The sequence below is a fragment of the Leclercia sp. 29361 genome, assembly GCF_011290365.1.
Taxonomy (GTDB): Bacteria; Pseudomonadota; Gammaproteobacteria; order Enterobacterales; family Enterobacteriaceae; genus Enterobacter; species Enterobacter tamurae.
In genome coordinates this window covers 4,869,634-4,927,304 of sequence record NZ_CP049786.1, presented here as the reverse complement: position 1 = coordinate 4,927,304, position 57,671 = coordinate 4,869,634, and the positions used below count along the sequence as shown (strand labels likewise).

Sequence of the window (57,671 nt, the reverse complement as noted above, 5' to 3'; positions counted from 1 at the left end):
GACGGCAATATTATTACGCAGCGATACGGTGATTTATTCGCAGAGAAAATAGTTTGATATTTAAATATAACGCCAGCAAAGCTGGCGTCAGAGAAAAATTACTCTTTTGGATCGCTACCCGCGAGCATTTTGTCCAGTTCATCCCCGCCAACGTGACGGAAATCCTGGCCCTTCACGAAGTAGAAGATGTATTCGCAGATGTTCTGGCAACGGTCGCCGATACGCTCGATAGAACGGGCGCAGAACAGGGCGGTCAGAACGCTTGGGATGGTGCGCGTATCTTCCATCATGTAGGTCATCAGCTGACGCACAATGCCTTCGTACTCCTGGTCGACCTTCTTGTCTTCACGGTAGATACGCACCGCTTCATCCAGATCCATTCGCGCAAAGGCATCCAGCACGTCGTGCAGCATCTGCACGGTGTGGCGCCCCAGCGACTCCAGGCTCACCAGCAGCGGCTGGTGCTGCTGGGAGAATTTCTCCAGCGCGGTGCGGCAGATCTTGTCCGCCACGTCGCCAATACGTTCCAGCTCGGCGATGGTTTTGATGATCGCCATCACCAGACGCAGGTCGCTCGCCGTCGGCTGACGCTTGGCGATGATGCGCACGCAGGCTTCGTCGATCGCCACTTCCATCATGTTGACGTGTTTGTCGCCTTCTACCACGCGCTTCGCCAGCTCGCTGTCCTGGTTATGCATTGCGGTGATCGCGTCAGAAAGCTGCTGCTCGACCATTCCGCCCATGGTCATCACCTGGGTGCGGATGCTTTCCAGCTCTGCGTTGAACTGGCCGGAAATGTGTTTATTAAGATTGAGATTATCCATTGCGCCCTCCTGAATCAGCCGTAGCGTCCGGTGATGTAGTCTTCTGTTTGTTTCTTCGCGGGCTTGGTGAACAGATCGTCCGTGTTGCTGAACTCAATCAACTCGCCCAGGTACATAAACGCCGTGTGGTCTGAACAACGCGCGGCCTGCTGCATGTTGTGGGTGACGATCACTACGGTGTAATCCTGTTTTAACTCAGTGATCAGCTCTTCGATACGGCCAGTAGAGATCGGATCCAGCGCTGAGCACGGTTCATCCAGCAATAACACTTCCGGGCGAATGGCGATACCACGCGCAATGCACAGACGCTGCTGCTGACCACCGGAGAGAGAGTATCCGCTCTGGTGAAGTTTATCTTTGGTTTCGTTCCATAATGCGGCCTTGGTCAAGGCCCACTGCACGCGCTCGTCCATATCGGCACGGGAGAGCTTCTCAAACAGGCGTACGCCAAAGGCGATATTGTCATAAATGGACATCGGGAACGGCGTCGGTTTCTGGAACACCATGCCCACTTTGGCACGCAGCAGGGCGATATCCTGGGTATTGGTCAGGATGTTATCGCCATCGAGCAGGATTTCGCCTTCGGCGCGCTGCTCCGGATAGAGTGAATACATTTTGTTAAAGGTACGCAGCAGCGTGGATTTCCCACAGCCCGACGGACCGATAAATGCCGTAACCTGATTTTTAGCAATATCCAGGTTGATGTTTTTCAGGGCATGGAACTTGCCGTAGTAGAAGTTCAGATCACGAACCGAAAGGATCCCCGGGGCAGTATCGACCATACTCATTGACTCATTTCCTCATCCGGCGCCGCAGCGTGCCACGCCGTCAATAATTAACCGTGTTTCTTCTTCGCGAAAATAACGCGCGCCAGAATGTTCAGTAACAGTACGCACAGGGTAATAATCAGTACCCCGGCCCAGGCCAGTGACTGCCATTCGGCAAACGGGCTCATCGCAAATTTAAAGATGGTGACCGGCAGGTTGGCGATCGGCTGCATCATGTCCGTGCTCCAGAACTGGTTGGAGAGGGCGGTAAAGAGCAGCGGTGCGGTTTCACCGGCAATACGGGCGACGGCCAGCAGGACGCCGGTCAGGATCCCGGAGATAGACGCTTTCAGGGTGATGGCAGAAATCATCTTCCACTTCGGCGTGCCCAGCGCGTAGGCCGCTTCACGCAGGCTGTCCGGCACCAGTTTCAGCATGTTCTCGGTGGTACGGATGACGATCGGCACCTGCAGCAGCGCCAGCGCAATCACCCCAGCCCAGCCGGAGAAGTGCTCCATCTGCGCCACCACGATGGTATAGACGAACAGACCGACCACAATCGACGGGGCAGAGAGCAGAATATCGTTGATGAAGCGGATCACTTCCGCAATCCAGGATTTACGGCCGTACTCCGCCAGATAGATCCCCGCCATGATGCCGAGCGGTGTACCAAACACGGTCGCCCAGAGGATCAGCAAGCCGCTGCCCGCCAGGGCGTTCGCCAGACCACCGCCCGCCGTATTCGGCGGTGGGGTCATCTCGGTGAACAGCGCCAGCGACATGCCGTCGATACCGCGCGTTACCGTGGAGAACAGGATCCAGATCAGCCAGAACAGACCAAAGGCCATCGTCGCCATCGAGAGCGTCAACGCGAGGCGGTTCTTCATGCGGCGCTTCGCCTGCATTTTGCGGCGTGATTCCGCCAGCTCCACGGTGTTTTGCATTTCAAGCGTTGCCATTAGCGTGCCCCCTCATTTTTCGCCAGGCGCATGATCATCACTTTGGAGATCGCCAGAACGATGAAGGTAATAACAAACAGAATTAAGCCCAGTTCCATCAGCGCGGCAACGTGCAGGCCCGATTCCGCTTCAGCGAATTCGTTAGCCAGCGCCGAGGTGATGCTGTTGCCCGGCATGTAGAGCGAGGCGCTGTCGAGCTGGTAGGTATTACCGATGATAAAGGTCACGGCCATGGTTTCACCCAACGCACGACCCAGACCCAGCATTACACCGCCAATCACCCCATTTTTGGTAAATGGCAGGACGATGCGCCAGATAACCTCCCAGGTGGTGCAGCCGATGCCGTAGGCCGACTCTTTCATCATCACCGGGGTCTGTTCGAAGACATCGCGCATCACCGCCGCGATGTACGGAATAATCATGATAGCGAGGATGACGCCTGCGGCCAGGATCCCGATACCGAACGCCGGACCGGAGAAAAGCGCGCCGACAAACGGAATATTCGACAGGACGTTGCCCACCGGCTCCTGGAAGTATGTCGCGAACAGCGGGGCAAAGATAAACAGGCCCCACATGCCGTAAACGATACTCGGGATTGCCGCCAGCAGCTCAATGGCAATACCCAGCGGACGCTTCAGCCAGTTCGGCGCCAGCTCCGTCAGGAACAGGGCGATACCGAAGCTCACCGGCACGGCAATTAGCAGGGCGATAAAGGAGGTCACCAGCGTGCCGTAGATCGGCACCAGCGCACCGTAGATATCGTTCGGGGCATCCCACTCTTTGGTCCACAGGAAGGAGAAACCAAATTTCTGGATGCTCGGCCACGAGGAGAAAATCAGAGACACGATAATGCCGCCCAGCAGCAATAGCACAATCAGCGCAGCCAGTCTTACCAGCGCGCTGAAAATCATGTCACCTTTTTTACCCGGAGGGTTAAATGCAGGCTTGGTTGCAGCCATAAATTACTCTTCTGTTTGAGACGTTTCACGAAAGTTGGCGGGTAAGCTCACGCCACCCGCCATCTTCGTCAAAAATATCCTGTTAGTACAGCGCTTTACCGCTGCTGTCTTTCACGTTGGTTTTCCATGCAGCACGAATCTGCTCAACCACGCTGTCCGGCAGGCTGGCGTAATCCAGGTCATTAGCCTGTTTGCCGCCATTTTTGTATGCCCAGTCGAAGAACTTCAGCACTTCAGCGCCCTGCTCTGGCTTCTTCTGATCTTTGTGGACCAGGATGAAGGTGGTAGAGGTAATTGGCCAGGCTTCGTCACCTTTCTGATTGGTCAGATCCTGTGCGAAGGATTTGCTCCAGTCAGCGCCTTTGGCGGCATTAGCAAAGTTCTCTTCGGTCGGGCTAACCGGTTTGCCATCAGCAGAGACCAGCTTGGTGTACGCCAGGTTGTTCTGCTTGGCGTAAGCGTATTCTACGTAGCCGATTGAGCCAGGCAGACGCTGTACGAAGGCCGCGATACCGTCGTTACCTTTACCGCCCAGACCGGTCGGCCAGTTCACGGTAGAGCCGGAACCCACTTTGGATTTCCACTCTTCGTTTACTTTCGCCAGGTAGCTGGTGAAGACGAAGGAGGTACCGGAGCCGTCAGCACGACGAACCACAGCGATGTTCTGCGAAGGCAGTTTCACGCCCGGGTTCAGTTTGGTGATGGCTTCATCATCCCATTTTTTGATTTTGCCGAGGTAGATATCACCCAGGGTTTTGCCATCCAGCACCAGCTCGCCGGACTTCAGACCAGGGATATTCACGGCCAGCACAACACCACCGATAACGGTCGGGAACTGGAACAGGCCTTCCTGCGTCAGTTTTTCATCCGACAGCGGCGCGTCAGATGCACCGAAATCAACGGTATTTGCGGTAATTTGTTTAACGCCACCGGAGGAGCCGATACCCTGGTAGTTCACCTTGTTACCAGTCTCTTTCTGGTAGGTATCAGCCCATTTGGCATACACCGGCGCAGGGAAGGTTGCACCAGCGCCAGTCAGGCTTGCCTCTGCGAATACAGAGAACGCGCTCATCGATAAGGTCGCGGCGACAACAGTTGCGACAGTGGTACGCATAACTTTCATAATGTCTCCTGCAAGATTTTCGTAAATCGTTGTTTAGTGGCTACGATGAGCAAAATAGGACAAACAGGTGACAGAGAAATGTACGAATTATGACAGTTTTATGACAGCCACAATTTTGCTTAAAGAAAATCAGAATAATTGTTTTTTATCAGTTACTTGATAGATTTTATGACGCTATGATTTCAGAAAAATTTTCTTTCTGTGACACTGAAAAAATAGCTGAAGATGACAGTTTGTCATTTAAAAACGCGGATAAAAAAGCTCCACCCGAAGGTGGAGCTGGAGGGGTTATTCTACGGTAACGGACTTCGCCAGGTTACGCGGCTGGTCAACGTCGGTACCTTTAATCAGCGCGACGTGATACGCCAGCAGCTGCAGCGGTACGGTATAGAAGATTGGCGCAATCACCTCTTCAACATGCGGCATCTCGATGATGTGCATGTTGTCACTGCTGACGAAACCGGCATCTTTATCTGCGAAGACAAACAGAACACCGCCACGGGCGCGGACTTCTTCGATGTTGGATTTCAGTTTTTCCAGCAGTTCGTTGTTAGGTGCCACCACGATCACCGGCATATCCGCATCGATCAGCGCCAGCGGGCCGTGTTTCAGCTCGCCTGCGGCGTAAGCTTCCGCATGGATGTAGGAGATCTCTTTCAGCTTCAGCGCGCCTTCCAGCGCGATCGGGTACTGATCGCCACGGCCAAGGAACAGGGCGTGATGTTTGTCAGAGAAGGCTTCCGCCAGGGCTTCAATGCGTTTGTCCTGAGAGAGCATCTGCTCAATGCGGCTCGGCAGCGCCTGCAGGCCGTGCACGATGTCATGCTCAACAGAAGCATCCGCCCCTTTCAGACGGGCCAGTTTCGCCACCAGCATCAGCAGGACCGTCAGCTGAGTGGTGAACGCTTTGGTAGAGGCCACACCGATTTCGGTGCCGGCTTTGGTCATCAGCGCCAGATCGGATTCACGCACCAGAGAGGAGCCCGGCACGTTACAGATCGCCAGCGAACCGAGGTAACCCAGCTCTTTGGACAGACGCAGCGCCGCCAGGGTGTCGGCGGTTTCACCGGACTGCGACAGGGTGATCATCAGGCTGTTACGACGCACGGCCGATTTGCGATAGCGGAATTCAGAGGCGATTTCCACGTCGCATGGCACACCAGCCAGGGCTTCAAACCAGTAGCGGGAGACCATACCTGAGTTGTAGGAGGTGCCACAGGCCACGATCTGAATATGCTCGACGTTAGCCAGCATCTCGTTGGCGTTAGCCCCCAGCTCGCTCAGATCCACCTCCCCGTGGCTGATGCGCCCGGTCAGGGTGTTTTTGATGGCGTTTGGCTGCTCGTAGATCTCTTTCTGCATGTAGTGACGGTAAGCACCTTTGTCACCCGCGTCGTACTGCAGGCTGGATTCGATATCCTGACGCTTCACCGGCGCACCAGATTTATCAAACAGTTTCACGTCGCGGCGGGTCACTTCGGCAATATCGCCCTCTTCCATGAAGATAAAGCGACGGGTCACCGGCAGCAGCGCCAGCTGGTCGGAAGCGATAAAGTTTTCGCCCATCCCCAGACCAATCACCATCGGGCTGCCCGAACGGGCGGCCAGCAGGGTGGATGGATCGCGACTGTCCATGATCACGGTGCCGTAGGCGCCGCGCAGCTGTGGGATGGCACGCAGTACGGCTTCACGCAGCGTACCGCCCTGCTCCAGCTCCCAGTGAACCAGGTGAGCAATCACTTCGGTGTCGGTTTCTGACACGAAGGTATACCCGCGTTCAGTCAGCGCTTCGCGCAGCGGCTCGTGGTTTTCGATGATGCCGTTATGCACCACCACAATGTGTTCAGAGACATGCGGGTGCGCGTTGCCTTCAGAAGGTTCACCGTGGGTCGCCCAACGGGTATGGGCAATGCCTGTACCGCCGTGCAGCGGGGTTTCTTCCGCGGCCTGCGACAGCATGTTTACTTTACCGAGGCGACGCAGACGGGTCATGTGCCCTTCTGCATCGACCACTGCCAGACCGGCAGAGTCATAACCACGGTATTCCAGACGACGTAACCCTTCGAGAAGGATTTCAGCAATATCACGCTGCGCGACTGCGCCAACAATTCCACACATAGTTTTAGATTCCGAATAGAGGCTTTCGCCTGCGTTGTCGCTGACCTGTATGTGCCCTTTTTGGGCGCCCCGAGCCTTGTAGAGAGTGGGGTTATATTTTTAGAGACTGCCTGTGGGCGGGGGATTATGTTATCCCCTCAACCCGGACCTCTCCCCAAAGGGGCGAGGGATAAATCTGTTACTTCGTCTTCACCGGGCGTTTCCAGCCCTGCTTCTGCACCTGCGGCACCCGGCTGATCACCAGCTCGTTTTCGGCCACATCGCGTGTCACGGTCGTGCCTGCGGCAATGGTGACGCCTTTGCCGATGGTCACCGGTGCCACCAGCTGCGAATCAGATCCGACAAACACGTCGTCGCCAATGATGGTTTTAAACTTGTTCGCGCCGTCGTAGTTGCAGGTGATGGTCCCGGCGCCGATATTCACGTTGTCGCCGATCTCTGCATCGCCCAGGTAGGTCAGATGCCCTGCTTTAGAGCCCTTGCCCAGACGCGCTTTTTTCATTTCGACGAAGTTGCCGACATGGGCGCCTTCCAGCAGCTCTGCGCCCGGGCGCAGACGGGCGAACGGCCCGATAGTGCAGGCGGCTTCCAGGTGGGCATCTTCCACCACGCTGTAAGGGCTGATTTCGCAGTCGTCGCCAATCACGCTGTTTTTGATCACACAACCGGTGCCAATTTTGACGCGGTTACCCAGCGTTACGTTGCCTTCCAGAATAACGTTAGTATCGATCTCGACGTCGCGCCCGTGTTTAAGCACCCCACGCAGATCGAAACGTGCCGGATCGCGCAGCATCACGCCCGCCAGCAGCAGCTTTTCTGCCTGCTCGGACTGATAAATACGCTCCAGGCGGGAGAGTTGCAGGCGGTTATTCACGCCGTCCGTTTCGCTGATACGCGCCGGATGAACGGCAGCAATCTCACGCCCTTCCTGATACGCCATCGCAATGATATCGGTGATGTAGAATTCGCCCTGCGCATTGTTGTTGTTCAGCTGCGACAGCCAGCGCTTCATGTCTGCGCCATTGGCGATCAGAATCCCGGTGTTAATTTCCTGGATTTCACGCTGCGCATCGGTGGCGTCTTTGTGCTCCACAATGCCCGTCACTTTGCCGTTTTCACGGGTGATACGGCCATAGCCGGACGGATCGTCCAGCTTAACGGTCAGCAGACCAATCCCGCCCTGCGGCTTCGCAGCACGCAGGCGAGCCAGCGTCTCCACGGAGATCAGCGGTACGTCGCCGTAGAGCATCAGAATATCTTCGTCATCAGAGAAGAACGGCGCCGCCTGCTGCATGGCATGCCCGGTACCCAGCTGTTCTGCCTGCAGTACCCAGTTGAGCTTGTCATCACGAAGCGTCTGCTTCAGCAGATCGCCACCGTGGCCGTAGACCAGGTGAACCTGGTTCGCGCCCATTTCACTAGCGGCATCAATGACATGCTGCACCATCGCTTTCCCTGCCAGGGTATGCAGCACTTTTGGAAGATCGGAATACATGCGGGTGCCTTTGCCTGCGGCAAGAATGACCACGCTCATTGCGTTGTTCAACATACACGTCCTGACTGTAATTTGAGTGAAAAGTAAAACCCTTTGGCGTTGAAAATTCTACATATTTTGCGCCATAAAATGGAGAGGTGGTAAAACGCACAACCTCGCCGGTCTCGGGCTGTTTAAAGGTTCTTTTTACCGCAGAATAGAGGACTTTGCCTATGGAATATAGCGCCCTTTAGAGAAGTCTCCAGTCTGCACAACATGTTAGCGATTCTTTCGCTTCATGAATAAAGGCCTCAATAACCAAAACACTGTTTTAATTATTGAAATATGTGACGCATAAAAAAGAAACACCGTTTTATTCTGATGATAATGGCGCTCAATTATTATTCAGGAGAATAAGATGAAGTCTAAAATACCTCTGGCCCTGATGATGTGTAGCGCTTTTTCCGCAACGGCCGCCGAACAGCCCCATGTCTGGAAAGCCATTGCGTTTGGGCAATCCACGGATGTGAATTTTTCATCCAACGTGCTGCCCGAAAAAATTGGCGTCAATGATGTCACTATCGACGGGAAAAAGCTCACGCCGCAGGAGAGCGCCGATCTGACAAAAGCGATCACGGTGGAGAGCCGTGGCGGCAAAATTGCCAACTCCCACGACGGGCTAACTTTCTTCTATACCGAACTGCCGGCGAGCGAGAACTTCGTCCTGCAGGCCAACATCCGGGTGGATCAGTTTGGACCTGAAAATGGCGCGAAACCTGCCGCGCAGGAAGGAGCCGGGCTGCTGGTGCGCGATGTCCTCGGTAATCCACGTCAGGAGCCCCTGAAAACCGGTTATGAAGAGTTCCCTGCGGCATCGAACCTGGTGATGAACGCTATCATGACCCAGGATAAAAAAGATCATCAGCGGGTGAAAATGCAGGCCATCACGCGGGAAGGGATCAGCCATCCGTGGGGGGATGCCGGGGCGGCCATTAAAAAACAGAGTTATAAAGAAGAGGTGGACCTGAGCCAGACCCCGGCCTTTCGCCTCAAACTTCAGCGCACGGACGATGGCTTTATTACCGCCTGGGCCCCGCTGGACAGCGACAGCTGGGTGAGCAAGAGCGTGCCGCGCGGTGATCTGATTTCGGTGCAAAACCCGGATCGCTACTACGTCGGCTTCTTCGCCTCCCGGAATGCCAAAATCACGGTGACCAACGCCTCGCTGACCACCAGCCCCGCCCATACCGTATCTTCGCAACCGTGGCAGGCAGAGCCGCTGCCGGCCGTGGTGCAGCTGGCTTCCGGGAACGTCAGCGCTTCCGGGGATTATCTGCTGCAGGCGCGCGCCAATGAAGACGGAGTATTCAGCGTCCGGCAAAACGAAGTGGTGATCGGTAATGAGAAAACGGTAAAAGCGGGGGAGATGTACACCCTGCCCGCCCGTCTTGAGCAGACCAGCACCTTTACGGTGGCCTTTACCCCGTCTCAGGGCACATCGGTGAACCAGCAGCTCACCGTGGAACGCGTCGCGGACAGGGACACGGCGCTTCTGTATGCCGCCCCGGACGGCAAAGCGGAGGCGAAAGGTACAGCCGATGCGCCGCTGGATTTCGCCACCGCCATCGCGCTGCTGGCCCCCGGCGGTAAGCTGGTGCTGAAAAGCGGCGATTATCCGCGAAGCGAGATCCCGCTCTCGGCCAGTGGCAGCCGCGACAAGCTCAAAACGCTTCAGGCTGAAGGTGAAGTGGTTATCCGCGGTCTGCTGCTCGACGCCAGCTACTGGCATATCCAGGGTATCGACGTGACGGAGAAAAGCCTGCGCGTTCAGGGTAGCCATAACCTGATCGAGCGCGTCAGGGCGTACCGTAATGACGACACCGGGATCCAGATCTCCTCTCCTGAGAAGATTGGTCGTCCGTTATGGGCAAGTTATAACCGGGTGGTGGATTCTGAATCCTGGGCCAACGAAGATCCCGGCAAGATTAACGCCGATGGCTTCGCAGTGAAGATGCGGGTAGGCGATGGTAACCGGCTGGAGAAATGCTATGCCCACGACAATATCGATGACGGTTTCGACCTGTTCAACAAGATTGAAGATGGCGCCAACGGTGTGGTGGTGATCGAGAACTCGGTTGCCAGCAACAATACCAGTAACGGCTTCAAGCTCGGCGGGGAAGGGCAGCCTGTTGCGCATCAGATCCGCAATAGTAAAGCCACCGGCAATCATCTGGATGGGTTCACCGATAACTTCAACCCGGGCAAGCTGGTAGTGGAGAACAACCTGGCGGTGGATAACCAGCGATTTAACTACATCTTCCGCCCGAGTCCGTACGGAGACGTCACAACCCAGGGGACGTTTACCGGCAACCTGTCGATCCGGAATCAGCCCGGTGAATATGATGATGCGGTCGTGGGAACCATCGATAACACGAACTACTTTATCGTGAAGGGTAAAAGCGTGAACAGTGACGGGAAGGAGTTAGATAAAACACAGGTGCAGACCCAATAACCAGGGAGGCGCTTCGCTTATCACACAACGGTAAGCGTGGCGCCGCCCGGCAGGTCAGCAATTACAGATTAAACGTACCGAAAGAGACGTTCATGTTGCTGAAAAGGGCGATGATTTTGTTGATGGTTTTCATGATGGCATCCTGATGTTTTTGAAGTTCAGTTATGTGATATACATCACAAAACGGAGTCTACTCCTCAACATTTTGCCGATCAATCATTTTGTGAGCTAAATCACAAAATAATAAAACATCGTTTTGATTTCAGATTTTGTGAAACGAAACCATAAAAAAAAAGCCAGTCTGGAGACCAGACTGGCTTTCGTACTTTCAAGCCGGTGTTACATCGCTTTTTTGGTCAACTCGATAACGCGCAGTTTCGCGATCGCTTTGGCCAGCTCTGCAGACGCCTGAGCGTAATCCACGTCGCCATGAGAGCTCTTGATGTGCTCTTCTGCTTTACGCTTCGCTTCCAGAGCTCGCGCTTCGTCGAGATCCTGGCCACGAATTGCGGTATCAGCCAGTACGGTCACGCTGCCAGGTTGCACTTCAATCATGCCCCCGGACAGATAGATAAACTCTTCATGACCGAACTGTTTAACGATGCGGATCATACCAGGCTTAATGGCGGTGAGCAGTGGTGCGTGACCCGGGAAGATACCCAGTTCACCTTCACTACCCGTTACCTGGATTTTCTCGACCAGACCAGAGAACATTTGTTGCTCTGCGCTGACGACGTCCAGGTGGTAAGTCATTGCCATATCACCCTCCGATTAAGGCGTTAAAGTTTTTTGGCTTTTTCCACGGCTTCGTCGATGGAACCCACCATATAGAACGCCTGCTCCGGCAGGTGATCGTATTCGCCTTCCATGATGCCTTTAAAGCCACGGATGGTGTCTTTCAGCGCAACGTATTTGCCCGGAGAACCGGTAAATACTTCTGCTACGAAGAACGGCTGGGACAGGAAGCGCTGGATCTTACGTGCGCGTGCTACCACCAGTTTGTCTTCTTCAGACAGTTCATCCATACCCAGGATGGCGATGATGTCTTTCAGTTCCTGATAACGCTGCAGCAGGGACTGTACGCCACGCGCGGTGTCGTAGTGTTCCTGACCAACAACCAGTGGATCCAGCTGACGACTGGTGGAGTCCAGCGGGTCAACGGCCGGGTAGATACCCAGAGACGCGATCTGACGGCTCAGTACCACGGTTGCATCTAAGTGAGCAAAGGTGGTGGCTGGTGATGGGTCAGTCAAGTCATCCGCAGGTACGTATACCGCCTGAACGGAGGTGATAGAACCGGTTTTGGTAGAGGTGATACGTTCCTGCAGAACACCCATCTCTTCCGCCAGGGTCGGCTGGTAGCCTACCGCTGATGGCATACGACCCAGCAGTGCGGATACTTCCGTACCGGCCAGGGTGTAACGGTAGATGTTGTCAACGAACAGCAGTACGTCACGACCTTCGTCACGGAACTTCTCAGCCATGGTCAGGCCGGTCAGCGCAACGCGCAGACGGTTTCCTGGTGGCTCGTTCATCTGGCCGTAAACCAGTGATACTTTGTCCAGAACGTTGGAGTCGGTCATTTCGTGGTAGAAGTCGTTACCCTCACGAGTACGCTCACCCACGCCTGCAAACACGGAGTAACCGGAGTGCTCGATCGCGATGTTACGGATCAGCTCCATCATGTTTACGGTTTTACCCACACCTGCACCACCGAACAGACCGACTTTACCGCCCTTCGCGAACGGACACATCAGGTCGATAACTTTGATGCCGGTTTCCAGCAGTTCCTGAGAGCTGGACAGCTCTTCATAGGAAGGTGCTGAACGGTGAATAGCCCAACGCTCTTCTTCGCCGATATCGCCTTTCATGTCGATCGGCTGACCCAGGACGTTCATGATACGACCCAGGGTTGCTTTACCTACTGGTACTTCGATTGGGTGCTCGAGATCTTTTACATCCAGACCACGACGCAGACCGTCGGAAGAACCCATGGCGATGGTACGCACGATACCACCACCGAGCTGCTGCTGAACTTCCAGCACCAGCTGCTCATTACCATTCTGAACCTCAAGAGCATCGTACACGCGCGGTACGGCATCCTGAGGGAATTCGACGTCAACCACGGCGCCGATTACCTGGACAATTTTTCCAGTAGCCATCTTGAATCCTCTACGAATTAACCTGGTTATACCGCGGATGCACCACCGACGATCTCGGTGAGTTCCTGAGTAATGCTGGCCTGACGAGCTTTGTTGTATACCAACTGCAGCTCTTTAATCAGGCTGCCGCCATTGTCGGTCGCGGCTTTCATCGCCACCATACGTGCGGCCTGCTCGCTGGCCAGGTTTTCTACCACACCCTGATAAACCTGGGATTCAACGTAACGACGCAGCAGGGTATCCAGCAGCGGTTTCGGATCGGGTTCATACAGGTAATCCCAGGATTTATGCTTCAACTCAGCATCATCTGATGCCGGTAACGGCAGCAGTTGCGTGAGGGTCGGAACCTGAGACATGGTGTTAATAAATTTGTTGTTTACAACGTACAACCTGTCCAGACGGCCTTCATCAAAGGCCTGCAACATCACTTTTACCGGGCCGATCAGTTCGGACAGGGACGGGTTATCACCCATACCGGTCACCTGGGCGACAATATTGCCACCTACGGAATTAAAGAAAGAGACGCCTTTAGAGCCGATCATCGCGATTTCGCTCTGAACGCCTTTATCAGACCAGACTTTCATATCCGCCAGCAGCTTTTTGAACAGGTTAATGTTCAAGCCACCGCACAAACCACGGTCGGTCGACACCACCAGGTAGCCCACGCGCTTAACGTCGCGTTCTTCCAGGTAAGGATGCTTATATTCCAGATTACCGCTCGCAAGGTGACCAATCACTTTGCGCATGGTATCTGCATAAGGACGGCTGGCCGCCATGCGTTCCTGCGATTTACGCATTTTGGACGCGGCGACCATTTCCATCGCTTTAGTGATCTTTTGCGTGTTCTGGACGCTTGCGATCTTACTACGTATCTCTTTTGCGCCGGCCATGAGCTTCTCCTCAATGCCTTGCGGTCTGCCCTAAGACAGACCGCCAGACGTTACCAGGACTGGGTTGCTTTGAAGGAATCGAGCAGGCTCTTCAGCTTGCCTTCGATTTCGTCGTTATAGCCACCGGACTGGTTAATCTCTTGCATCAGCGGAGCGTGGTCACGGTCAGCGAAAGCCAGCAGTGCGGCTTCGAAGCTACCGATTTTCGCCAGTTCTACATCCCCCAGATAACCACGTTCTGCTGCGAACAGTACCAGGCCCTGCTGTGCGACTGACATAGGGGCATACTGTTTCTGTTTCAGCAGTTCGGTCACTTTCTGACCGTGGTCAAGCTGTTTACGGGTTGCATCGTCAAGATCGGATGCAAACTGGGAGAACGCTGCCAGTTCACGATACTGTGCCAGCGCGGTACGGATACCACCGGACAGTTTCTTGATGATCTTGGTCTGCGCTGCACCACCCACACGGGATACGGAGATACCCGGGTTAACTGCCGGACGAATACCGGAGTTAAACAGGTTGGTTTCCAGGAAGATCTGACCATCGGTAATGGAGATTACGTTGGTCGGAACGAACGCAGAAACGTCACCCGCCTGGGTTTCGATGATTGGCAGTGCGGTCAGAGAACCGGTCTGGCCTTTCACTTCACCTTTAGTGAAATTCTCAACGTATTCCGCGTTAACGCGGGATGCACGCTCCAGCAGACGGGAGTGCAGATAGAATACGTCGCCCGGGAATGCTTCACGTCCTGGTGGACGACGGAGCAGCAGGGAAACCTGACGGTATGCAACGGCCTGTTTGGACAGGTCATCATAAACGATCAGAGCATCTTCACCGCGGTCACGGAAGTATTCGCCCATTGCGCAACCGGCATACGGTGCCAGGTATTGCAGTGCAGCAGATTCAGAAGCGGTAGCCACAACAACGATGGTGTTAGCCAGCGCGCCGTGCTCTTCCAGTTTACGAACCACGTTGGAAATGGTGGACGCTTTCTGGCCGATAGCCACGTACACACATTTGATGCCGGAATCGCGCTGGTTGATGATCGCATCGATTGCCATCGCGGTTTTACCGGTCTGACGGTCACCGATGATCAGCTCACGCTGGCCACGGCCGATTGGGATCATCGCATCAACGGATTTATAACCGGTCTGCACCGGCTGGTCGACGGACTGACGGTCGATTACGCCCGGAGCGATAACTTCGATTGGCGAGAAGCCATCGTTATCAACTGGACCTTTACCGTCGATTGGCGCACCCAGGGTGTTCACCACGCGACCCAGCAGGCCACGGCCAACTGGAACTTCAAGAATACGGCCAGTACACTTAACCTTCATGCCTTCGGCGAGGTCAGCGTAAGGACCCATCACAACTGCACCTACGGAGTCGCGCTCCAGGTTCAGTGCGATAGCGTAACGGTTACCCGGCAGGGAGATCATTTCACCCTGCATACAATCGGCCAGGCCGTGGATGCGGATAACACCGTCGCTTACAGAAACAATAGTACCTTCGTTGTGAGCTTCACTCACAACACTGAACTGAGCAATGCGCTGCTTGATCAGTTCGCTGATTTCGGTGGAATTCAGTTGCATGCTCCAGTCCCCTTAAGACTGCAAGACGTCTGCAAGGCGCTCAAGACGGCCGCGTACGCTGCCATCAATGACCATATCACCCGCTCGGATGATTACGCCCGCCATTACAGACTTATCGATATTGCAATTCAGCTTCACTTTGCGTGACAGACGTTTTTCCATCGCGGCGGTGATTTTCGCAAGCTGTTCGTTACTCAGCTCAGACGCAGAAGTTACCTGAACTTCAACGGTGGCTTCACTGAGGGCACGTAAGTGCTCGAACTGCTCAAGAACATCCGGGAGCGCTTTCAGACGACCATTTTCTGCCATTACCCGAATCAGGTTCTGACCGTTAGTGTCTAACTGCTCACCGCAAATGGCGATGAACGAACTGGCGAGGGTTTCTGGTGCCAGTGCACCTGAAAGCATCTCGGCCATGTGTTCGTTTTTCGTTACCTCAGCGGCAAACGCCAGCATGTTCTGCCAGCGATCGACATTTTGGTGTTCGATAGCAAAGTCAAAAGCTGCTTTGGCGTAGGGGCGAGCTACCGTAACAAATTCAGACATCAGCCCCTCCCTCCTTACAGTTCAGCGACAAGTTTGTCCACGATGTCGCTGTTAGCAGCTTCATCCACGGAACGTTCGATGATCTTCTCGGCGCCAGCAACAGCCAGAATCGCGACCTGCTTACGCAGCTCTTCGCGAGCACGTTTACGCTCGGCATCAATTTCTGCCTGCGCTTGCGTCACGATTTTAGTACGTTCCTGTTCTGCTTCAGCTTTCGCTTCGTCCAGGATCTGAGAACGACGTTTGTTCGCCTGCTCGATGATTACCTGGGCTTCCGCTTTCGCTTTTTTCAGCTGGTCGGTCGCGTTGGCCTGTGCAAGGTCCAAATCTTTCTTAGCGCGTTCTGCAGAAGCCAGTCCGTCAGAAATTTCTTTCTGACGTTTTTCGATGGCTGCCATTAAAGGCGGCCATACGTACTTCATGCAGAACCAGACAAAGATAACAAACGCGATGGCCTGGCCGAGGATTGTTGCGTTCATGTTCACAGCACAATACCTCTTTAAATTTACAACTGTGGCTTAGGGTTTAAATCTACTTACTACGCGACAGCAAACATCACGTACAGACCCAGACCTACAGCGATCATCGGGATAGCATCCACCAGACCCATAACGATAAAGAACTGAGTACGCAGCAGAGGAATCAGATCCGGTTGACGCGCTGCGCCTTCCAGGAATTTGCCCCCGAGGATGCCGATACCGATCGCAGCACCGATAGCCGCCAGACCCATCATCACAGCGGCAGCCATGTACAGCAGATCCATATTCAGGTTTTCCATGACAGTCTCCAGTTTGTTTCAGTTAAAACGTAGTAGTGTTGGTAAAGAATCAGTGCTCTTCAGATGCCATCGACAGATAGACGATCGTCAGAACCATGAAGATAAAGGCTTGCAGCGTAATGATCAGGATGTGGAAAATGGCCCAAGGCACATTCAGAATCCACTGTGACCACCACGGCAGAAGACCCGCGATCAGAATGAAAATCAGCTCACCCGCATACATGTTGCCGAACAGTCGCAGACCGAGAGAAATCGGTTTGGACAGCAGGCTAACGCCTTCCAGGATCAGGTTGATCGGAATAAACGCCCAGTGGTTGAACGGCTGCAAGGTAAGCTCTTTCACGAAGCCGCCTACACCTTTCATTTTGATGCTGTAGAAAAGAATCAGGATGAATACGCCCAGTGCCATGGACAGGGTGATGTTCACGTCAGCAGACGGCACCACACGCAGGGCAGGCAGACCGAAGATATGCTCGCCGATAAACGGCAGCAGGTCGATCGGCAGCAGGTCCATCAGGTTCATCAGGAAGACCCACACAAAGACGGTCAGCGCCAGCGGTGCAATCACCTTGCTCTTGCCGTGGTACATGTCTTTGACGCTGCCATGGACGAAGCCAATGATCATTTCGATGAAGGTCTGGAATTTCCCTGGAACGCCGCTGGTTGCACGTTTCGCAACGCCGCGGAAAATGGCCAGGAACAACAGACCCAGTGCCACCGAGAAGAACATGGAGTCGATATTGATCGTCCAGAAGGTGGCTGGGGGGTTATGCGGATCCACCAGCGAGAATGTACGCAGGTCCAGCTGAAGGTTATTCAGATGGTGTCCTATGTAATCCTGCGGCGTCATATTTTCTGAAGCCATGATGCCTTTTACCCTTTGTTATTGATTACAGCTGGCGCCAGAACTTGTACCACCAGCACCAAAACCCACGTCACTATCAGCGGCAGAAATACCACTTTAAAAACCGCCAGCGCCATCACCAGTAGAGCAAAGGTCAGCAACACCTTACACACTTCGCCCAGAGCGAAGGACCAGGCCATGCGGCCTTTGGCAGGTGTATGCGCCTGATGACGCCAGGCAAAAATCATAAACAACATATTCGGCAAAACGACTGCCAAACCTCCGCTTACCGCAGAGATGCCCCAGAAGGGGTCTTTGAGGCAGAACAGCAATCCACTTGCTATCACCGCCAGAAACTGAATGAACAGAAGCTTACGAGCAACGTTTCGACTCAAGAGCGACACAGACATCACGTTTTTACTCCTGCTCACTTCGAGGTATGTCGCGTGTCGTATAAAACGTCCTTTAGGGCTCAGAGTCAAGCAGCAAAAAGCGGTCAAATTATACGGTGCGTCCCCGTGATTTCAAACAATAAGTAGCGAAAAGGTGAATAAATGTTTAAATATTTTTCCCCGGCGCTATTTCTTAACTTTTCGTCAAACTGTGAATGACTCATCAAAACTGCAAACTACGCGGAAACATTGGCGATAAAGCGTGCACAGGATCACAAAATACACATTTACGATAAGGTCGAATAATTGAAATCAGTAAATCGCTATATTTCATCTTTATGATATTAAAGAGTAATTTAAGTAACTATTTACAAAACAGCCCTGTATACAACAAAAACCTTTTATTGACATTTATAATAAATATTTAACATTACGATCTGGTTACTAACCCCTACTTTTAGCAAGCTGATATTTTCAGGGTTTATTATATTTTGGGTTAACTACACATTAAGGTTAACCCAAAGAAAATCCACAGTAAAAAAGCGGTTAAATTAACGCTGGCTATTTCTTAACCTTCAGACTGTTTTTTAACATACTTAGAACAGCACAATTTCCACATTTTTTATTATTTTTTTAAAAACTGTTTGGCTTAACGATCACCAGATGGCGCTCACCTTCCAGCTGTGGAACGCGTAATTTGATGGCGGACTCCACCTCAAACCCGTCCGGCAGTTGTGCGATTTCATCTTCCGGCAGGATGCCTTTCAGGGCATAAAACCGTCCGTTCTGTGCAGGCAGATGCTTACACCAGCCGATCATGTCGTTGAGCGAGGCAAAGGCCCGGCTGATCACGCCATCAAACGGCGGCTCGGCGGGAAACTCCTCTACCCTACTCTGTACCGGGTAAATATTTTCCAGCTTCAGTTCATGTTGAACCTGGCGCAGGAAGCGCACGCGCTTGCCCAGACTGTCCAGCAGCGTGAACTGGCACTCAGGACGCACGATAGAGAGTGGGATACCCGGCAGGCCTGGACCGGTGCCGACATCGATAAAACGCTCACCCTGGAGGTGAGGCGCCACGACGATGCTGTCGAGGATGTGACGCACCAGCATCTCGTTCGGGTCGCGTACCGAGGTGAGGTTATAGGCCTTGTTCCATTTGTGCAGCATATCGACATACCCCACCAGCTGATTTTTCTGGTGATCGGTGAGCGAAATACCGGCTTGATCCAGCAGACGAGTGAGTTTGTTAAGCACGGAGAATACCTGTTGAGATGCGTTTTGGCGGGTAGCGCTACGCTTACCCGCCCTACGGAGTTCTGTAGGCCCGGATCGCTACGCATCACCGGGCAGTTCTTACGATTATGCGCTGCGACGCAGCATACCCTGTTTTTTCAGCCACACCAGCAGAATGGAGATGGCCGCAGGCGTGACGCCGGAAATGCGCGATGCCTGGCCGATGGACGACGGTTTATGGTCGTTCAGCTTGGCGATCACCTCGTTGGAGAGGCCGTTAACCTGACGGTAATCCAGCGTGGCCGGGAGGATCGTGCTCTCGTTACGCTGCTGTTTCTCGATCTCATCCTGCTGACGGGCGATATAGCCTTCGTATTTCACCTGGATTTCGACCTGCTCGGCGGCCTGCACGTCATCCAGACCCGGCGCGAACGGCGTCATCTGGATCAGCTGGTCGTAGGTCATCTCCGGACGACGGAGCAGATCTTCCCCGCTCGCTTCACGGGAAAGCGGCGCAGACAGGTGAGCATTCACTTCGTCTACAGATTCGGTGGTTGGGTTGACCCAGGTGGACTTCAGGCGCTGACGTTCGCGCTCGATGGTCTCCAGCTTCTCGTTGAAACGCGCCCAGCGCGCATCATCCACCAGACCCAGCTCACGCCCTTTTTCGGTCAGACGCAGGTCGGCGTTGTCTTCACGCAGCATCAGACGATATTCCGCCCGAGAGGTAAACATGCGGTACGGCTCTTTGGTCCCGAGGGTGCAAAGGTCGTCCACCAGCACGCCAAGGTAAGCCTGAGAACGACCCGGCGCCCAGCCCTCTTTCTCGGCAGAGAAACGCGCGGCGTTGAGACCGGCCAGCAGACCCTGCGCGGCGGCTTCTTCGTAACCGGTCGTGCCGTTGATCTGGCCCGCGAAGAACAGCCCCTGAATAAATTTGCTTTCCAGGGTCGGCTTCAGGTCACGCGGATCGAAGAAGTCATATTCAATGGCATAGCCCGGACGGACAATCTTCGCATTCTCCATCCCCTGCATCGAACGGACGATCTGCATCTGTACATCGAACGGCAGGCTGGTGGAGATACCGTTCGGGTAGATCTCGTTGGAGGTCAACCCTTCCGGCTCGAGGAAGATCTGGTGCTGGTTACGATCGGCAAAGCGCATCACCTTGTCTTCGATCGACGGGCAGTAACGTGGGCCGATCCCTTCGATCACGCCGGCATACATCGGGCTGCGATCGAGGTTGCTGCGGATCACGTCATGAGTTTTCTCGTTGGTGTGCGTGACATAGCACGGCACCTGGCGCGGATGCTGATCCACGTTGCCCATGAACGAGAAGACCGGCATTGGATTGTCGCCGTGCTGTTGTGCCAGCACGCTGAAATCGATAGTGCGGGCGTCAATACGCGGCGGCGTGCCGGTTTTCAGGCGGCTGACGCGCAGCGGCAGCTCGCGCAGACGACGCGACAGCGGAATGGACGGCGGATCGCCAGCACGGCCACCGCTGTAGTTATCCAGTCCGATATGAATTTTACCATCGAGAAAAGTCCCGACGGTCAGTACGACGGCTTTGGCACGGAACTTCAGACCCATCTGGGTCACGGCGCCAACAACACGATCGTTTTCGACGATCAGATCCTCAACCGCCTGCTGGAAGATCATCAGGTTCGGCTGATTCTCCAGCGCGGTGCGTACCGCCTGGCGATAGAGCACGCGGTCTGCCTGTGCACGGGTGGCACGAACGGCAGGGCCTTTGCTCGCGTTTAGTATCCTAAACTGAATGCCGGCATGATCGATCGCGGTGGCCATCAGGCCGCCAAGGGCATCCACTTCTTTTACCAGGTGTCCTTTCCCAATGCCGCCAATCGCCGGATTACAGGACATCTGTCCTAGCGTGTCGATATTGTGTGTCAAAAGCAGGGTCTGCTGACCCATTCGCGCCGCGGCCATTGCGGCCTCGGTGCCTGCATGACCCCCGCCAATGATGATGACGTCAAAAGGATCCTGATAAAACATGGTGGTCTGCCTCGCGTAAAGCGGTAAGAAAATGGATTGAAGCCCGGGCCGTGGATTCTACTCAACTTTAGTCGATCGAGAAAGCACTGGGATCCTGACTATTAAAAAGAAGATCTTCTTATTTAGAGATCTGTTTTATTGTGATCTCTTATTAGGATCGCGGATTTCTGTGGATAAGCCGGATCTCCCGAAGAAGATCATGCGTTTAGAGAGGATCGTTTGCTGTGAATGATCGGTGATCCTGCGACGTATAAGCTGGGATCAGATCGGCGACTTATGCACAGCACAAAAAGTCATCAACGGTTATTCTTGGGATAACTACCGGTTGATCCAAGCTTTTAACCAGAGTTATCCACATCTGATCGCACGATCTTTAATCGTTTTTGAGTAAATTTTTCCATTCAGCCAGCCAAAGTTCCGCTGGATCTTCCGGAATATCGTGATCGAGGATGTTGATCTTCAGCGTTTCACCGATCTGTTGTGCCCCGCAGGACTTCAGTTCGGTCTCCACTTTCTCAACGGCACCGCAGAAAGTGTCATATTCCCGGCTGCCGATGCCGATCGCCCCAAACCGGACGTTCGCTAGGTCAGGCTGATGCTCTTTCAGCTCTTCATATAAAGGAAGAAGGTTATCCGGAAGATCGCCGGCACCGTGGGTAGAGGTGATCAACAGCCAGATCCCGTCGATCGGCAGATCTTCTAATAACGGTCCGTGCAGCGTTTCGGTGGAAAAACCCGCATCTTCCAGCTTTTCAGCCAGGTGTTCCGCTACATATTCAGCCCCGCCGAGGGTGCTACCGCTAATAAGAGTAATATCTGCCATGGATCGCTCGCTCATATAAAGAGGGATCATTGTACGCTGTGAGCGAGCTGGGATCTACCTGTGGAAAATGTGGGAATGAATTTGCCCGATCAGGGGCGGATGGTACGCATGATCGGGTTCTGCAGGGAGATCAGCGTCTCGGTGGACTGAATTTCATCAATTGTTTGGATCTTGTTGATAAGTACCTGCTGCAGGGCGTCGATCGATCGGCACATCACCTTAATAAAGATGCTGTAGTGCCCGGTGGTGTAGTAAGCCTCGGTCACCTCCTCCAGCGCGTTGAGCTTTGCCAGCGCCGAGGGGTAGTCTTTGGCGCTCTTCAGAATGATGCCGATAAAGCAGCAGACGTCGTACCCCAGCTGTTTGGGGCTAACGTCAATACGCGCCCCGGTAATGATCCCCGCCTGCTTCATCTTCTCTACGCGCACATGAATAGTGCCCGGGCTGACGCCAAACTGTTTGGCCAGTTCGGCATAGGCCGTGCGGGCATTGGCCATCAGCGCCTCAAGGATGCCGCGGTCCAGATTGTCGATCTGATAATTTTCCATAGCTTTTTCTTATGAAGATTAATGAATAACTCTATTGTAGCGTTTAATTTTAACGAATCAAAAGTCATGACGGAGTTTTATTGTTGGATTATTGAAAGACGTCCTTTTTTGTTGCTTAATCAATGCCAACAGGACGCAGGAGTATAAATAATGAAAACCGCTTACATCGCACAACAACGCCAGATCAGTTTCGTTAAATCCCATTTTTCCCGCCAGCTGGAAGAGAAGCTTGGTCTTATTGAAGTCCAGGCACCGATCTTAAGCCGCGTGGGGGACGGGACGCAGGACAACCTGTCTGGTTGCGAAAAAGCGGTACAGGTAAAAGTGAAAACACTGCCAGACGCCCAGTTCGAAGTGGTTCATTCCCTTGCGAAGTGGAAGCGTCAAACTCTGGGACAACACGACTTCAGCGCGGGCGAAGGGCTTTACACGCACATGAAAGCCCTTCGCCCTGATGAAGACCGTCTTACCGCTATTCACTCTGTGTACGTTGACCAGTGGGACTGGGAACGTGTCATGGGTGATGGCGAGCGTCATACCCGCACGCTGAAAGCGACGGTAGAAGCCATTTATGCCGGGATCAAAGAGACCGAAGCGGCAGTCAGCAAAGAGTTTGGTCTGACCCCGTTCCTGCCGGAGACGATCCAGTTTGTTCATAGCCAGGAGCTGTTGACCCGCTTCCCGGATCTGGATGCCAAAGGCCGTGAGCGTGCGATCGCTAAAGAGCTGGGTGCGGTATTCCTGATTGGCATCGGCGGCAAGCTGTCTCATGGTCAGCGTCACGATGTCCGTGCGCCGGATTATGATGACTGGAGCAGCGAAGGTGAAAGCGGCCTCGCCGGTCTGAACGGCGATATCCTGGTGTGGAACCCGATTCTGGAAGATGCGTTTGAGCTCTCCTCCATGGGGATCCGCGTTGATGCCGACGCGCTGCAGCGTCAGCTGGCCATCACCGGGGATGAAGATCGTCTCAAGCTGGAGTGGCACCAGGCTCTGCTGCGCGGTGAGATGCCGCAGACCATCGGTGGCGGCATTGGCCAGTCTCGTCTGACTATGTTACTGCTGCAGCTGTCCCATATCGGCCAGGTTCAGTGTGGTGTATGGCCGCAGCAGGTTCGTGACAGCGTGGATGCGCTGCTGTAATTAGCGTTTCCAGCGCCGCAGCAGGCGGCTACGCAACCCGGTATCAAAGCGCCAGATATGATCGAAGATGCGCATGATGCCGGGTTTTCCATGGGTGGACATCGCCACCGCGTGAAAACGATGCTGATGTTCCCGCTGCAACACCTTCACTTTACTCACCACCTCATCCGGCAAGCGCTGGGCAATAAAATCCGAGATCACCACCGCGTCGGCGTCATACCACTCTCCGCCCTGCATTCGCTCGATAATGGCGCGAAAACAGCTGGCGAGATCGGTCCCGCCGCGAAAGCGCTGGCTTAAGAAGCGGATCGCCTGCTCGAGGCCGTGCTGGCCCGAAAGCTCGTAGCCCACCACCTCGCTGGAAAACAGCATGATAAAGCAGCGCCGTCTGTCGGCGAGCGCCACCCGCATCAGGGCCAGGCAAAAGGCTTTGGCGCACTGCTCGTTAAAGCCGCCCATTGAACCCGAGGTATCCACGCAGACGATAAACGGCCCGCGGGGCTGCTCATCGAAATCCTGGTGCACGGCCGGGCGTTGGCTGACCTTCTCTCGCCAGGCATCACCCTGCAGGCGATAGGTCAGGAGCTGCTTCTCCACCAGCCGACGGTAAAATTCATACTCCAGTTCCGTAATACCCAGGGTTGCCAGCTCGGGCGGTAGCAGGCGCAGAATGTCGTCGCTCTGCTGCAGCCCGTCCACCTGCTCCGGCACCGTCGCCGGTTCGCGCACCAGGGTGCGGAAGGTTTCCAGCGGGGCATCCTTTTTTGGCACCGACTTCGCCTCCCGGGAGCGGCCCAGCTGTTCCGCCAGCTGCATCAGCTCCGGCTGCTGAGCCAGAAAGTCACCGTAGCGGACGATAAGCTGATAATCACCCCGCTTCAGCTGGCCGGCGCTCATATCCCACAGGCGACCGGCGGCGTTTTCATTCTCCACCAGCACCGGCTCCAGCGCACCGGCTAAGGTCATGCGCTCCTGCACTTCGCTGAGCAGCTGCTCGCGCTCCTCTTCCATTAACTGCTGATTGAGGGAGGTAGCCTGTACCACCAGGCTTAATCGCCAGCGCTGTAAAAACAGGGTATGCAGAGCGGGCGTAAAGGTGGCGTTATCCACCACCAGCTGTCGGGCCTGGCTGGCATAAGGGGAGTGCACCTTGTCCAGCAGGGTTAAAATTTGCGGTAGCTGGACGATCAGCTGGGGCGTGGAGAGCAGCTGGCTCTGCTGATAGCACATCACCTCTTCGGTGAGCTCTGGCGGGACGCGGGTATCTTTCAGCCTTTTACGTAAATTTTCCCGCCAGCGCGGAAGATCGTCGGTGATGGCGGTTTTAAGTCGGGGGAATTTTTCGAAAAAGAGAGCCAGCTGTGGCGAGGCCAGCAGGGTCAGGATGATCTCTTCGATCATGCCCTCCTCGCCGACGGCAAGCATAACGTTGAGCGTGTCCAGCGTCAGCATTGACGCGCCTGTTTGATCTGCGCGCTCACGTCCTGCAGGCTGGATTCAATGCGGCCCAGCCAGTCGCTGTGGATAAACAGACATTTTTGCTGCTCGCTGAAGCGGGTGTGCTGCAGGTGCCACTGATTATCCAGCGCTTCCAGCTGCTGTTTGATCTCTTCCGGAACGCTGTCAGAGGCGGTGCCGGGCAGCGCAAGGCGCGATCCCTGCAGGCTGACGTCGCGGATCACCAGATGCAGGCTGCCGTCCACTTCCATATTGAGCTGCTGGGCAAAGCCGATGCCGTTGAGTTTGCCGCGGATCTCGCCGCCTTTGCTCAGCCACAGCGACAGGGCTTCACGCTCAATGGTGATGTGAATGACCTGCATATCATGGAGCTTAAGCGGCTGCTGGAGGAGCAATGTCAGGGTGGATTCGCTCAGTTCGGTCGGCAATTCGTAGTGCGGGCGGCGGGCAAACATGCCGCTCTGACGGCTGACGCGCAGGGCGGTTTTATCGCTTTGCTGCTGCTGAAGCTGAAGGCGGCGCTGGGTGATGGCCCCGAGCTGGTTCAGCATCTCCTGCTGCCCCCACGCGTGTCCGGTCATCAATATTTCCAGCTGCTGCTGCATCAGATTCATACCGTTAGCGTCATGCCACAGGCAATCTTTCAGCAGGATCAGATCGATAGGAGCAACCGCATCGCGGCCGCTGAACAGGGCGCTGGCCTGCAGGAGACGAATGGCTTTCTTCCAGCGACGATCGGAGACGTAAGGCGCGCCCGGCAGGGCATCCAGCTGCTGGCGCAGCATAAAGACCAGGTCAAATACCGTATCCGGCAGTTTGATTGTGCCAATATCCTGCTGCCACTGTTGGTACTCTTCATCCGTCACCTGCAGGGCGGCAGGGACCGGGTTATCGTTTTCATCCTGCTGGCTAATCAGCAGCGAGCGGAAGTTCGCTTTGTCCTGCACTTTGTCGAGCCACAGGCGGATCAGCATGCGGTCATATAAGGCTTCGAGGCTGCTGTCGGCTTCCGGCAGTTCGTTGGAGGCCGCCACCAGCAGGCGCATCGGGATTTTTTCTTCAAACGCGCCATTGCGGAACCGACGTTCGTTGATGGCGGTGAGCAGGGTATTCAGGATTGCGGGGCCAGCTTTCCAGATTTCATCGAGAAAAACGATCTCCGCTTCCGGCAGGTAGCCCGCCGTCAAACGCTCATAGCGCCCTTCATCTTTTAACGCCTGAATGGAGAGGGGGCCAAATACCTCTTCCGGTGTGGAAAAGCGGGTCATCAAATACTCAAAGGCTCTGGCATGTTGAAAGGCGAATTTCAGCCGGCGGGCAATCAGGCTTTTTGCGATGCCGGGCGGCCCCAGCAGAAAGACGCTTTCACCGCTCAGTGCCGCCAGTAAACAGAGGCGGATGGCATGGCTACGTTCAAATAGCCCTTTTTCCAGCGCGCCGCTGAGACGGGAAATTCTTTCTGCTAATAAATGAGTGTGAGCCATAATTGTTTTGCATCCTTTCGCCGTACACCCGGCTAATTGAAGCGAGTATAGACGTTTCGTTCTGGGCTGGTAATAGACTGAACTACGGTGCTATTTTCTTTGCGCTATGTTAATGCGGGCGCATTTAGGGGTACGATTCTACGATTAATCGTGCATACTGTGCGCTTTTTGTGGGCCAAGGGACTAAGCACACATTTGTTATATAAACGAAAAGACTAGTCTATGAGCACTGATAATAAGCAATCATTACCCGCAATAACGCTCGCGGCGATCGGGGTTGTGTACGGTGATATCGGCACCAGCCCGCTTTATACGCTTCGTGAATGTTTGTCCGGTCAGTTTGGTTTCGGCGTGGAACGCGACGCTGTTTTTGGTTTTTTGTCTCTTATCTTTTGGCTCCTGATCTTAGTGGTCTCCGTTAAATATCTCTCCTTTGTCATGCGCGCAGATAATGCCGGTGAAGGTGGGATCCTGACCTTAATGTCGCTGGCCGGGCGCTACACCTCACCCAAAATGACCTCCTTCCTGGTGATTATCGGGCTGATTGGCGGCAGCTTCTTCTATGGCGAAGTGGTGATCACACCAGCTATCTCCGTGCTGTCGGCAATCGAAGGGCTTGAGATTGTCGCGCCGCAGCTTGAGGAATGGGTCGTTCCGCTGGCCATTCTTGTGCTGACCCTGCTGTTTGTGATTCAGAAGCACGGCACCGGGCTGGTGGGAAAACTCTTCGCGCCGATTATGCTGGCCTGGTTCCTGATCCTCGCGGTGCTGGGGTTACGCAGCATTATTGCGAATCCGGACGTGCTGCATGCGCTGAACCCGATGTGGGCGGTGCACTTCTTCCTCGAATACAAAACCGTGTCGTTTATCGCCTTGGGCGCCGTGGTGCTCTCCATCACCGGGGTTGAGGCGCTGTATGCCGATATGGGGCACTTCGGCAAACTGCCTATTCGTGTGGCCTGGTTTATGGTGGTGCTGCCGTCGCTGGTGTTGAACTACTTTGGCCAGGGCGCGCTGCTGCTTAAACATCCGGAAGCGATTAAAAACCCGTTCTTCCTGCTGGCCCCGGACTGGGCGCTGGTGCCGATGCTGATCCTCGCCACGCTGGCGACGGTGATTGCCTCTCAGGCGGTGATCTCTGGCGTCTTCTCCCTGACCCGTCAGGCCGTACGTCTGGGTTATCTCTCCCCGATGCGCATCATTCATACCTCTGAGATGGAGTCGGGCCAGATCTACATCCCGTTCATTAACTGGCTGCTCTATTTCGCGGTAGTGATTGTGATCGTCAGCTTCGAGCACTCCAGTAACCTGGCGGCAGCCTACGGTATCGCCGTCACCGGGACGATGGTGCTGACCTCCATCCTCTCCACCACGGTGGCGTACCGCAACTGGCACTGGAATAAATTCCTCGTGGGAATGATTCTGGTCGGCTTCCTCTGTATTGATATTCCGCTGTTTTCGGCCAACCTCGACAAGATTGTCTCCGGCGGCTGGCTGCCACTGACGCTGGGTATGGTGATGTTCATTGTGATGACCACCTGGAAGAGCGAGCGTTTCCGCCTGCTGCGTCGGATGCATGAGCACGGTAATTCTCTGGATGCGATGATCGTCTCGCTGGAGAAATCCCCGCCGGTGCGTGTGCCGGGTACGGCAGTCTATATGTCGCGTGCGCTGAACGTGATTCCGTTTGCCCTGATGCACAACCTCAAGCACAACAAGGTCCTGCATGAGCGGGTGATCCTCCTGACGCTGCGTACCGAAGATGCGCCGTATGTGCATAATGTTCGCCGCGTGCAGATAGAGCAGCTTTCGCCCACCTTCTGGCGCGTAGTGGCCAGCTATGGCTGGCGCGAAACCCCGAACGTGGAAGAGGTGTTCCACCGCTGCGGTCTGGAAGGCTTAAGCTGCCGGATGATGGAGACCTCGTTCTTTATGTCGCACGAGTCGCTGATCATCGGCAAACGCCCGTGGTATCTGCGCCTGCGCGGCAAGCTCTACCTTATTCTCCAGCGTAACGCCCTGCGTGCGCCCGACCAGTTCGAGATCCCGCCTAACCGCGTAATTGAGTTAGGGACACAGGTCGAGATTTAAGATATGCCCGGCGGCGCTTCGCTTGCGCGGGCCTACGGTTTTGTAGGCCCGCGCAAGCGCAGCGCCACCCGGCAAATCCCCCCTTTTTCTCTCCCGCATTTCACTTAGCGAAACGTTTCGACAACGATCACAAATCTGCAACGCCATGGTGGTTTTCTGCGCATCGGTAAGATTAAACTGACGCCAGCGAAACGTTTCGCTAGTGGAGCAAGAAAATGAAGAAAGGCACTGTACTCAACTCTGAAGTCTCATCGGTCATCTCCCGTCTTGGGCATACCGATACGCTGGTGGTCTGTGATGCCGGTTTACCCATTCCCCACAGTACAACGCGTATTGATCTGGCATTAACCCAGGGCGTGCCCTCGTTTATGCAGGTACTGGATGTGGTGACAACCGAGATGCAGGTTGAGGAAGCTATTCTCGCAACGGAAATCAAACAACATAATCCGCAGCTCCACGAAACGTTGCTTGGCCATATCAAGCAGCTGCAACAACACCAGGGAAACACCATAAAAATAAGTTACATAACGCACGAGCAGTTCAAGAAAAATACCGCTGACAGCCAGGCGGTTATTCGCAGCGGGGAGTGTTCCCCGTATGCGAATATCATTCTCTGTGCTGGCGTCACCTTCTGAGGCCACCATGGACGCACTCCTGCAACTGAAAGGGATCGATAAGTCGTTCCCGGGCGTAAAAGCCCTCTCCGGTGCCGCACTGAACGTCTATGCCGGCCGCGTGATGGCGCTGGTGGGTGAAAACGGCGCCGGTAAATCCACGATGATGAAAGTGCTGACCGGCATCTATCAACGCGATGCCGGTTCGCTGCTGTGGCTCGGAAAAGAGACCACCTTCACCGGCCCGAAATCCTCCCAGGAAGCCGGGATCGGCATCATCCACCAGGAGCTGAACCTGATCCCGCAGCTGTCCATCGCGGAGAACATCTTCCTCGGTCGCGAGTTTGTGAATCGCTTTGGCAAAATTGACTGGAAACAGATGTATGCCGAAGCCGACAAACTGCTGGCGAAGCTGAACCTGCGCTTCAAAAGCGATCGGCTGGTGGGTGACCTTTCCATTGGCGATCAGCAGATGGTGGAGATCGCCAAGGTGCTGAGCTTCGAATCCCGGGTCATCGTCATGGATGAGCCGACCGACGCCCTCACCGATACCGAAACCGACTCTCTGTTCCGCGTGATCCGCGAGCTAAAAGCGCAGGGGCGCGGCATCGTCTACATCTCCCACCGTATGAAAGAGATCTTCGAGATCTGCGATGACGTGACCGTCTTCCGCGACGGGCAGTTTATTGCCGAGCGTGAAGTGGTGACCCTCACCGAAGATACGCTGATTGAGATGATGGTGGGCCGTAAGCTCGAAGACCAGTACCCGCGCATTGATAAGCAGCCGGGCGATATCCGCCTGAAGGTCGATAACCTGTGCGGCCCGGGCGTCAACGACGTCTCCTTTACGCTGCGCCAGGGCGAGATCCTCGGCGTGGCCGGGCTGATGGGAGCTGGCCGTACCGAACTGATGAAAGTGCTGTACGGTGCCCTGCCGCGCACCAGCGGGTATGTCACGCTCGATGGGCATGAAGTGGTTACCCGCTCTCCGCAGGATGGCCTGGCGAACGGTATCGTCTATATCTCCGAAGACCGTAAGCGCGATGGCCTGGTGCTGGGGATGTCGGTGAAAGAGAACATGTCCCTGACCGCACTGCGCTACTTCAGCCGCAACGGTGGGAGCCTGAAGCATAAAGACGAGCAGCAGGCCGTCAGCGATTTTATCCGCCTCTTTAACGTCAAAACCCCGTCGATGGAACAGGCGATCGGTCTGCTGTCCGGCGGTAACCAGCAGAAAGTGGCGATTGCCCGCGGCCTGATGACCCGTCCGAAGGTGCTGATCCTCGATGAGCCAACCCGCGGTGTGGACGTCGGCGCCAAGAAAGAGATTTATCAGCTCATCAACCAGTTCAAGGCTGACGGGCTGAGCATCATTCTGGTCTCTTCCGAGATGCCAGAAGTATTAGGCATGAGCGATCGCATTATCGTTATGCATGAAGGGCATCTCGGCGGTGAATTCAGTCGCGAGCAGGCCACCCAGGAAATTCTGATGGCTGCCGCTGTGGGCAAGCTTAATCGCGTGGATCAGGAGTAAGAAGATGACTACCCAGGCTGTTTCTGGACGCCGCTATTTCACTAAGGCATGGCTGCTGGAACAAAAATCGCTGATTGCTCTGCTGGTGCTGATCGCGATTGTCTCCACCATGAGCCCGAATTTTTTTACCGTAAATAACCTGTTCAACATCCTTCAGCAAACGTCCGTCAACGCCATTATGGCGGTAGGGATGACGCTGGTGATTTTGACGTCGGGTATCGACCTGTCCGTCGGTTCCCTGCTGGCGCTCACCGGCGCGGTTGCCGCTTCAATTGTAGGGATTGAAGTCAACGCGCTGGTGGCGGTGGCAGCGGCCCTGGCGCTGGGCGCTGCGATTGGAGCCGTCACCGGAATGATTGTAGCGAAAGGCCGCGTGCAGGCGTTTATCGCCACCCTGGTGATGATGCTGTTGCTGCGCGGTGTGACCATGGTCTACACCAACGGTAGCCCGGTGAACACCGGCTTTACCGACAACGCCGATCTGTTTGGCTGGTTCGGTATCGGCCGCCCGCTGGGTATCCCGACGCCGGTGTGGATCATGGGGCTGGTGTTCCTCGCGGCGTGGTACATGTTGCATCACACCCGTCTGGGTCGTTATATCTATGCCCTAGGCGGTAACGAAGCGGCGACGCGTCTGTCCGGCATCAGCGTCAATAAAGTCAAAATTATCGTCTACTCCCTGTGCGGCCTGCTGGCCTCGCTGGCGGGCATTATCGAGGTGGCACGTCTCTCCTCTGCTCAGCCAACGGCGGGTACCGGTTATGAGCTGGATGCCATCGCTGCGGTCGTGTTGGGCGGTACCAGCCTGGCAGGGGGTAAAGGTCGTATCGTAGGGACGTTGATCGGTGCGCTGATCCTCGGCTTCCTGAACAATGGTTTGAATTTGTTAGGTGTTTCTTCCTATTACCAGATGATCGTCAAAGCGGTAGTGATTTTGCTGGCGGTACTGGTAGACAACAAAAAACAGTAACTGACGACACTACAGGACATCTTTGATATGAACATGAAAAAACTGGCTACCCTGGTTTCTGCTGTCGCGCTGAGCGCAACTGTGAGTGCAAACGCCATGGCGAAAGATACCATCGCGCTGGTGGTTTCTACCCTGAACAACCCGTTCTTCGTCTCCCTGAAGGATGGCGCGCAGAAAGAAGCCAACAAGCTGGGCTACAACCTGGTGATCCTGGATTCCCAGAACAACCCGGCGAAAGAGCTGGCTAACGTGCAGGACTTAACCGTTCGCGGCACCAAAATTCTGTTGATCAACCCGACCGATTCCGATGCAGTAGGTAACGCCGTGAAGATGGCTAACCAGGCCAATATCCCGGTGATCACCCTGGACCGTCAGGCGTCTAAAGGCGAAGTGGTCAGCCACATTGCCTCTGATAACGTGCTGGGCGGCAAAATCGCTGGTGACTACATCGCCAAAAAAGCAGGCGAAGGTGCCAAGGTTATCGAACTGCAGGGCATCGCCGGGACTTCCGCAGCGCGTGAGCGTGGCGAAGGCTTCCAGCAGGCCGTTGCTGCCCACAAATTCAATGTACTGGCCAGCCAGCCGGCAGACTTCGACCGTACTAAAGGTCTGAACGTAATGCAGAACCTGCTGACCGCTCACCCGGACGTTAAAGCGGTATTCGCACAGAACGACGAAATGGCGCTGGGCGCACTGCGTGCTCTGCAAACCGCAGGCAAATCGGATGTGATGGTTGTCGGATTTGACGGCACGCCTGATGGTGAAAAAGCGGTGAACGATGGCAAACTGGCTGCGACCATTGCTCAGCTTCCTGAGCAGATCGGCGCGACTGGCGTGCAGACTGCTGACAAAGTGCTGAAGGGCGAGAAAGTTCAGGCTAAATACCCTGTTGACCTGAAACTGGTCATCAAGCAGTAATAGGCGATTCAGGCAGCTACCGGCTGCCTGAGGGACAACATATAAAGAAATAGCGTGGCATATGCCACCGGGTTCTCCCGGTGGCACTCTCAGATGGACACCTCAATGATGAAAACCGCAGGTAAGCTCGTTGTCCTTGGCAGCATTAATGCCGATCACATTCTTAACCTTGACGCTTTCCCGACACCGGGCGAAACCGTAACCGGCAAACGCTATCAGGTCGCCTTTGGCGGCAAAGGCGCAAACCAGGCGGTCGCCGCCGGACGCAGCGGCGCAAACATCGCCTTTATCGCCTGTACCGGCGATGACGATACCGGTGAGCGCGTGCGCAAACAGCTGGCAAGCGACAACATCGATATTGCGCCGGTCAGCGTAGTGGAAGGCGAATCAACCGGCGTGGCGCTGATTTTTGTCAACGCGGAAGGTGAGAATGTTATCGGTATTCATGCAGGTGCTAATGCGGCGCTGACCGCTGAACGCGTGGCGGCGCAACATGAGAGTATCGCCAGTGCCGACGCGCTGCTGATGCAGCTGGAGACGCCGGTAGAAAGCGTGCTGGCGGCGGCAAAAATTGCCCATGAAAATCACACCACTGTCGTACTTAATCCCGCGCCTGCCCGTGTATTATCAGACGAGTTGCTGGCGCTGGTGGATATCATCACCCCTAACGAAAACGAAGCCGAAAAGCTGACGGGTATTCGCGTTGAAAACGATGACGATGCGGCGCGCGCGGCGAAAGCCCTGCACCAGAAAGGCATCAGTACGGTCATCATTACCCTTGGCAGCCGTGGCGTATGGGCCAGCGTCGAGGGGGAAGGTCGTCGCGTTCCCGGCTTTAAGGTGAAAGCTGTTGATACCATCGCCGCAGGCGATACCTTTAATGGTGCGCTGGTCACGGCGCTGCTGGAAGGTGAGCCGCTGGATACCGCGATTCGTTTTGCCCATGCGGCGGCGGCCATTGCGGTAACTCGTCCAGGCGCACAGCCTTCTGTACCCTGGCGCAATGAGATCGATGAATTTTTAAGTCAGCAGAGGTAGCGTTTGGCCACAATGAAAGATGTCGCTCGCATGGCGGGCGTCTCTACTTCCACTGTCTCCCATGTCATTAATAACGATCGCTTCGTCAGCGAGGCGATCCGGGAGAAGGTCGAAGCCGCAGTTAAAACCCTCAATTATGCGCCTTCCGCCCTGGCACGCAGTCTGAAGCTCAACCAGACCCGCACCATTGGCATGCTGATCACCGCCAGTACCAACCCCTTTTACTCTGAACTGGTGCGCGGCGTGGAGCGCAGCTGTTTTGAGCGCGGATACAGCCTGGTGCTCTGTAATACCGAAGGCGACGAGCAGCGCATGAACCGTAATCTGGAGACGCTGATGCAAAAGCGCGTCGACGGGTTATTACTCCTGTGCACTGAAACGCATCAACCCTCGCCCGAGATAATGCAGCGCTACCCTTCCGTTCCCACGGTGATGATGGACTGGGCGCCGTTCGACGGTACCAGCGATCTGATTCAGGATAACTCGCTGCTGGGTGGGGACATGGCGACGCAGCATCTGATTGATAAAGGGCATACCCGCATCGCCTGCATTACCGGTCCGCTGGATAAAACCCCTGCCCGCCTGCGGCTGGAAGGTTTTCTGGTCGCCATGGCGCGCGCCGGTCTTCCGGTGCCTGACGGGTATCAAATCACCGGTGACTTTGAATTTAGCGGCGGGTTTGAGGCGATGCAGTCCTTACTGGCGCAGAAAGATCGCCCTCAGGCGGTGTTTATTGGTAATGATGCGATGGCCGTGGGGGCCTATCAGGCGCTCTATCAGGCGGGGCTTCGTGTCCCGGACGATATCGCCGTGGTGGGATATGACGATATCGAACTGGCGCAGTATATGACGCCGCCGCTCACCACTATTCATCAGCCCAAGGATGAACTGGGCGAGCTGGCTATTGATGTGCTGATCCACCGTATCACCCAGCCCGCACTGCAACCACAGCGGCTGCAGCTTACTCCTGTTCTGATGGAACGGGGTTCTGTTTAGGTTTGTGCCGTTCTTTAATGAGGTTACGACCATCTTTAGGTTTTAACAGCATAAAGACCAGGGCCGAGATCACCGTCAGCACGCCCATGGTGATAAAGGTTGAGTGGAATTGTTCGACAGTATTCGTACCGCCGAACCCTTCATAAAAGCGCAACACCGCCGCACTCAGCGCCACTCCCAGACTGATCGACAGCTGCTGCGTCACCGCCAGCATGCTGTTGCCGCCGCTGGCGTTCTCATCGCTGAGATCGGCCAGGGTAATGGTGTTCATCGAGGTGAACTGGATGGACATCGCCATCCCCAGTACAAACAGCGGCAGGATCAGCATCCATATCGGCAGCGCGGCCGACTGCAGTGAGAATTGCGCAATCATCACGCCAATAAATACCGTCACGCCGACCAGTGTCCTGCGGTATCCCACCCGGCGTAACAGCTGGGTCACGCCGGATTTCGCCAGAATCGAACCCAACGCGGTAGGCGCCATCATGCAGCCGGCGATCAGCGCCGGATAACCGAACCCGACCTGCAGCATCAGCGGCATCAGGAAGGGAACACACCCGGTACCCAGACGTGAAGCGATGTTTCCGGCAATACCCACCGAGAAGGTGCGCGTGTTAAACAGCGAGAGGGAAATCAGCGGCGTAGGATGACGACGCGCATGACGTATATAAAGAAGAAAAAGAAGAATACCGCTGAAGATGATGGAGACGGCCAGCCAGGTGGCCACCACTTTCTCACCGAACAACTCCATGCCGCTGGAAAACAGCACCAGGCTCAGTCCAAACAGGAAGAACCCGCCCATATCGAATTTGCGCCGCGGGGTGGTGAAGTTCGGCATAAATTTGCGGGCATAGAAAAGACCGGCGACGCCAATCGGAATATTAATAAGGAAGATCCAGTGCCAGCTGGCCCAGGTGACCAGCACGCCCCCCAGTACCGGCCCGAGGATCGGCCCGACCAGGCCCGGCATAGTGACAAAGTTAAGTACCGGCAACAGTTCGCTGCGCGGATAGGCTCTTAGCAGCGCCAGACGCGCGACCGGCATCATCATCGCGCCGCCAATTCCCTGAATCACCCGGAACACAACCAGCTCGCCCAGTGAACTGGAGAGTGCGCAGGCCAGCGACCCCAGCGTAAATAAGGTAACCGCCAGCATAAAGATACGCCGCGTGCCGAAGCGATCGGCCAGCCAGCCGCTCACCGGGATCAGCATCGCAACAGTCAGGGTATAACTGATGATGGCTGACTGCATGGCCAGCGGAGAACGGTTAAGACTTTCGGCAATCGCCGGGAGAGCGGTATTGAGGATGGTGGCGTCCAGCGCCTGCATAAAGAAAGCCATTGCCGCGATCCATGGCAAACCCGCCATGCTGCGCGCTTTTTTTACTGTCATTCGAATTCCTGTTGTTTATGACTATTGTGCTGGTGTGGCAAGCAGTGTCTGGCTGGCCATCATGGCGCGTAGCCCGTCGCTATCCTGAATGGCATCAACGATAGCCTGGTGTAAATCCAGCTTCACCACCTCGTCCTGAGTAATAGACGTAAAGTAGGTGTGATAGACAGAATGAAAGAGCGAGGCAAAAGAGGTCAGGAACGGATTACCGCTCATCTCATAGATATGCTCATGCCAGGCCATATCCACTTCTATCCAGCGTTCCCGGTTGAAGTGCTTTTTCAGATGCACCATCTCATCCATCAGAGTATTTAACCGCGCTTTTTGCTCTGCCGTTCCGATCGTGGCGGCCAGCAGGCAGGCCTGCGGCTCCAGACTGCTGCGCATGACCAGGAAATGATCGATGACCTGATGGAAGTTATCTTCCGTCATCCACCAGGAGAGTAGCTCCTGATCGAGGAAGTTCCAGTTGCCCTGGGGCATCACGCGCGTACCGATGCGCGGACGGGGAAGCACCATCCCTTTCGCGGTTAAGGTTTTGACGGCTTCACGCACGGCAGTTCGGCTTACGCCAAACTGCTCACCCAGTTCCAGTTCGCCCGGCAGGATGCTACCTGGCAGGTATTCACCCGCCAGAATCCGCTGTGCCAGCTTTTCTGCCAGTACATAGGAGAGGTTTTTTTGTGCCGCCAGCTGTTGCGCGCTCAAAGGCATAACGCATATTCCTTGATTCTTAATGCTAGTAAGTATGCCATCTGCAGGATAGTTGTGGTTGGTAAAACGACAATTAGCGCAATTTCTGGCTAAAAGATGGGTCTTTTGGTGAAAAAAAGCACGGTTGATTAGTTTTTTTAAATTTACTCTTGTCACTGCCGAAGAACTCCCTATAATGCGCCTCCACTGACACGGAACAACGGATTACAAACCGCCGTGACAGCAGGCTTCAGAGATGAATGCCGGCGGAGAAAAGCGAAAATAATTGCTTGACTCTGAATGAGGAAAACGTATTATACGGGACCTCGCAACGGTGAGCGAAAGCCGCGTTGCACTGCTCTTTAACAATTTATCAGACAATCTGTGTGGGCACTCAAAGTGACATGGATTCTTAACGTCGCAAGACGAAAAATGAATACCAAAGTCTCTGAGTGAACATACGTAATTCATTACGAAGTTTAATTCACGAGCATCAAACTTAAATTGAAGAGTTTGATCATGGCTCAGATTGAACGCTGGCGGCAGGCCTAACACATGCAAGTCGAACGGTAGCACAGAGAGCTTGCTCTCGGGTGACGAGTGGCGGACGGGTGAGTAATGTCTGGGAAACTGCCTGATGGAGGGGGATAACTACTGGAAACGGTAGCTAATACCGCATAACGTCGCAAGACCAAAGAGGGGGACCTTCGGGCCTCTTGCCATCAGATGTGCCCAGATGGGATTAGCTAGTAGGTGGGGTAATGGCTCACCTAGGCGACGATCCCTAGCTGGTCTGAGAGGATGACCAGCCACACTGGAACTGAGACACGGTCCAGACTCCTACGGGAGGCAGCAGTGGGGAATATTGCACAATGGGCGCAAGCCTGATGCAGCCATGCCGCGTGTATGAAGAAGGCCTTCGGGTTGTAAAGTACTTTCAGCGAGGAGGAAGGTGTTGAGGTTAATAACCTCAGCAATTGACGTTACTCGCAGAAGAAGCACCGGCTAACTCCGTGCCAGCAGCCGCGGTAATACGGAGGGTGCAAGCGTTAATCGGAATTACTGGGCGTAAAGCGCACGCAGGCGGTCTGTCAAGTCGGATGTGAAATCCCCGGGCTCAACCTGGGAACTGCATTCGAAACTGGCAGGCTAGAGTCTTGTAGAGGGGGGTAGAATTCCAGGTGTAGCGGTGAAATGCGTAGAGATCTGGAGGAATACCGGTGGCGAAGGCGGCCCCCTGGACAAAGACTGACGCTCAGGTGCGAAAGCGTGGGGAGCAAACAGGATTAGATACCCTGGTAGTCCACGCCGTAAACGATGTCGACTTGGAGGTTGTTCCCTTGAGGAGTGGCTTCCGGAGCTAACGCGTTAAGTCGACCGCCTGGGGAGTACGGCCGCAAGGTTAAAACTCAAATGAATTGACGGGGGCCCGCACAAGCGGTGGAGCATGTGGTTTAATTCGATGCAACGCGAAGAACCTTACCTACTCTTGACATCCAGAGAACTTAGCAGAGATGCTTTGGTGCCTTCGGGAACTCTGAGACAGGTGCTGCATGGCTGTCGTCAGCTCGTGTTGTGAAATGTTGGGTTAAGTCCCGCAACGAGCGCAACCCTTATCCTTTGTTGCCAGCGGTCCGGCCGGGAACTCAAAGGAGACTGCCAGTGATAAACTGGAGGAAGGTGGGGATGACGTCAAGTCATCATGGCCCTTACGAGTAGGGCTACACACGTGCTACAATGGCGCATACAAAGAGAAGCGACCTCGCGAGAGCAAGCGGACCTCATAAAGTGCGTCGTAGTCCGGATTGGAGTCTGCAACTCGACTCCATGAAGTCGGAATCGCTAGTAATCGTAGATCAGAATGCTACGGTGAATACGTTCCCGGGCCTTGTACACACCGCCCGTCACACCATGGGAGTGGGTTGCAAAAGAAGTAGGTAGCTTAACCTTCGGGAGGGCGCTTACCACTTTGTGATTCATGACTGGGGTGAAGTCGTAACAAGGTAACCGTAGGGGAACCTGCGGTTGGATCACCTCCTTACCTTAAAGAACCTGCCTTTGTAGTGCTCACACAGATTGTCTGATGAAAAGTAACGAGCAAGACGGCTGCGAAGTCGTGACACATCGTGTCCCCTTCGTCTAGCGGTTAGGACTCCGCCCTTTCACGGCGGCAACAGGGGTTCGAATCCCCTAGGGGACGCCACTTGCTGGGTGTGAGTGAAAGGCACAACCAATCAGTATCTCAAAACTGACTGTTAAGTCATGTTTGAGATATTTGCTCTTTAAAAATCTGGATCAAGCTGAAAATTGAAACGACACACTGTGTCTGCTCTCCGTAATAAGAGCAGATAAGCGGTGTGTTCGAGTCTCTCAAATTTTCGCAATCAGAAGTGAAACATCTTCGGGTTGTGAGGTTAAGCGACTAAGCGTACACGGTGGATGCCTAGGCAGTCAGAGGCGATGAAGGACGTGCTAATCTGCGATAAGCGTCGGTAAGGTGATATGAACCGTTATAACCGACGATTTCCGAATGGGGAAACCCAGTGCAATCCGTTGCACTATCGTTAAGTGAATACATAGCTTAACGAAGCGAACCAGGGGAACTGAAACATCTAAGTACCCTGAGGAAAAGAAATCAACCGAGATTCCCCCAGTAGCGGCGAGCGAACGGGGAGCAGCCCAGAGTCTGAATCAGCATGTGTGTCAGTGGAAGCGTCTGGAAAGTCGCAGGGTACAGGGTGATACTCCCGTACACGAAGATACACCTGCTGTGAACTCGAAGAGTAGGGCGGGACACGTGGTATCCTGTCTGAATATGGGGGGACCATCCTCCAAGGCTAAATACTCCTGACTGACCGATAGTGAACCAGTACCGTGAGGGAAAGGCGAAAAGAACCCCGGCGAGGGGAGTGAAAAAGAACCTGAAACCGTGTACGTACAAGCAGTGGGAGCACCTTCGTGGTGTGACTGCGTACCTTTTGTATAATGGGTCAGCGACTTATATTCTGTAGCAAGGTTAACCGTATAGGGGAGCCGAAGGGAAACCGAGTCTTAACTGGGCGTTAAGTTGCAGGGTATAGACCCGAAACCCGGTGATCTAGCCATGGGCAGGTTGAAGGTTGGGTAACACTAACTGGAGGACCGAACCGACTAATGTTGAAAAATTAGCGGATGACTTGTGGCTGGGGGTGAAAGGCCAATCAAACCGGGAGATAGCTGGTTCTCCCCGAAAGCTATTTAGGTAGCGCCTCGTGAACTCATCTCCGGGGGTAGAGCACTGTTTCGGCTAGGGGGCCATCCCGGCTTACCAACCCGATGCAAACTGCGAATACCGGAGAATGTTATCACGGGAGACACACGGCGGGTGCTAACGTCCGTCGTGAAGAGGGAAACAACCCAGACCGCCAGCTAAGGTCCCAAAGTCATGGTTAAGTGGGAAACGATGTGGGAAGGCACAGACAGCCAGGATGTTGGCTTAGAAGCAGCCATCATTTAAAGAAAGCGTAATAGCTCACTGGTCGAGTCGGCCTGCGCGGAAGATGTAACGGGGCTAAACCATGCACCGAAGCTGCGGCAGCGACGCTTATGCGTTGTTGGGTAGGGGAGCGTTCTGTAAGCCGTCGAAGGTGGACTGTGAGGTCTGCTGGAGGTATCAGAAGTGCGAATGCTGACATAAGTAACGATAAAGCGGGTGAAAAACCCGCTCGCCGGAAGACCAAGGGTTCCTGTCCAACGTTAATCGGGGCAGGGTGAGTCGACCCCTAAGGCGAGGCCGAAAGGCGTAGTCGATGGGAAACAGGTTAATATTCCTGTACTCGGTGTTACTGCGAAGGGGGGACGGAGAAGGCTATGTTGGCCGGGCGACGGTTGTCCCGGTTTAAGCATGTAGGCGGAGGTTCCAGGTAAATCCGGAACCTTATTCAACGCTGAGGTGTGATGACGAGGCACTACGGTGCTGAAGCAACAAATGCCCTGCTTCCAGGAAAAGCCTCTAAGCATCAGGTAACATCAAATCGTACCCCAAACCGACACAGGTGGTCAGGTAGAGAATACCAAGGCGCTTGAGAGAACTCGGGTGAAGGAACTAGGCAAAATGGTGCCGTAACTTCGGGAGAAGGCACGCTGATGGTAAGTGAAGCGACTTGCTCGTGGAGCTGAAATCAGTCGAAGATACCAGCTGGCTGCAACTGTTTATTAAAAACACAGCACTGTGCAAACACGAAAGTGGACGTATACGGTGTGACGCCTGCCCGGTGCCGGAAGGTTAATTGATGGGGTTAGCGGCAACGCGAAGCTCTTGATCGAAGCCCCGGTAAACGGCGGCCGTAACTATAACGGTCCTAAGGTAGCGAAATTCCTTGTCGGGTAAGTTCCGACCTGCACGAATGGCGTAATGATGGCCAGGCTGTCTCCACCCGAGACTCAGTGAAATTGAAATCGCTGTGAAGATGCAGTGTACCCGCGGCAAGACGGAAAGACCCCGTGAACCTTTACTATAGCTTGACACTGAACACTGGTCCTTGATGTGTAGGATAGGTGGGAGGCTTTGAAGCGTGGACGCCAGTCTGCGTGGAGCCAACCTTGAAATACCACCCTTTAATGGCTGGTGTTCTAACGTGGACCCGTAATCCGGGTTGCGGACAGTGTCTGGTGGGTAGTTTGACTGGGGCGGTCTCCTCCTAAAGAGTAACGGAGGAGCACGAAGGTTAGCTAATCCTGGTCGGACATCAGGAGGTTAGTGCAATGGCATAAGCTAGCTTGACTGCGAGAGTGACGGCTCGAGCAGGTGCGAAAGCAGGTCATAGTGATCCGGTGGTTCTGTATGGAAGGGCCATCGCTCAACGGATAAAAGGTACTCCGGGGATAACAGGCTGATACCGCCCAAGAGTTCATATCGACGGCGGTGTTTGGCACCTCGATGTCGGCTCATCACATCCTGGGGCTGAAGTAGGTCCCAAGGGTACGGCTGTTCGCCGTTTAAAGTGGTACGCGAGCTGGGTTTAGAACGTCGTGAGACAGTTCGGTCCCTATCTGCCGTGGGCGCTGGAGAATTGAGGGGGGCTGCTCCTAGTACGAGAGGACCGGAGTGGACGCATCACTGGTGTTCGGGTTGTCATGCCAATGGCACTGCCCGGTAGCTAAATGCGGAAAAGATAAGTGCTGAAAGCATCTAAGCACGAAACTTGCCCCGAGATGAGTTCTCCCTGACCCTTTAAGGGTCCTGAAGGAACGTTGAAGACGACGACGTTGATAGGTCGGGTGTGTAAGCGCAGCGATGCGTTGAGCTAACCGATACTAATGAACCGTGAGGCTTAACCTTACAACGCCGAAGCTGTTTCGGCGGACTTGAGAAGACGATTTTCAGCTGATACAGATTACTCATCACGCCTGAGGGCGGGGTGAACAACAGAATTTGCCTGGCGGCTGTAGCGCGGTGGTCCCACCTGACCCCATGCCGAACTCAGAAGTGAAACGCCGTAGCGCCGATGGTAGTGTGGGGTCTCCCCATGCGAGAGTAGGGAACTGCCAGGCATCAAATAAGCGAAAGCCCATCCTACCGGATGGGCTTTTTGCGTTGTGTCGGGAAAACCGCCGGGTGGCGGCTGCGCCTTACCCGGCCTACAACGTTTGCTTCCATTGCAGGATAAAATCAACCACGCCCTCCGCATCATTAATATCTAATACCGGTACCTGAAGCGACAGTGGAATATCACTGGCCACAGCGATGACATGCTCATCAAGTGTTAACTCATTGATATCATGCCCGGTATCGCTTCTGAACAGCAGGATCTTTGCCACCGGTTCATGCTTAAAACCTTCTACCAGCACCAGATCCAGCGTCGAATGATCCATCCGGCTGATGAGATAAGTCAGATCGATCTGCTCTTTGTCAGGCGTTTCGGTCATTAAAGCCCAACGCTGACTGCTGGCGACGATGGTTTGCGCCGCACCTGCCTTGCGCAGCTCGTAGCTGTCCTTCCCCGGAGTATCGATATCCATATTGTGGTGGGTATGTTTGATCAGCCCCGGGCGCACACCTCTGGCACAGAGTGCCGGGATAATTGCTTTTAACAGCGTCGTTTTCCCCGTACCGCTCCAGGCGGCAATCGCTAAAACCGGTATCATTTGTGCCTCTGAACAGCTTGCATCTCTTCGAGGGTATTCATATTAATAAATGCCTGCTTCATATCGCTAAAATCAACGGAATGCCCACCCGCCTGGCGCATAAAGACCATCACACGACGCTCGCCAGCGGCTAAATAGTTCTCTAATACCGGTATCAGCTGGCGATGCATTAACGCAATAGTGGGATGATCGCGATCGCCATCATGTGCCCAGACTACAGGTGCCGATTCCCTGTTTTTTACCAGCCGCTCGGCCAGGCAATCCGGGATAAAGGGTGTATCGCAAGGACAGTACAGGAACCATTCTGCATCGCACTGCTGCATGACCGAAAGCATACCTGCCAGCGGCCCGGGGTAATTAGCCAGCAGATCCGCGTAAACGGGATACCCGCTTTCCTGATAAGTAGCAATATTGCGATTAGCACTCACTACGATTGTGCTGATCTGCTTATGCAGGGTTCGCGCAACGTGCTGCCATAACGGCAGGCCGTTCAGCTCCTGCAAGCCCTTATCTTTTCCACCCATACGGGACGCCTTGCCTCCGGCGAGTATCACACCGGTGATCCTGCTTATCTGGCTCAACAATATCGCCTCTTTTCTTGTGGGTTTGACCCTGCTAACGTGTCACTCTAAATGAAAGGAGTATTACCATGAAATGTAAACGTCTGAACGAAGTTATTGAACTCCTCCAGCCAGCCTGGCAGAAAGAGCCAGAACTTAACCTGATGCAATTCTTACAGAAACTGGCGCAGGAGTCAGGTTATGACGGTGAGCTGACCGACCTTTCTGACGACATTCTGATCTATCATCTGAAAATGCGTGATTCCGGTAAAGATGCGGTGATCCCGGGTATCCAGAAAGATTATGAAGAAGATTTCAAAACCGCTCTGCTGCGCGCGCGTGGCGTAATTAAAGAGTAAAAGCTTGTAAGAGGCGCCACCGTAAACGCCGTTAAATGATATCCTCAATCATTCGTATAATTTCCGGATGATCGGATGACCGACCAGGCTTTTACTTTCCAGACCTTACACCCGGATACCATTATGGATGCGCTGTTTGAACAGGGCATCCGGGTGGACTCAGGCCTGACTCCATTAAACAGCTATGAGAACCGCGTCTACCAGTTTCAGGACGAGGATCGCCGGCGCTTTGTGGTGAAATTTTATCGCCCGCAGCGCTGGTCAGCTGAACAAATTCAGGAAGAGCATCAGTTCGCGCTCGACCTGGTGGCCGATGATGTTCCCGTCGCCGCTCCCCTTAAATTTAACGATCGGACGCTGCTGTCGCATCAGGGGTTCTATTTTGCTGTCTTTCCCAGTCTCGGTGGCCGGCAATTTGAAGCTGATAATATCGATCAGATGGAGTGGGTTGCCCGTTATTTAGGGCGTATTCATCAGACGGGTCAGAAAAGTGCCTTTACCGCGCGCCCTGCGATCGGTATTCAGGAATACTTGCTTGAACCGCGTCAGGTATTTGAAACATCCACGCTCATTCCTTCCGGGCTGAAGGCGCAATTCCTGGCGGCAACAGATGGCTTAATTAATGCCATCATACCGCGCTGGGATAACAACGTAACCACGCTGCGCCTGCATGGTGATTGCCATGCCGGAAATATTCTCTGGCGTGATGGGCCGTTATTTGTCGATCTCGATGATGCACGAATGGGACCTGCCATTCAGGATCTCTGGATGCTGCTGAATGGCGATAAAGCCGAGCAGCGGATGCAGCTGGAGACCATTATCGAAGCCTATGAAGAGTTCAGTTCCTTTGATTCAGACGAAATTGCATTAATCGAACCTTTACGTGCCATGCGTTTTGTTTATTATCTTGCATGGTTAATCAGGCGTTGGGACGACCCCGCTTTCCCCAGAAACTTCCCGTGGCTTACCGGGGAAGATTACTGGCGTAACCAGATATCCACATTTATTGAACAGGTAAAGGTTCTGCAGGAACCCCCTTTGCAATTAACGCCAATGTATTAATCGAACACACCCAGGAGAGAGTTGATCATGAAAAAAATATGGCTGGCGCTGGCAGGTATGATTCTGGCTTTTAGCGCATCGGCTGCACAGTTCACCGATGGCAAGCAGTATATTACCCTCGACAAACCGGTTGCCGGAGAACCTCAGGTTCTTGAGTTCTTCTCATTCTATTGCCCGCACTGCTATGAGTTCGAGCAGGTTCTGCATGTTGCCGATAGCGTGAAGAAGAAACTGCCAGAAGGCACCAAAATGACCAAGTATCACGTTGAGTTTCTTGGCCCATTGGGCAAAGATCTGACTCAGGCATGGGCTGTTGCGATGGCGCTTGGTGTGGAAGATAAGATTACTGCACCGATGTTTGAAGCGGTTCAGAAAACACAGGCTGTACAAACCACGGCTGATATCCGTAAGGTCTTTGTTGATGCCGGTATTAAAGGTGAAGAATACGACGCAGCCTGGAATAGCTTCGTCGTGAAATCCCTGGTGGCCCAGCAGGAAAAAGCCGCTGCCGATCTGCAGCTGCGCGGCGTGCCTGCGATGTTTGTTAACGGCAAATATCAGCTGAATATGCAGGGTATGGATACCAGCAGCATGGACATCTTCGTCCAGCAATATGCTGATACCGTGAAATATCTGGTTGAGAAGAAGTAATAAAGAAAACGCCGGTCAATGACCGGCGTTTTTGTATTCCGCTTTAATATCGCTTATCTGCGCGTCTTTATCACTCCACAGCGTATTCAGCCAGAGCTGGAAACGTCGCTTGAAGTTCTTATCGCTGACATAGTCCCCGTGTAATTCCTCTGCCACAGGCACCAGATTAATACGTACTACGATCCGGGTTAACTTGCCGCTGAGCATATCGTAAAACGGTCTCTTATCGTTTTCGGGATAGCAGAGCGTGACGTCCAGTAATTTGTCGAACTGTTGTCCCAGTACGCTAAGCGCCATGGCGATGCCGGCTGCTTTTGGCGGCAGCAGGTTGGCATACGGTGAGCGGGTTTGCTGCTGCTTCTCTTCGGTAAAACGAGAACCTTCGACGAAATTAACGATGGTGGTGGGGTGCGCGCGAAACTTTTCACACGAGCGGCGGGTCGTTTCGACATCCTTGCCGCGGCGCTCAGGATGGCGAATCAGATAGCTACGTGAATAGCGTTTCATGAAGGGCATATCCAGCGCCCAGCAGGCCAGACCAATAAAAGGCACCCAGGCGAGCTGCTGCTTAAGAAAGTATTTGTTCATAGGGATATGTTTGCGGAACAGCACGCATAACACCACAATATCGGCCCAGCTATGGTGGTTGCAGATAAGCAAATACCAGCTTTTCTTGTTCAGCCCTTCCAGACCCTGTACATCCCACTTCAGATGCGGATTGAGATGCAGGAGCACCGCCAGGCCTTCACACCAGCAGTACATCATGAAGTTACAAAATGCAGAGACTGCACGCCAGACGGCCGGGATCGGTAAGAGCAGTTTAATTATTCCTGCGATAATGATCGGCACAGAACAGGCGATGGTGACCAGAATCGTTAATGCGATACTTAACAGGAGTATTATCGCAGCCAGCAGTTTAGACATGATGAATGTTTTCAGGTGGTTAGCTATAGTTAGCGCCTGATAAACAGACACCGGGCGCTGATTTTACCAGAAAACATCCGAAGGAAGACGCTTTAACCCGGCAGGAATTCTGATTTGCCTGTCTGATGGCGAAAAATTCTGTGGCGTGGATCCGGCGTGGCTTATATCCACATGGAGTAAATTGTCATCAATCAGAAATATGAGATCGCGATCAAATAATAATATATTGATAATTAAAGATAATTATTATTGTTAAGATCGTCAGATAGCACATTTAGTCCAGGCCGCAGAAACTACTCACAAACTTATCCACAGATTTAATTTGCGAGCGATCCTCAGGATCGCAAAATCTTTGGCTGTAATGGCCGCGAAAAACTGATGTTTTCATCCTTCTGTGGCATCCTTTATCCATAAATTACTTAAAGGCACGGACATTATGGTTCAAATCCCCGAAAATCCGCTTATTCTCGTCGACGGTTCGTCTTACCTCTATCGGGCGTATCATGCGTTTCCTCCGCTGACTAACAGCGCGGGGGAGCCTACTGGCGCCATGTACGGCGTGCTGAACATGCTGCGTAGCTTGATCCTGCAGTATCAGCCGAGCCATGCCGCTGTAGTCTTCGATGCGAAAGGCAAAACTTTCCGGGATGAGCTGTTTGAACACTACAAATCCCATCGCCCGCCGATGCCGGACGATCTGCGTGCGCAGATTGAGCCTTTGCATAAAATGGTAAAAGCGATGGGGCTGCCCTTAATGGCCGTCTCTGGCGTGGAAGCGGACGATGTGATCGGTACCCTGGCGCGGGAAGCGGAGAAACTGGGCCGCCCGGTATTGATCAGTACCGGTGATAAAGACATGGCGCAGCTGGTTACGCCGGGTATCACCCTGATTAACACCATGACCAATACCATCCTCGGCCCGGAAGAGGTGGTGACCAAGTATGGCGTGCCGCCGGAACTGATCATCGACTTCCTTGCCCTGATGGGTGATTCCTCCGATAACATCCCGGGCGTGCCCGGCGTGGGCGAAAAGACGGCCCAGGCGCTGCTGCAGGGTCTGGGTGGGCTGGATACGCTCTATAGCGAGCAGGATAAAATTGCCGGGTTAACCTTCCGCGGTGCCAAAACTATGGCCGCCAAGCTTGAGCAAAACAAAGAGGTGGCCTACCTCTCCTATCAGCTGGCGACCATCAAAACCGACGTGGAGCTGGAGCTGACCTGCGAACAGCTTGAAGTGCAACAACCTGCTGCCGAAGAGCTGTTGAGCCTGTTTAAACAGTATGAATTCAAACGCTGGATAACCGATCTTGAAGCGGGGAAATGGCTGCAGGCGAAAGGGGCAAGATCGGCGACCAAGCCAAAAGAGACGCTGGTAGTTGATGCAGAAGAAGAGCCGGAAGAAGAAGCCAGCATCCTCTCTTCTGAACACTACGAAACCATCCTCGACGAAGCGCAGCTGCAGGTCTGGATTGAAAAATTAAAGCAGGCCCCGGTATTCGCTTTTGATACCGAAACCGACAGTCTCGATAATGTCTCCGCCAATATGGTCGGCCTCTCCTTTGCTACGGAACCTGGCGTTGCCGCCTATGTGCCGGTCGCTCACGACTATCTGGACGCCCCTGAGCAGATTTCCCGCGAGCGCGTGCTTGAGCTCCTCAAGCCGATCCTGGAAGACGATAAAGCCCTCAAGGTGGGGCAAAACCTGAAGTTCGACCGTGGCATCCTGCAGAACTACGGCATTGAACTGCGGGGCATCGCGTTCGATACCATGCTGGAGTCCTATATCCTCGATAGCGTTGCCGGTCGTCACGATATGGATTCACTCTCCGATCGCTGGCTGAAGCATAAAACCGTCACCTTTGAACAGATTGCGGGTAAGGGTAAGAATCAGCTGACGTTTAACCAGATCGCTCTGGAAGAGGCGGGACACTATGCGGCAGAAGATGCTGACGTCACGCTGCAACTGCATTTAAAGATGTGGCCAAAGCTGCAAAAAGACGCCGGGCCGCTGAATGTGTTCCAGAATATCGAGATGCCGCTGGTACCGGTCCTGTCCCGGATTGAACGCAACGGCGTGAAGATCGATCCGGCAGTGCTGCATAAGCACTCGGAAGAGATTGCGTTGCGCCTGAACGAACTCGAGCAAAAAGCGCATGAGATTGCCGGCGAGCCGTTTAATCTCTCGTCCACCAAACAGTTGCAGACGATCCTGTTCGAAAAGCAGGGCATTAAGCCGCTGAAGAAAACCCCGGGCGGTGCGCCTTCCACCTCTGAAGAGGTGCTGGAGGAGCTGGCGCTGGACTATCCGCTGCCAAAAGTGATCCTGCAATACCGTGGGCTGGCCAAGCTGAAATCGACCTACACCGATAAGCTGCCGCTGATGATCAACCCGAAAACAGGTCGCGTGCATACTTCCTATCATCAGGCGGTAGCGGCTACCGGACGACTGTCCTCAACCGATCCTAACCTGCAAAATATTCCGGTACGTAATGAAGAGGGGCGTCGTATTCGTCAGGCGTTTATTGCGCCGCAGGACTACGTTATTGTCTCTGCTGACTATTCCCAGATTGAGCTGCGAATTATGGCGCACCTGTCCCGGGATAAAGGCCTGTTAACCGCCTTTGCGGAAGGGCAGGATATCCACCGGGCGACGGCGGCCGAAGTGTTTGGTATGTCCCTGGAGAGCGTGACCGGGGAACAACGTCGTAGTGCAAAAGCGATCAACTTTGGTCTGATCTACGGCATGAGCGCCTTCGGTCTCTCCCGTCAGCTCAATATCCCGCGTAAAGAGTCGCAGAAGTACATGGATCTCTATTTCGAACGCTATCCGGGCGTGCTGCAGTATATGGAGAGCACTCGCGCGCAGGCGAAAGAAAAAGGCTATGTCGAAACGCTGGATGGACGTCGCCTCTATCTGCCGGACATCAAATCCAGCAATGCAGCCCGCCGTGCCGGCGCTGAGCGTGCCGCAATCAACGCCCCGATGCAGGGAACAGCGGCGGATATCATTAAACGTGCAATGATCGCCGTCGATGCCTGGCTGGAGAAAGAGCAGCCACGGGTTCGCATGATCATGCAGGTACACGATGAACTGGTGTTTGAAGTGCACAAAGACGATCTGGAAGCGGTCTCGAAAAAGATCCATGAACTGATGGAAAACAGCGTGAAACTGGATGTGCCGTTGCTGGTGGAAGTGGGTAGCGGAGAAAACTGGGATCAGGCTCACTAACTCTTTATGGGATATGAACAGTTTCTGTAAGTAAGCAACATATCCATGAACGTTTTGTGATGATCATTAGAATTCCCTATGTAAAGAATGAAAAAAAACTACAAAAAGTGCTTTGTCTATAGTCTAAAAAAGGGTAGAGTTATTCGCGTAGGGTACAGAGGTAAGATGTTCTATCTTTCAGACCTTTTACTTCACGTAATCGGATTTGGCTGAATATTTTAGCCGCCCCAGTCAGTAATGACTGGGGCGTTTTTTATTGCGGCAAAGAAAAAATTCAGCGCAAAAAAAAGCGCGGACATCGCCGCGCTTATCATCACTCTTCCGCTTCTGTCGCGGGTTCCAGCTCGCTGTACCAGCGATCCAGCTTCTCACGCAGTTTATCCACGCCGAGTTTCTTCAGTGAAGAGAAGGGTTCCACCTGGATGTCACCGTTGAACGCCAGCACCGCTTCACGCACCATATTTACCTGCGCTTTACGCGCACCGCTGGCGAGCTTATCGGCTTTGGTCAGTAGCACCAGCACCTGGATCCCGCTTTCAACAGCCCAGTGGATCATCTGCTGATCAAGATCTTTAAGCGGATGACGAATATCCATCAGTACCACCAGACCTTTCAGGCACAGGCGTTTTTCCAGGTATTCACCCAGCGCGCGCTGCCATTTGATTTTCATCTCTTCCGGCACTTCGGCGTAGCCATAGCCCGGCAGGTCAACCAGGCGCTTGCCCGGCGCAACTTCAAACAGGTTAATCAGCTGAGTACGGCCAGGCGTTTTAGAGATACGGGCCAGGCTTTTCTGATTGGTCAGGGTATTCAGAGCGCTGGATTTCCCCGCGTTGGACCGGCCAGCAAATGCCACTTCAAGACCCGTATCAGCGGGTAAATGGCGAATATCAGGCGCACTAAGTACAAAATGCGTCTGGTGATAATTCAGGTTGGTCACGTGGTTGTCTCCAGAAATTCGTAACGTTGGGGGGATTATACCTGAACAGAGAGAAAAGGCTTTTCCCATCGGCAACCTCGCTGTAAGTAAAAACCCTGTGCTTTGTAAGAGATCTGCCCTTTGTACTATGGGAGATTTAAGAAAAGTCGTAGGGTGTTAAAAAATCAAAACCATTAAAATCAGCCTATTAACGCTTAGTCTTAATCTGAAAGTCCCGCATAAGCCGTGTGGATGGGTTGTAGGTTTAGCCTGGCAGCGTAAAGTAGCGTTCAACGGCGAGGATGCCGACAGGAAGCGGACTTAAGGATAAGGGTCAGGAGCGCCAGGAGGCGAAGACAAAGGACAGTCAGGAAGACGTACGCCTGGAGGCGTTGAAAAAGGAAAAGGACATATCACGGACGGTACCTGCTAACGGAAAAACAGGGTTAGTTGTCAGCAAACAGGGATTGTCAGACCCTTAACGGGTTGTGAGTCAGGAAAAAAGGCGACAGATTGCTCTGTCGCCTTTTTTCTTTGCTTGCTTTCTGCTAGATTTCGCCGCAATTCTATACTGAAGAAAACGAGTTAAAGACAAAACAACATGAAAAAACCGACCTCCGCTGCAGGCGCTAAACGTCCAGCAAAAGCACGCCGCAAAACGCGCGAAGAACTGAATCAGGAAGCGCGCGATCGCAAACGCGATAAAAAGCATCGTGGTCATGCCGCGGGCAGTCGCGCGAGCGGCAGCGGTGAATCGGGCGCGTCTGCGAAAAACAAGCAGCAGAAAGACCCGCGTATCGGCAGTAAAACACCTGTTCCATTAGGCGTGACCGATGCCCCGGTCACCAGGCAGCACAAACCCAAGAGCGAGAAACCTATGCTTTCACCGCAGGCTGAGCTGGATTTGCTGGAAAATGATGAGCGCCTGGACGCGCTGCTGGAACGTCTTGAAGAGGGTGAAACCCTGAATGCTGAAGAGCAGTCCTGGGTTGATGCCAAACTGGATCGCATTGATGAACTGATGCAGAAGCTCGGCCTCTCTTACGACGACGAAGAAGAGGAAGAGGAAGAAGAAGAGAAGCAGGATGACATGATGCGCCTGCTGAAAGGTGGAAACTAACATTTGCACCCGGCAGGCTTTATCGTCCTGCTTATAACCCTTCCGGTTATATGTTATCTGGTGTGGTTATTCGTTAAACTACGGCGGTTGTCGCGGCGACAGAAGTGGCTGCGCACCCGATTCATGGCCCGCACAGGGGCCAGAACGGGCCGCCGTATACGAACGCGACACCAACGGAAGGAGTGAACATGTCTGTACCAACCATCGACTGGGATCTGGCCCTGATCCAAAAATATAACTATTCCGGGCCGCGTTATACCTCTTATCCAACCGCGCTGGAGTTTTCCGACGCCTTCGGTGATAGCCAATTTCAGCAGGCGGTCGCGCGTTACCCTGACCGCCCGCTCTCTCTGTATGTTCATATCCCGTTCTGCCACAAGCTCTGCTACTTCTGCGGCTGCAATAAAATTGTCACCCGCCAGCAGCACAAAGCGGATCAGTATCTGGATGCGCTTGAGCAGGAGATCCTGCATCGCGCGCCGCAGTTTGCCGGTCGCCACGTCAGCCAGCTCCACTGGGGCGGTGGTACGCCGACCTACCTGAATAAAGCACAAATTAGCCGCCTGATGAACCTGCTGCGGGATAACTTCCGTTTCGATGCGGATGCGGAAATCTCCATCGAAGTGGATCCGCGCGAAATCGAGCTGGATGTGCTCGATCACCTGCGTGGTGAAGGTTTTAACCGTCTGAGTATGGGCGTGCAGGACTTCAACAAAGAGGTCCAGCGTCTGGTCAACCGCGAGCAGGATGAAGAGTTTATCTTCGCCCTGTTAAATCACGCGCGGGAGATAGGTTTTACCTCCACCAATATCGACCTGATTTATGGCCTGCCGAAGCAGACGCCAGAAAGCTTTGCCTTTACGCTGAAGCGCGTGGCGGAGCTTAACCCGGATCGCCTGAGCGTCTTCAACTATGCCCACCTGCCGACGCTGTTTGCGGCCCAACGTAAAATCAAGGATGCCGACCTGCCTTCCGCCCAGCAAAAGCTGGATATCCTGCAGGAAACCATCACCTCACTGACCGAGACCGGCTACCAGTTTATCGGCATGGATCACTTTGCCCGCCCGGATGACGAGCTGGCCATTGCCCAGCGTGAGGGGGTTCTGCATCGTAATTTCCAGGGTTACACCACCCAGGGCGATACGGATCTGCTGGGGATGGGCGTTTCAGCCATCAGCATGATTGGCGACTGTTATGCGCAGAACCAGAAAGAGCTGAAGCACTATTATCAGCAGGTGGATGACACCGGCAGCGCCCTGTGGCGCGGCATCGCCTTAACCCGCGACGACTGTATCCGCCGGGATGTGATTAAAGCGCTAATCTGTAACTTCCGCCTCGATTTCAGCGACATCGAAGCGCAGTGGGATCTGCAGTTTAGCGATTACTTTGTGGAAGACCTGAAGCTGCTGGCGCCACTGGCGAAGGATGGGCTGGTGGATGTTACGGAGAGGGCGATTGAGGTCACGCCAAAAGGGCGCCTGTTGATTCGTAATATCTGCATGTGCTTTGACGCCTACCTGCGTCAGAAAGCGCGCTTACAGCAGTTCTCACGCGTGATTTAAGGCGTACCGAATCGAGTAGGCCGGGTAAGGCGAAGCCGCCACCCGGCAAACCCTCTAGCTAAACAACCCCACCAGCGCTGCACACAGCACGGCTGCAATGGCCGCTTGTGGTGTATGTCCCGCTGCTGCGCTGGCTTCGACGCCGCCAGACAACATAGTTACGATAGATTCCAGCATGATGCTCCCCCGTTTTCCCGGGCAAGATCATACTTAACTCATCGGAACAGTAAAGCGCAAAATAACACCACTTTGTGCACTTTACACTGCGGGTAAAATCACTCCATTCCCAACTCTTTTAACTTCCGCGTCAGGGTATTACGACCCCAGCCGAGCAGGCGTGCCGCCTCTTGCTTGTGGCCCTGAGTATGGCGCAGCGCGGTGGTGAGCAGCGTACGTTCCATCTCGGGCTGTGCTTCGGAGAGCAGATTTTGATGACCGGAACGCAGGGCGCGATCGGCCCACTGTGCCAGCAGCGTGGCCCAGCTGTCGGGCAGGCTCTGCCCGGTGCTGCTTTCCGGAACATGGGTTTCGAAAAGCTCGGGCGGCAGATCCTGAATTAATACTTCCTGACCGGCGGCCATTACCGTCAACCAGCGGCAGGTGTTTTCCAGCTGACGCACGTTGCCCGGCCAGGCGAGACGCGTTAAGGCGGCTTCGGTCTCCGGATGCAGGAGTTTGGCTTCCACCCCCAGTTCACGGGCAGCATCCTGCAGGAAATGCCGTGCCAGGCGCGGGATATCTTCCCGGCGCTCGCGCAGCGGCGGCAGGTGAACGCGAATGACGTTCAGGCGGTGGAACAGGTCCTCACGGAATTTCCCCTCCTGGACGCGCAGCTCAAGGTTCTGGTGGGTGGCGGCAATAATGCGCACATCGACTTTGACCGGCGCATAGCCGCCCACGCGGTAAAACTGACCGTCCGCCAGCACGCGCAGCAGTCGCGTCTGGACATCGAGGGGCATATCCCCGATCTCATCCAGAAACAGCGTCCCGCCGTCGGCCTGCTCAAAGCGGCCCTGACGAATGGTGTTGGCGCCGGTAAAGGCCCCTTTTTCGTGACCAAACAGCTCGGACTCGATCAAATCCTTGGGGATCGCCGCCATATTCAGGGCGATGAACGGGGCTTTGGCGCGCGGGCTGTGGCGATGCAGGGCATGCGCGACCAGCTCTTTCCCGGTACCTGACTCGCCGTTAATCAGCACGCTGATGGACGAGCGTGACAGGCGACCGATGATGCGAAACACATCCTGCATCGCCGGCGCTTCGCCAATGATATCGGTGGTAGGGCCGAATACCGGGGCGTTACGCGGCTGCTGCTGTTCCTGATAGTGGCTGATGGCGCGCTCAACCAGTGCCACCGCCTCGTCAATATCGAACGGTTTTGGCAGGTAATCGAATGCCCCCTGCTGGTAGGCGCTAACGGCCGCATCCAGATCGGAGTGTGCGGTCATTATGATGACCGGCAGCATAGGGTGGCGTTGTTTGATCTGTTTTAACAGCGCCAGACCGTCCATCCCCGGCATACGGATATCGGACAGCAGCACGTCCGGGGTTTTGGTGGTGAGGGCGTCAAGCACCTCGGCTCCACTTTCAAAAGCGGTGCAGCTCAATCCTGCTCCGGTAAGCGCCCGTTCAAGCACCCAGCGAATGGAGCTATCGTCATCAACTACCCAGACTATCCCTCGTTGCATAACCTAACCCTCTATTTCCTGATTGGCAGGTAAACCGAAAACTCGGTATGACCCGGCCAACTGGTAAATTCAATTTTGCCGGAGTGCTGATCTATCAAATTACGGGCAATCGATAAGCCAAGCCCGGTCCCGCCTTCACGGCCGCTGACCATCGGGTAAAACAGCGTGTCCTGTAAATGGGAAGGGATGCCCGGGCCGTTATCTTCCACGTCGATACGGGCCGCCAGACGGTAGCGCGTACCGTGCAACGTGAGCTGAAACGCGGTGCGGGTACGCAGGATAATTTCTCCGCCATCCGCCCCTAACGCCTGCAAGGCATTACGCACGATATTCAGTAATACCTGCTCAATCTGGTCGGGATCGTGCGGCAGTTCCGGCAGGCTGGGATCGTAATCCCGAATCAGCCTGACGTTGTCCGGCAGCTCCATCGACACCAGTTTGACGACACGCTCGGCGACTTTATGAATGCTCTCGGTGACGTGCATCCCGGGCTGTTGCGGACCTAACAGGCGATCCACCAGATTACGCAGACGATCGGCCTGCTCAATGATGACGTTGGTGTATTCCGCCAGCGCCGGATCGGGCAGGGCTTTGGTTAATAGCTGTGCCGCACCGCGCAGGCCACCGAGCGGATTTTTTATCTCATGGGCGAGGCCGCGCACCAGATCGCGGGCTGCAATCTGCTGGGCATGCTGAAGCTGCTCCTGGCTCAGGCGACGCTGATTATCCATCGGGGCCATCTCCAGCAGGATCAGGCCTTCCGGCAGCCGTTGCGCAGTCAGGGAGAGAATATGCGAGCGCCCGTCGATCACCAGCGTGACTTCGTTATCGGTAAAGCCTTGCCCCGCCTGCAGACTCTCCTGCATCAGGCCAATATTCAGGGAAAAATAACTCAACAGCTCGGGCAGCGGTGCGCCAAAAAGCTTGCGTGAACTCTGGGCAAGCAGCTGCTGGGCCGCGGGATTGGCGTAATGCACCGCCAGATCGTCGTCGACCAGTAAAATGCTGTTGATAAGAGAATTGAGGATCTGCCCAGCATCGGGCAGCGTGCCAGTTGCCATTCAGCAGTCTCCTGGAGTTGGTTGCACTATTTTAGTGCAGTATAGTGTTTTTGCGGTAAAAAGCGCGTGAGATCAGCTTGTTGGTGGAGAAAAAAGCCCATCCGAAGATGGGCTGAAAAGTTTCCACGGCAACAAAAAAACGGCTATCAATCTCGCGCGGAAAAGGCCGCGCGACAGGGATTGAAGATTAAACGCTGTAGTACAGTTCGAACTCAACCGGGTGTGGCGTCATGCGAACGCGGTCGTTCTCTTCCATACGCAGCGCGATGTAAGCATCGATCGCTTCGTCGGTGAACACGCCGCCAGCCGTCAGGAACTCGCGGTCTGCGTCCAGTTCCTGCAGGGCTTCTTCCAGAGAGCCTGCAACCTGTGGGATCTCTTTCGCTTCTTCTGGCGGCAGATCGTACAGGTTTTTGTCCATCGCTTCGCCCGGGTGGATCTTGTTCTTGATACCGTCCAGGCCCGCCATCAGCAGTGCTGCGAAGCACAGGTATGGGTTAGCCGCTGGATCCGGGAAGCGCACTTCGATACGACGCGCTTTTGGCGATGAAACCACTGGAATACGGATAGAAGCAGAACGGTTACGGGCAGAGTAGGCCAGCATTACCGGCGCTTCGTAGCCTGGGACCAGACGCTTGTAGGAGTTAGTGGTTGGGTTCGCCAGGGCGTTGATCGCTTTAGCGTGTTTGATAACACCACCGATGTAGTGCAGCGCCTGCTCGGACAGACCGGCATATTTGTCGCCAGCGAACAGGTTAATACCGTTCTTGGACAGGGACATGTGGCAGTGCATACCGGAACCGTTGTCACCAAACATTGGTTTTGGCATGAAGGTCGCGGTTTTACCGAAACGGTGCGCAACGTTGTGCACAACGTATTTGTAGATCTGAATTTCGTCCGCTTTCTTGGTCATGGTGTTGAAACGGGTGGCGATTTCGTTCTGGCCAGCAGTTGCAACTTCATGGTGGTGCGCTTCAACAACCAGGCCCATCTCTTCCATGATCAGACACATGGTAGAACGGATGTCCTGTGAAGAGTCGACCGGTGGAACCGGGAAGTAACCGCCTTTAACCGCAGGACGGTGACCTTTGTTGCCGCCTTCGTATTTGGTGGAGGAGTTCCATGCGCCTTCGATATCATCGATAGCAACGTGAGAACCGGACGTGGTCGCACCAAAACGGATGTCGTCGAACAGGAAGAACTCTGGCTCTGGCCCGAACAGAACGGTGTCTGCGATGCCGGTGGAGCGCAGGTACTCTTCAGCGCGTTTAGCGATAGAGCGTGGGTCGCGGTCGTAGCCCTGCAGGGTGCCTGGCTCGAGGATATCGCAACGGATGATCAGGGTAGATTCTTCGAAGAACGGGTCAATGAGCGCAGTGGATGCGTCAGGCATCAGAACCATGTCAGATTCGTTAATACCTTTCCAGCCGCCAATCGAGGAGCCGTCAAACATTTTGCCTTCTTCGAAGAATTCGGCATTTACCTGATGAGCAGGAATTGTGACGTGCTGTTCTT

47 protein-coding genes, 1 tRNA gene and 3 rRNA genes (1 of these 51 running past the window's edge) are annotated in these 57,671 nt (G+C 54.3%); 19 read left to right on the top strand and 32 right to left on the bottom strand.

Annotated elements, in window-relative coordinates:
- Positions 1-98 precede the first annotated feature (98 nt).
- The 7 genes from phoU to glmU form a co-directional block, all read right to left on the bottom strand.
- Positions 99-824 carry a phosphate signaling complex protein PhoU gene (phoU, locus tag G7090_RS23550; RefSeq protein WP_166185014.1) on the bottom strand — a complete coding sequence of 242 codons (726 nt, stop codon included), beginning with the start codon at positions 822-824 and terminating at the stop codon, positions 99-101.
- A 14-nt stretch (positions 825-838) separates the two neighbouring features.
- Positions 839-1,612: a phosphate ABC transporter ATP-binding protein PstB gene (gene pstB / locus G7090_RS23545; RefSeq protein ID WP_106995548.1), complete on the bottom strand. Its 774-nt coding sequence runs from the start codon at positions 1,610-1,612 to the stop codon at positions 839-841.
- 47 nt (positions 1,613-1,659) lie between these two features.
- Positions 1,660-2,550, bottom strand: a complete 891-nt coding sequence (pstA, locus tag G7090_RS23540) for a phosphate ABC transporter permease PstA (RefSeq protein WP_106995547.1) — start codon at positions 2,548-2,550, stop codon at positions 1,660-1,662.
- Positions 2,550-3,509 (bottom strand): phosphate ABC transporter permease PstC, encoded by a 960-nt coding sequence (pstC, locus tag G7090_RS23535; protein WP_106995546.1) that lies wholly within the window; start codon positions 3,507-3,509, stop codon positions 2,550-2,552. Before pstC ends, pstA begins: the two co-directional genes overlap by 1 nt.
- An 82-nt stretch (positions 3,510-3,591) precedes the next feature.
- Positions 3,592-4,632: a phosphate ABC transporter substrate-binding protein PstS gene (pstS, locus tag G7090_RS23530; RefSeq protein WP_106995545.1), complete on the bottom strand. Its 1,041-nt coding sequence runs from the start codon at positions 4,630-4,632 to the stop codon at positions 3,592-3,594.
- A gap of 288 nt (positions 4,633-4,920) precedes the next feature.
- The gene (glmS, locus tag G7090_RS23525; protein WP_106995544.1) at positions 4,921-6,750 is read right to left on the bottom strand and encodes a glutamine--fructose-6-phosphate transaminase (isomerizing); all 1,830 of its coding nucleotides are present in this window, start codon (positions 6,748-6,750) and stop codon (positions 4,921-4,923) included.
- Between the two features lie 178 nt (positions 6,751-6,928).
- Positions 6,929-8,299, bottom strand: coding sequence for a bifunctional UDP-N-acetylglucosamine diphosphorylase/glucosamine-1-phosphate N-acetyltransferase GlmU (gene glmU, locus G7090_RS23520; protein ID WP_166185011.1), 1,371 nt, complete (start codon positions 8,297-8,299; stop codon positions 6,929-6,931).
- A gap of 343 nt (positions 8,300-8,642) precedes the next feature.
- On the opposite strand from glmU, the gene G7090_RS23515 reads away from it, so the two are divergent.
- Positions 8,643-10,736, top strand: a complete 2,094-nt coding sequence (locus tag G7090_RS23515) for a right-handed parallel beta-helix repeat-containing protein (protein ID WP_166185008.1) — start codon at positions 8,643-8,645, stop codon at positions 10,734-10,736.
- A gap of 339 nt (positions 10,737-11,075) precedes the next feature.
- Here the strand turns inward: G7090_RS23515 and G7090_RS23510 are convergent, their stop codons facing one another.
- From G7090_RS23510 to asnC, 13 genes are all read right to left on the bottom strand, one after another.
- Positions 11,076-11,495 (bottom strand): F0F1 ATP synthase subunit epsilon, encoded by a 420-nt coding sequence (locus tag G7090_RS23510; protein WP_106995541.1) that lies wholly within the window; start codon positions 11,493-11,495, stop codon positions 11,076-11,078.
- 20 nt (positions 11,496-11,515) lie between these two features.
- Complete coding sequence (gene atpD / locus G7090_RS23505) at positions 11,516-12,898, bottom strand: F0F1 ATP synthase subunit beta (protein WP_106995540.1); 1,383 nt, start codon at positions 12,896-12,898, stop codon at positions 11,516-11,518.
- A gap of 26 nt (positions 12,899-12,924) precedes the next feature.
- The gene (atpG, locus tag G7090_RS23500) at positions 12,925-13,788 is read right to left on the bottom strand and encodes a F0F1 ATP synthase subunit gamma (RefSeq protein ID WP_106995539.1); all 864 of its coding nucleotides are present in this window, start codon (positions 13,786-13,788) and stop codon (positions 12,925-12,927) included.
- A 50-nt stretch (positions 13,789-13,838) separates the two neighbouring features.
- The gene (gene atpA / locus G7090_RS23495) at positions 13,839-15,380 is read right to left on the bottom strand and encodes a F0F1 ATP synthase subunit alpha (RefSeq protein WP_106995538.1); all 1,542 of its coding nucleotides are present in this window, start codon (positions 15,378-15,380) and stop codon (positions 13,839-13,841) included.
- A gap of 12 nt (positions 15,381-15,392) precedes the next feature.
- Positions 15,393-15,926, bottom strand: coding sequence for a F0F1 ATP synthase subunit delta (gene atpH, locus G7090_RS23490; protein ID WP_106995537.1), 534 nt, complete (start codon positions 15,924-15,926; stop codon positions 15,393-15,395).
- Between the two features lie 14 nt (positions 15,927-15,940).
- A complete protein-coding gene (atpF, locus tag G7090_RS23485; RefSeq protein WP_032615498.1) occupies positions 15,941-16,411 on the bottom strand; it encodes a F0F1 ATP synthase subunit B in 471 nt (156 codons plus the stop codon).
- Between the two features lie 53 nt (positions 16,412-16,464).
- Complete coding sequence (atpE, locus tag G7090_RS23480) at positions 16,465-16,704, bottom strand: F0F1 ATP synthase subunit C (RefSeq protein ID WP_000429386.1); 240 nt, start codon at positions 16,702-16,704, stop codon at positions 16,465-16,467.
- Positions 16,705-16,753: 49 nt separating this feature from the next.
- A complete protein-coding gene (gene atpB, locus G7090_RS23475) occupies positions 16,754-17,569 on the bottom strand; it encodes a F0F1 ATP synthase subunit A (protein WP_106995536.1) in 816 nt (271 codons plus the stop codon).
- An 8-nt stretch (positions 17,570-17,577) separates the two neighbouring features.
- Positions 17,578-17,958 (bottom strand): F0F1 ATP synthase subunit I, encoded by a 381-nt coding sequence (gene atpI, locus G7090_RS23470; RefSeq protein ID WP_166185005.1) that lies wholly within the window; start codon positions 17,956-17,958, stop codon positions 17,578-17,580.
- A gap of 615 nt (positions 17,959-18,573) precedes the next feature.
- Positions 18,574-19,197, bottom strand: coding sequence for a 16S rRNA (guanine(527)-N(7))-methyltransferase RsmG (rsmG, locus tag G7090_RS23465; RefSeq protein WP_106995534.1), 624 nt, complete (start codon positions 19,195-19,197; stop codon positions 18,574-18,576).
- Between the two features lie 105 nt (positions 19,198-19,302).
- Positions 19,303-21,192, bottom strand: coding sequence for a tRNA uridine-5-carboxymethylaminomethyl(34) synthesis enzyme MnmG (gene mnmG, locus G7090_RS23460; RefSeq protein WP_106995533.1), 1,890 nt, complete (start codon positions 21,190-21,192; stop codon positions 19,303-19,305).
- Positions 21,193-21,565: 373 nt separating this feature from the next.
- On the bottom strand, positions 21,566-22,015 hold the full coding sequence (mioC, locus tag G7090_RS23455; RefSeq protein ID WP_106995532.1) for an FMN-binding protein MioC: 450 nt from the start codon (positions 22,013-22,015) through the stop codon (positions 21,566-21,568).
- Between the two features lie 89 nt (positions 22,016-22,104).
- Complete coding sequence (gene asnC / locus G7090_RS23450; RefSeq protein WP_014172275.1) at positions 22,105-22,563, bottom strand: transcriptional regulator AsnC; 459 nt, start codon at positions 22,561-22,563, stop codon at positions 22,105-22,107.
- A 150-nt stretch (positions 22,564-22,713) separates the two neighbouring features.
- Here asnC and asnA point away from each other — a divergent pair, with 150 nt between their 5' ends.
- Positions 22,714-23,706 (top strand): aspartate--ammonia ligase, encoded by a 993-nt coding sequence (asnA, locus tag G7090_RS23445; RefSeq protein WP_106995531.1) that lies wholly within the window; start codon positions 22,714-22,716, stop codon positions 23,704-23,706.
- Here the strand turns inward: asnA and viaA are convergent, their stop codons facing one another.
- Both viaA and ravA read right to left on the bottom strand, forming a co-directional pair.
- Positions 23,707-25,158 carry an ATPase RavA stimulator ViaA gene (gene viaA / locus G7090_RS23440; RefSeq protein ID WP_166185002.1) on the bottom strand — a complete coding sequence of 484 codons (1,452 nt, stop codon included), beginning with the start codon at positions 25,156-25,158 and terminating at the stop codon, positions 23,707-23,709. It abuts the gene before it with no gap.
- Positions 25,152-26,648 (bottom strand): ATPase RavA, encoded by a 1,497-nt coding sequence (gene ravA / locus G7090_RS23435; protein WP_166185000.1) that lies wholly within the window; start codon positions 26,646-26,648, stop codon positions 25,152-25,154. The genes viaA and ravA overlap by 7 nt, the downstream gene beginning before the upstream one ends.
- 222 nt (positions 26,649-26,870) lie before the next feature.
- Here ravA and kup point away from each other — a divergent pair, with 222 nt between their 5' ends.
- The 7 genes from kup to rbsR all read left to right on the top strand — a co-directional run bounded on the left by kup (position 26,871) and on the right by rbsR (position 34,809).
- Complete coding sequence (gene kup, locus G7090_RS23430) at positions 26,871-28,739, top strand: low affinity potassium transporter Kup (RefSeq protein ID WP_106995528.1); 1,869 nt, start codon at positions 26,871-26,873, stop codon at positions 28,737-28,739.
- A gap of 215 nt (positions 28,740-28,954) precedes the next feature.
- The gene (gene rbsD, locus G7090_RS23425; protein WP_106995527.1) at positions 28,955-29,374 is read left to right on the top strand and encodes a D-ribose pyranase; all 420 of its coding nucleotides are present in this window, start codon (positions 28,955-28,957) and stop codon (positions 29,372-29,374) included.
- A 7-nt stretch (positions 29,375-29,381) separates the two neighbouring features.
- Positions 29,382-30,887, top strand: a complete 1,506-nt coding sequence (gene rbsA, locus G7090_RS23420; protein WP_166184997.1) for a ribose ABC transporter ATP-binding protein RbsA — start codon at positions 29,382-29,384, stop codon at positions 30,885-30,887.
- 4 nt (positions 30,888-30,891) lie between these two features.
- On the top strand, positions 30,892-31,857 hold the full coding sequence (gene rbsC, locus G7090_RS23415; protein ID WP_106995525.1) for a ribose ABC transporter permease: 966 nt from the start codon (positions 30,892-30,894) through the stop codon (positions 31,855-31,857).
- Positions 31,858-31,884: 27 nt separating this feature from the next.
- Positions 31,885-32,775: a ribose ABC transporter substrate-binding protein RbsB gene (gene rbsB, locus G7090_RS23410; protein WP_166184994.1), complete on the top strand. Its 891-nt coding sequence runs from the start codon at positions 31,885-31,887 to the stop codon at positions 32,773-32,775.
- A gap of 108 nt (positions 32,776-32,883) precedes the next feature.
- On the top strand, positions 32,884-33,813 hold the full coding sequence (rbsK, locus tag G7090_RS23405) for a ribokinase (RefSeq protein WP_166185552.1): 930 nt from the start codon (positions 32,884-32,886) through the stop codon (positions 33,811-33,813).
- 3 nt (positions 33,814-33,816) lie between these two features.
- Entirely contained in the window at positions 33,817-34,809 is a 993-nt protein-coding gene (rbsR, locus tag G7090_RS23400; RefSeq protein WP_166184991.1) for a ribose operon transcriptional repressor RbsR, read from the top strand.
- Here the strand turns inward: rbsR and mdtD are convergent.
- Entirely contained in the window at positions 34,775-36,202 is a 1,428-nt protein-coding gene (mdtD, locus tag G7090_RS23395) for a multidrug transporter subunit MdtD (protein WP_106995523.1), read from the bottom strand. The genes rbsR and mdtD overlap by 35 nt on opposite strands.
- A gap of 21 nt (positions 36,203-36,223) precedes the next feature.
- Complete coding sequence (locus G7090_RS23390) at positions 36,224-36,916, bottom strand: FadR/GntR family transcriptional regulator (protein WP_166184988.1); 693 nt, start codon at positions 36,914-36,916, stop codon at positions 36,224-36,226.
- Between the two features lie 480 nt (positions 36,917-37,396).
- Between G7090_RS23390 and G7090_RS23385 the strand changes: the two genes are divergently transcribed.
- The 4 genes from G7090_RS23385 to rrf all read left to right on the top strand — a co-directional run bounded on the left by G7090_RS23385 (position 37,397) and on the right by rrf (position 42,427).
- Positions 37,397-38,936, top strand: a 16S ribosomal RNA gene (locus tag G7090_RS23385).
- Positions 38,937-39,023: 87 nt separating this feature from the next.
- Positions 39,024-39,098: transfer RNA gene (locus tag G7090_RS23380), tRNA-Glu, on the top strand.
- Positions 39,099-39,307: 209 nt separating this feature from the next.
- A 23S ribosomal RNA gene (locus tag G7090_RS23375) occupies positions 39,308-42,215 on the top strand.
- 96 nt (positions 42,216-42,311) lie between these two features.
- Positions 42,312-42,427: ribosomal RNA gene (gene rrf / locus G7090_RS23370) — 5S ribosomal RNA — on the top strand.
- The 16S, 23S and 5S rRNA genes sit together here with 1 tRNA gene alongside, the layout of an rRNA operon.
- An 87-nt stretch (positions 42,428-42,514) precedes the next feature.
- On the opposite strand, the gene mobB is transcribed toward rrf, so the two are convergent.
- Positions 42,515-43,021, bottom strand: a complete 507-nt coding sequence (gene mobB / locus G7090_RS23365; RefSeq protein WP_166184985.1) for a molybdopterin-guanine dinucleotide biosynthesis protein MobB — start codon at positions 43,019-43,021, stop codon at positions 42,515-42,517.
- Positions 43,018-43,602 (bottom strand): molybdenum cofactor guanylyltransferase MobA, encoded by a 585-nt coding sequence (gene mobA / locus G7090_RS23360; protein WP_166184982.1) that lies wholly within the window; start codon positions 43,600-43,602, stop codon positions 43,018-43,020. Before mobA ends, mobB begins: the two co-directional genes overlap by 4 nt.
- Positions 43,603-43,670: 68 nt before the next feature.
- Between mobA and G7090_RS23355 the strand changes: the two genes are divergently transcribed.
- From G7090_RS23355 to dsbA, 3 genes are all read left to right on the top strand, one after another.
- Positions 43,671-43,940: a YihD family protein gene (locus G7090_RS23355; protein WP_106995726.1), complete on the top strand. Its 270-nt coding sequence runs from the start codon at positions 43,671-43,673 to the stop codon at positions 43,938-43,940.
- Positions 43,941-44,015: 75 nt separating this feature from the next.
- Positions 44,016-45,002 (top strand): serine/threonine protein kinase, encoded by a 987-nt coding sequence (locus G7090_RS23350; protein WP_166184979.1) that lies wholly within the window; start codon positions 44,016-44,018, stop codon positions 45,000-45,002.
- Positions 45,003-45,029: 27 nt separating this feature from the next.
- Positions 45,030-45,653 carry a thiol:disulfide interchange protein DsbA gene (gene dsbA / locus G7090_RS23345; RefSeq protein WP_106995728.1) on the top strand — a complete coding sequence of 208 codons (624 nt, stop codon included), beginning with the start codon at positions 45,030-45,032 and terminating at the stop codon, positions 45,651-45,653.
- A 15-nt stretch (positions 45,654-45,668) separates the two neighbouring features.
- Here dsbA and G7090_RS23340 read toward each other — a convergent pair whose 3' ends face one another.
- Positions 45,669-46,577 carry an acyltransferase gene (locus G7090_RS23340; RefSeq protein WP_166184976.1) on the bottom strand — a complete coding sequence of 303 codons (909 nt, stop codon included), beginning with the start codon at positions 46,575-46,577 and terminating at the stop codon, positions 45,669-45,671.
- Between the two features lie 436 nt (positions 46,578-47,013).
- On the opposite strand from G7090_RS23340, the gene polA reads away from it, so the two are divergent.
- On the top strand, positions 47,014-49,806 hold the full coding sequence (polA, locus tag G7090_RS23335) for a DNA polymerase I (protein WP_166184973.1): 2,793 nt from the start codon (positions 47,014-47,016) through the stop codon (positions 49,804-49,806).
- Between the two features lie 313 nt (positions 49,807-50,119).
- On the opposite strand, the gene yihA is transcribed toward polA, so the two are convergent.
- Positions 50,120-50,746 (bottom strand): ribosome biogenesis GTP-binding protein YihA/YsxC, encoded by a 627-nt coding sequence (gene yihA / locus G7090_RS23330; protein WP_166184969.1) that lies wholly within the window; start codon positions 50,744-50,746, stop codon positions 50,120-50,122.
- Between the two features lie 580 nt (positions 50,747-51,326).
- On the opposite strand from yihA, the gene yihI reads away from it, so the two are divergent.
- Positions 51,327-51,845 (top strand): Der GTPase-activating protein YihI, encoded by a 519-nt coding sequence (gene yihI, locus G7090_RS23325; protein WP_166184966.1) that lies wholly within the window; start codon positions 51,327-51,329, stop codon positions 51,843-51,845.
- Positions 51,846-52,033: 188 nt separating this feature from the next.
- Complete coding sequence (gene hemN, locus G7090_RS23320) at positions 52,034-53,407, top strand: oxygen-independent coproporphyrinogen III oxidase (RefSeq protein WP_166184963.1); 1,374 nt, start codon at positions 52,034-52,036, stop codon at positions 53,405-53,407.
- Between the two features lie 54 nt (positions 53,408-53,461).
- On the opposite strand, the gene G7090_RS23315 is transcribed toward hemN, so the two are convergent.
- The 4 genes from G7090_RS23315 to glnA form a co-directional block, all read right to left on the bottom strand.
- A complete protein-coding gene (locus G7090_RS23315; RefSeq protein ID WP_146145546.1) occupies positions 53,462-53,584 on the bottom strand; it encodes a YshB family small membrane protein in 123 nt (40 codons plus the stop codon).
- Positions 53,585-53,682: 98 nt separating this feature from the next.
- Complete coding sequence (gene glnG, locus G7090_RS23310) at positions 53,683-55,095, bottom strand: nitrogen regulation protein NR(I) (RefSeq protein ID WP_039032185.1); 1,413 nt, start codon at positions 55,093-55,095, stop codon at positions 53,683-53,685.
- Between the two features lie 11 nt (positions 55,096-55,106).
- Entirely contained in the window at positions 55,107-56,156 is a 1,050-nt protein-coding gene (gene glnL / locus G7090_RS23305; RefSeq protein ID WP_142487613.1) for a nitrogen regulation protein NR(II), read from the bottom strand.
- 187 nt (positions 56,157-56,343) lie between these two features.
- On the bottom strand, positions 56,344-57,671 hold the 3' portion of the coding sequence (gene glnA / locus G7090_RS23300; protein WP_166184960.1) for a glutamate--ammonia ligase. It continues 82 nt past the right edge of the window; the window shows 1,328 of its 1,410 coding nt (coding positions 83-1,410); the start codon falls outside the window, past its right edge; it ends in the stop codon at positions 56,344-56,346.

Coding starts and splice junctions, on each gene's coding strand:
- phoU (WP_166185014.1), bottom strand. CDS start 824: ATGGATAATCTCAATCTTAATAAACACATTTCCGGCCAGTTCAACGCA.
- pstB (WP_106995548.1), bottom strand. CDS start 1,612: ATGAGTATGGTCGATACTGCCCCGGGGATCCTTTCGGTTCGTGATCTG.
- pstA (WP_106995547.1), bottom strand. CDS start 2,550: ATGGCAACGCTTGAAATGCAAAACACCGTGGAGCTGGCGGAATCACGC.
- pstC (WP_106995546.1), bottom strand. CDS start 3,509: ATGGCTGCAACCAAGCCTGCATTTAACCCTCCGGGTAAAAAAGGTGAC.
- pstS (WP_106995545.1), bottom strand. CDS start 4,632: ATGAAAGTTATGCGTACCACTGTCGCAACTGTTGTCGCCGCGACCTTA.
- glmS (WP_106995544.1), bottom strand. CDS start 6,750: ATGTGTGGAATTGTTGGCGCAGTCGCGCAGCGTGATATTGCTGAAATC.
- glmU (WP_166185011.1), bottom strand. CDS start 8,299: ATGTTGAACAACGCAATGAGCGTGGTCATTCTTGCCGCAGGCAAAGGC.
- G7090_RS23515 (WP_166185008.1), top strand. CDS start 8,643: ATGAAGTCTAAAATACCTCTGGCCCTGATGATGTGTAGCGCTTTTTCC.
- G7090_RS23510 (WP_106995541.1), bottom strand. CDS start 11,495: ATGGCAATGACTTACCACCTGGACGTCGTCAGCGCAGAGCAACAAATG.
- atpD (WP_106995540.1), bottom strand. CDS start 12,898: ATGGCTACTGGAAAAATTGTCCAGGTAATCGGCGCCGTGGTTGACGTC.
- atpG (WP_106995539.1), bottom strand. CDS start 13,788: ATGGCCGGCGCAAAAGAGATACGTAGTAAGATCGCAAGCGTCCAGAAC.
- atpA (WP_106995538.1), bottom strand. CDS start 15,380: ATGCAACTGAATTCCACCGAAATCAGCGAACTGATCAAGCAGCGCATT.
- atpH (WP_106995537.1), bottom strand. CDS start 15,926: ATGTCTGAATTTGTTACGGTAGCTCGCCCCTACGCCAAAGCAGCTTTT.
- atpE (WP_000429386.1), bottom strand. CDS start 16,704: ATGGAAAACCTGAATATGGATCTGCTGTACATGGCTGCCGCTGTGATG.
- atpB (WP_106995536.1), bottom strand. CDS start 17,569: ATGGCTTCAGAAAATATGACGCCGCAGGATTACATAGGACACCATCTG.
- atpI (WP_166185005.1), bottom strand. CDS start 17,958: ATGTCTGTGTCGCTCTTGAGTCGAAACGTTGCTCGTAAGCTTCTGTTC.
- mnmG (WP_106995533.1), bottom strand. CDS start 21,192: ATGTTTTATCAGGATCCTTTTGACGTCATCATCATTGGCGGGGGTCAT.
- mioC (WP_106995532.1), bottom strand. CDS start 22,015: ATGGCAGATATTACTCTTATTAGCGGTAGCACCCTCGGCGGGGCTGAA.
- asnC (WP_014172275.1), bottom strand. CDS start 22,563: ATGGAAAATTATCAGATCGACAATCTGGACCGCGGCATCCTTGAGGCG.
- asnA (WP_106995531.1), top strand. CDS start 22,714: ATGAAAACCGCTTACATCGCACAACAACGCCAGATCAGTTTCGTTAAA.
- viaA (WP_166185002.1), bottom strand. CDS start 25,158: ATGCTGACGCTGGACACGCTCAACGTTATGCTTGCCGTCGGCGAGGAG.
- ravA (WP_166185000.1), bottom strand. CDS start 26,648: ATGGCTCACACTCATTTATTAGCAGAAAGAATTTCCCGTCTCAGCGGC.
- kup (WP_106995528.1), top strand. CDS start 26,871: ATGAGCACTGATAATAAGCAATCATTACCCGCAATAACGCTCGCGGCG.
- rbsD (WP_106995527.1), top strand. CDS start 28,955: ATGAAGAAAGGCACTGTACTCAACTCTGAAGTCTCATCGGTCATCTCC.
- rbsA (WP_166184997.1), top strand. CDS start 29,382: ATGGACGCACTCCTGCAACTGAAAGGGATCGATAAGTCGTTCCCGGGC.
- rbsC (WP_106995525.1), top strand. CDS start 30,892: ATGACTACCCAGGCTGTTTCTGGACGCCGCTATTTCACTAAGGCATGG.
- rbsB (WP_166184994.1), top strand. CDS start 31,885: ATGAACATGAAAAAACTGGCTACCCTGGTTTCTGCTGTCGCGCTGAGC.
- rbsK (WP_166185552.1), top strand. CDS start 32,884: ATGAAAACCGCAGGTAAGCTCGTTGTCCTTGGCAGCATTAATGCCGAT.
- mdtD (WP_106995523.1), bottom strand. CDS start 36,202: ATGACAGTAAAAAAAGCGCGCAGCATGGCGGGTTTGCCATGGATCGCG.
- G7090_RS23390 (WP_166184988.1), bottom strand. CDS start 36,916: ATGCCTTTGAGCGCGCAACAGCTGGCGGCACAAAAAAACCTCTCCTAT.
- mobB (WP_166184985.1), bottom strand. CDS start 43,021: ATGATACCGGTTTTAGCGATTGCCGCCTGGAGCGGTACGGGGAAAACG.
- G7090_RS23355 (WP_106995726.1), top strand. CDS start 43,671: ATGAAATGTAAACGTCTGAACGAAGTTATTGAACTCCTCCAGCCAGCC.
- G7090_RS23350 (WP_166184979.1), top strand. CDS start 44,016: ATGACCGACCAGGCTTTTACTTTCCAGACCTTACACCCGGATACCATT.
- dsbA (WP_106995728.1), top strand. CDS start 45,030: ATGAAAAAAATATGGCTGGCGCTGGCAGGTATGATTCTGGCTTTTAGC.
- G7090_RS23340 (WP_166184976.1), bottom strand. CDS start 46,577: ATGTCTAAACTGCTGGCTGCGATAATACTCCTGTTAAGTATCGCATTA.
- polA (WP_166184973.1), top strand. CDS start 47,014: ATGGTTCAAATCCCCGAAAATCCGCTTATTCTCGTCGACGGTTCGTCT.
- yihI (WP_166184966.1), top strand. CDS start 51,327: ATGAAAAAACCGACCTCCGCTGCAGGCGCTAAACGTCCAGCAAAAGCA.
- hemN (WP_166184963.1), top strand. CDS start 52,034: ATGTCTGTACCAACCATCGACTGGGATCTGGCCCTGATCCAAAAATAT.
- G7090_RS23315 (WP_146145546.1), bottom strand. CDS start 53,584: ATGCTGGAATCTATCGTAACTATGTTGTCTGGCGGCGTCGAAGCCAGC.
- glnG (WP_039032185.1), bottom strand. CDS start 55,095: ATGCAACGAGGGATAGTCTGGGTAGTTGATGACGATAGCTCCATTCGC.
- glnL (WP_142487613.1), bottom strand. CDS start 56,156: ATGGCAACTGGCACGCTGCCCGATGCTGGGCAGATCCTCAATTCTCTT.